The organism is Bacillus sp. RC252 (genome assembly GCF_044909215.1).
GTDB classification, from domain to species: Bacteria; Bacillota; Bacilli; order Bacillales; family Bacillaceae_G; genus Bacillus_A; species Bacillus_A mycoides.
On sequence record NZ_JBIYDV010000002.1, the window covers coordinates 57,672 to 115,342 of the forward strand.

Annotated in this window: 61 protein-coding genes, 2 pseudogenes, 1 riboswitch and 2 other annotated features (2 of these 66 cut by a window edge); of the genes and pseudogenes, 18 read left to right on the top strand and 45 right to left on the bottom strand. The window is 33.2% G+C overall.

Annotated features, from left to right (window positions below; translation table 11 throughout):
- Nucleotides 1–668 carry the 5' portion of an aspartate-semialdehyde dehydrogenase gene (locus tag ABH960_RS03280; protein WP_404442738.1) on the bottom strand. The gene continues 376 nt to the left of window position 1, outside the view, so only the first 668 of its 1,044 coding nucleotides appear in the window; it begins with the start codon at nt 666–668; its stop codon lies beyond the left edge, outside the window.
- Between the two features lie 129 nt (nt 669–797).
- Here ABH960_RS03280 and ABH960_RS03285 point away from each other — a divergent pair, with 129 nt between their 5' ends.
- Nucleotides 798–1,670 carry a LysR family transcriptional regulator gene (locus ABH960_RS03285; protein ID WP_002127351.1) on the top strand — a complete coding sequence of 291 codons (873 nt, stop codon included), beginning with the start codon at nt 798–800 and terminating at the stop codon, nt 1,668–1,670.
- Nucleotides 1,671–1,775: 105 nt separating this feature from the next.
- Here ABH960_RS03285 and ABH960_RS03290 read toward each other — a convergent pair whose 3' ends face one another.
- From ABH960_RS03290 to ABH960_RS03300, 3 genes are all read right to left on the bottom strand, one after another.
- Nucleotides 1,776–2,381: a PRK06770 family protein gene (locus tag ABH960_RS03290; RefSeq protein WP_002127350.1), complete on the bottom strand. Its 606-nt coding sequence runs from the start codon at nt 2,379–2,381 to the stop codon at nt 1,776–1,778.
- Between the two features lie 256 nt (nt 2,382–2,637).
- On the bottom strand, nt 2,638–3,297 hold the full coding sequence (locus ABH960_RS03295) for a nucleoside/nucleotide kinase family protein (protein WP_404442743.1): 660 nt from the start codon (nt 3,295–3,297) through the stop codon (nt 2,638–2,640).
- Nucleotides 3,297–4,193 (bottom strand): CPBP family intramembrane glutamic endopeptidase, encoded by an 897-nt coding sequence (locus ABH960_RS03300; protein WP_404442746.1) that lies wholly within the window; start codon nt 4,191–4,193, stop codon nt 3,297–3,299. The genes ABH960_RS03295 and ABH960_RS03300 overlap by 1 nt, the downstream gene beginning before the upstream one ends.
- 383 nt (nt 4,194–4,576) lie before the next feature.
- On the opposite strand from ABH960_RS03300, the gene cspD reads away from it, so the two are divergent.
- Together cspD and ABH960_RS03310 are read left to right on the top strand one after the other, a co-directional pair.
- On the top strand, nt 4,577–4,780 hold the full coding sequence (cspD, locus tag ABH960_RS03305) for a cold-shock protein CspD (protein ID WP_002012849.1): 204 nt from the start codon (nt 4,577–4,579) through the stop codon (nt 4,778–4,780).
- Between the two features lie 86 nt (nt 4,781–4,866).
- On the top strand, nt 4,867–5,052 hold the full coding sequence (locus ABH960_RS03310) for a cold-shock protein (RefSeq protein ID WP_000286202.1): 186 nt from the start codon (nt 4,867–4,869) through the stop codon (nt 5,050–5,052).
- A gap of 43 nt (nt 5,053–5,095) precedes the next feature.
- On the opposite strand, the gene ABH960_RS03315 is transcribed toward ABH960_RS03310, so the two are convergent.
- Nucleotides 5,096–5,647 carry a GNAT family N-acetyltransferase gene (locus ABH960_RS03315; protein WP_002031946.1) on the bottom strand — a complete coding sequence of 184 codons (552 nt, stop codon included), beginning with the start codon at nt 5,645–5,647 and terminating at the stop codon, nt 5,096–5,098.
- Nucleotides 5,648–5,877: 230 nt separating this feature from the next.
- Between ABH960_RS03315 and ABH960_RS03320 the strand changes: the two genes are divergently transcribed.
- Nucleotides 5,878–6,426, top strand: a complete 549-nt coding sequence (locus ABH960_RS03320; RefSeq protein WP_404443319.1) for a hypothetical protein — start codon at nt 5,878–5,880, stop codon at nt 6,424–6,426.
- Between the two features lie 65 nt (nt 6,427–6,491).
- Here the strand turns inward: ABH960_RS03320 and ABH960_RS03325 are convergent, their stop codons facing one another.
- From ABH960_RS03325 to ABH960_RS03340, 4 genes are all read right to left on the bottom strand, one after another.
- Nucleotides 6,492–7,892, bottom strand: coding sequence for a protoporphyrinogen oxidase (locus ABH960_RS03325; RefSeq protein ID WP_404442751.1), 1,401 nt, complete (start codon nt 7,890–7,892; stop codon nt 6,492–6,494).
- A gap of 158 nt (nt 7,893–8,050) precedes the next feature.
- Nucleotides 8,051–8,200, bottom strand: coding sequence for an aspartyl-phosphate phosphatase Spo0E family protein (locus ABH960_RS03330; protein WP_002012842.1), 150 nt, complete (start codon nt 8,198–8,200; stop codon nt 8,051–8,053).
- 241 nt (nt 8,201–8,441) lie between these two features.
- Entirely contained in the window at nt 8,442–9,392 is a 951-nt protein-coding gene (locus ABH960_RS03335) for a hypothetical protein (protein WP_404442754.1), read from the bottom strand.
- Between the two features lie 486 nt (nt 9,393–9,878).
- Nucleotides 9,879–10,496, bottom strand: coding sequence for a helix-turn-helix domain-containing protein (locus ABH960_RS03340; protein ID WP_002031957.1), 618 nt, complete (start codon nt 10,494–10,496; stop codon nt 9,879–9,881).
- Between the two features lie 114 nt (nt 10,497–10,610).
- Here ABH960_RS03340 and ABH960_RS03345 point away from each other — a divergent pair, with 114 nt between their 5' ends.
- Nucleotides 10,611–11,501, top strand: a complete 891-nt coding sequence (locus ABH960_RS03345; RefSeq protein WP_404442757.1) for a DMT family transporter — start codon at nt 10,611–10,613, stop codon at nt 11,499–11,501.
- Between the two features lie 97 nt (nt 11,502–11,598).
- On the opposite strand, the pseudogene ABH960_RS03350 reads toward ABH960_RS03345, so the two are convergent.
- The 5 genes and pseudogenes from ABH960_RS03350 to catA all read right to left on the bottom strand — a co-directional run bounded on the left by ABH960_RS03350 (nt 11,599) and on the right by catA (nt 15,968).
- Nucleotides 11,599–12,503: pseudogene (locus tag ABH960_RS03350) on the bottom strand (DUF2935 domain-containing protein).
- Nucleotides 12,504–12,892: 389 nt separating this feature from the next.
- Nucleotides 12,893–13,405 carry a GNAT family N-acetyltransferase gene (locus ABH960_RS03355; RefSeq protein ID WP_404442760.1) on the bottom strand — a complete coding sequence of 171 codons (513 nt, stop codon included), beginning with the start codon at nt 13,403–13,405 and terminating at the stop codon, nt 12,893–12,895.
- A 187-nt stretch (nt 13,406–13,592) separates the two neighbouring features.
- A complete protein-coding gene (locus tag ABH960_RS03360; protein WP_193339765.1) occupies nt 13,593–14,537 on the bottom strand; it encodes a GNAT family N-acetyltransferase in 945 nt (314 codons plus the stop codon).
- A 37-nt stretch (nt 14,538–14,574) separates the two neighbouring features.
- Entirely contained in the window at nt 14,575–15,099 is a 525-nt protein-coding gene (locus ABH960_RS03365) for a GNAT family N-acetyltransferase (RefSeq protein ID WP_404442764.1), read from the bottom strand.
- Between the two features lie 224 nt (nt 15,100–15,323).
- Nucleotides 15,324–15,968 (bottom strand): type A chloramphenicol O-acetyltransferase, encoded by a 645-nt coding sequence (catA, locus tag ABH960_RS03370; RefSeq protein ID WP_012260922.1) that lies wholly within the window; start codon nt 15,966–15,968, stop codon nt 15,324–15,326.
- A 303-nt stretch (nt 15,969–16,271) separates the two neighbouring features.
- Here catA and ABH960_RS03375 point away from each other — a divergent pair, with 303 nt between their 5' ends.
- On the top strand, nt 16,272–16,454 hold the full coding sequence (locus ABH960_RS03375) for a DUF4021 domain-containing protein (RefSeq protein WP_404442767.1): 183 nt from the start codon (nt 16,272–16,274) through the stop codon (nt 16,452–16,454).
- A 48-nt stretch (nt 16,455–16,502) separates the two neighbouring features.
- On the opposite strand, the gene ABH960_RS03380 is transcribed toward ABH960_RS03375, so the two are convergent.
- Nucleotides 16,503–18,734 carry an MMPL family transporter gene (locus tag ABH960_RS03380; protein WP_404442770.1) on the bottom strand — a complete coding sequence of 744 codons (2,232 nt, stop codon included), beginning with the start codon at nt 18,732–18,734 and terminating at the stop codon, nt 16,503–16,505.
- Between the two features lie 122 nt (nt 18,735–18,856).
- Here ABH960_RS03380 and ABH960_RS03385 point away from each other — a divergent pair, with 122 nt between their 5' ends.
- Nucleotides 18,857–19,480, top strand: coding sequence for a TetR/AcrR family transcriptional regulator (locus ABH960_RS03385; protein WP_002085667.1), 624 nt, complete (start codon nt 18,857–18,859; stop codon nt 19,478–19,480).
- A gap of 126 nt (nt 19,481–19,606) precedes the next feature.
- Here the strand turns inward: ABH960_RS03385 and ABH960_RS03390 are convergent, their stop codons facing one another.
- Together ABH960_RS03390 and ABH960_RS03395 are read right to left on the bottom strand one after the other, a co-directional pair.
- Nucleotides 19,607–20,260 carry an MBL fold metallo-hydrolase gene (locus tag ABH960_RS03390; protein WP_404442774.1) on the bottom strand — a complete coding sequence of 218 codons (654 nt, stop codon included), beginning with the start codon at nt 20,258–20,260 and terminating at the stop codon, nt 19,607–19,609.
- Between the two features lie 66 nt (nt 20,261–20,326).
- Nucleotides 20,327–20,734: a GNAT family N-acetyltransferase gene (locus ABH960_RS03395; RefSeq protein WP_199661262.1), complete on the bottom strand. Its 408-nt coding sequence runs from the start codon at nt 20,732–20,734 to the stop codon at nt 20,327–20,329.
- A gap of 532 nt (nt 20,735–21,266) precedes the next feature.
- Here ABH960_RS03395 and ABH960_RS03400 point away from each other — a divergent pair.
- Nucleotides 21,267–21,707, top strand: a complete 441-nt coding sequence (locus ABH960_RS03400; protein ID WP_404442778.1) for a MarR family winged helix-turn-helix transcriptional regulator — start codon at nt 21,267–21,269, stop codon at nt 21,705–21,707.
- A 42-nt stretch (nt 21,708–21,749) separates the two neighbouring features.
- Nucleotides 21,750–22,571 carry a class I SAM-dependent methyltransferase gene (locus tag ABH960_RS03405; RefSeq protein WP_404442781.1) on the top strand — a complete coding sequence of 274 codons (822 nt, stop codon included), beginning with the start codon at nt 21,750–21,752 and terminating at the stop codon, nt 22,569–22,571.
- A gap of 372 nt (nt 22,572–22,943) precedes the next feature.
- Here ABH960_RS03405 and ABH960_RS03410 read toward each other — a convergent pair whose 3' ends face one another.
- From ABH960_RS03410 to ABH960_RS03425, 4 genes are all read right to left on the bottom strand, one after another.
- Nucleotides 22,944–23,447: a GNAT family N-acetyltransferase gene (locus tag ABH960_RS03410; RefSeq protein WP_404442784.1), complete on the bottom strand. Its 504-nt coding sequence runs from the start codon at nt 23,445–23,447 to the stop codon at nt 22,944–22,946.
- Between the two features lie 304 nt (nt 23,448–23,751).
- The gene (locus tag ABH960_RS03415; protein WP_404442787.1) at nt 23,752–24,285 is read right to left on the bottom strand and encodes a GNAT family N-acetyltransferase; all 534 of its coding nucleotides are present in this window, start codon (nt 24,283–24,285) and stop codon (nt 23,752–23,754) included.
- 84 nt (nt 24,286–24,369) lie between these two features.
- Nucleotides 24,370–24,510: a hypothetical protein gene (locus ABH960_RS03420; RefSeq protein WP_002085673.1), complete on the bottom strand. Its 141-nt coding sequence runs from the start codon at nt 24,508–24,510 to the stop codon at nt 24,370–24,372.
- A gap of 398 nt (nt 24,511–24,908) precedes the next feature.
- Nucleotides 24,909–25,394, bottom strand: coding sequence for a DUF2798 domain-containing protein (locus ABH960_RS03425; RefSeq protein ID WP_404442790.1), 486 nt, complete (start codon nt 25,392–25,394; stop codon nt 24,909–24,911).
- Between the two features lie 226 nt (nt 25,395–25,620).
- Here ABH960_RS03425 and ABH960_RS03430 point away from each other — a divergent pair, with 226 nt between their 5' ends.
- Together ABH960_RS03430 and ABH960_RS03435 are read left to right on the top strand one after the other, a co-directional pair.
- The gene (locus tag ABH960_RS03430) at nt 25,621–26,223 is read left to right on the top strand and encodes a DUF2441 domain-containing protein (RefSeq protein ID WP_340952259.1); all 603 of its coding nucleotides are present in this window, start codon (nt 25,621–25,623) and stop codon (nt 26,221–26,223) included.
- A gap of 33 nt (nt 26,224–26,256) precedes the next feature.
- Nucleotides 26,257–27,198: a nucleoside hydrolase gene (locus ABH960_RS03435; RefSeq protein ID WP_404442793.1), complete on the top strand. Its 942-nt coding sequence runs from the start codon at nt 26,257–26,259 to the stop codon at nt 27,196–27,198.
- Between the two features lie 188 nt (nt 27,199–27,386).
- Here the strand turns inward: ABH960_RS03435 and ABH960_RS03440 are convergent, their stop codons facing one another.
- From ABH960_RS03440 to ABH960_RS03455, 4 genes are all read right to left on the bottom strand, one after another.
- Nucleotides 27,387–28,253 (bottom strand): MBL fold metallo-hydrolase, encoded by an 867-nt coding sequence (locus ABH960_RS03440; protein WP_404442796.1) that lies wholly within the window; start codon nt 28,251–28,253, stop codon nt 27,387–27,389.
- A 390-nt stretch (nt 28,254–28,643) separates the two neighbouring features.
- The gene (locus tag ABH960_RS03445) at nt 28,644–29,957 is read right to left on the bottom strand and encodes a hemolysin family protein (RefSeq protein ID WP_002085679.1); all 1,314 of its coding nucleotides are present in this window, start codon (nt 29,955–29,957) and stop codon (nt 28,644–28,646) included.
- A 679-nt stretch (nt 29,958–30,636) separates the two neighbouring features.
- The gene (locus tag ABH960_RS03450; protein WP_404443322.1) at nt 30,637–32,073 is read right to left on the bottom strand and encodes a YcdB/YcdC domain-containing protein; all 1,437 of its coding nucleotides are present in this window, start codon (nt 32,071–32,073) and stop codon (nt 30,637–30,639) included.
- Nucleotides 32,074–32,315: 242 nt separating this feature from the next.
- A complete protein-coding gene (locus tag ABH960_RS03455; protein WP_404442799.1) occupies nt 32,316–32,522 on the bottom strand; it encodes a tyrosine-type recombinase/integrase in 207 nt (68 codons plus the stop codon).
- Nucleotides 32,523–32,730: 208 nt separating this feature from the next.
- Here ABH960_RS03455 and ABH960_RS03460 point away from each other — a divergent pair, with 208 nt between their 5' ends.
- Nucleotides 32,731–33,054, top strand: a complete 324-nt coding sequence (locus ABH960_RS03460) for a hypothetical protein (RefSeq protein WP_002116589.1) — start codon at nt 32,731–32,733, stop codon at nt 33,052–33,054.
- 119 nt (nt 33,055–33,173) lie between these two features.
- Here the strand turns inward: ABH960_RS03460 and ABH960_RS03465 are convergent, their stop codons facing one another.
- Together ABH960_RS03465 and merR are read right to left on the bottom strand one after the other, a co-directional pair.
- Nucleotides 33,174–33,620 (bottom strand): putative iron-sulfur cluster-binding metallochaperone, encoded by a 447-nt coding sequence (locus ABH960_RS03465; protein ID WP_404442802.1) that lies wholly within the window; start codon nt 33,618–33,620, stop codon nt 33,174–33,176.
- 29 nt (nt 33,621–33,649) lie between these two features.
- Nucleotides 33,650–34,054, bottom strand: a pseudogene (gene merR, locus ABH960_RS03470) (Hg(II)-responsive transcriptional regulator).
- Nucleotides 34,055–34,276: 222 nt separating this feature from the next.
- On the opposite strand from merR, the gene ABH960_RS03475 reads away from it, so the two are divergent.
- Both ABH960_RS03475 and ABH960_RS03480 read left to right on the top strand, forming a co-directional pair.
- Nucleotides 34,277–35,014: a ZIP family metal transporter gene (locus ABH960_RS03475; RefSeq protein ID WP_219302231.1), complete on the top strand. Its 738-nt coding sequence runs from the start codon at nt 34,277–34,279 to the stop codon at nt 35,012–35,014.
- A gap of 82 nt (nt 35,015–35,096) precedes the next feature.
- Nucleotides 35,097–36,797, top strand: coding sequence for a pyruvate oxidase (locus ABH960_RS03480; RefSeq protein WP_404442806.1), 1,701 nt, complete (start codon nt 35,097–35,099; stop codon nt 36,795–36,797).
- A gap of 45 nt (nt 36,798–36,842) precedes the next feature.
- On the opposite strand, the gene ABH960_RS03485 is transcribed toward ABH960_RS03480, so the two are convergent.
- The 5 genes from ABH960_RS03485 to ABH960_RS03505 all read right to left on the bottom strand — a co-directional run bounded on the left by ABH960_RS03485 (nt 36,843) and on the right by ABH960_RS03505 (nt 42,867).
- A complete protein-coding gene (locus ABH960_RS03485; protein ID WP_016092643.1) occupies nt 36,843–37,847 on the bottom strand; it encodes an ABC transporter permease subunit in 1,005 nt (334 codons plus the stop codon).
- Nucleotide 37,848: 1 nt separating this feature from the next.
- Nucleotides 37,849–38,715, bottom strand: a complete 867-nt coding sequence (locus tag ABH960_RS03490) for an ABC transporter permease subunit (protein WP_002141702.1) — start codon at nt 38,713–38,715, stop codon at nt 37,849–37,851.
- Nucleotides 38,716–38,939: 224 nt separating this feature from the next.
- Entirely contained in the window at nt 38,940–39,971 is a 1,032-nt protein-coding gene (locus tag ABH960_RS03495; RefSeq protein WP_404442811.1) for an alpha/beta fold hydrolase, read from the bottom strand.
- 232 nt (nt 39,972–40,203) lie between these two features.
- Complete coding sequence (locus ABH960_RS03500; RefSeq protein ID WP_404442814.1) at nt 40,204–42,087, bottom strand: ABC transporter permease; 1,884 nt, start codon at nt 42,085–42,087, stop codon at nt 40,204–40,206.
- A 12-nt stretch (nt 42,088–42,099) separates the two neighbouring features.
- Nucleotides 42,100–42,867, bottom strand: a complete 768-nt coding sequence (locus tag ABH960_RS03505) for an ABC transporter ATP-binding protein (RefSeq protein WP_404442817.1) — start codon at nt 42,865–42,867, stop codon at nt 42,100–42,102.
- A 389-nt stretch (nt 42,868–43,256) separates the two neighbouring features.
- Here ABH960_RS03505 and ABH960_RS03510 point away from each other — a divergent pair, with 389 nt between their 5' ends.
- A complete protein-coding gene (locus ABH960_RS03510; RefSeq protein ID WP_002127302.1) occupies nt 43,257–43,739 on the top strand; it encodes a DUF2975 domain-containing protein in 483 nt (160 codons plus the stop codon).
- 10 nt (nt 43,740–43,749) lie between these two features.
- Nucleotides 43,750–43,968 carry a helix-turn-helix domain-containing protein gene (locus ABH960_RS03515; RefSeq protein ID WP_002127301.1) on the top strand — a complete coding sequence of 73 codons (219 nt, stop codon included), beginning with the start codon at nt 43,750–43,752 and terminating at the stop codon, nt 43,966–43,968.
- A 165-nt stretch (nt 43,969–44,133) separates the two neighbouring features.
- Here ABH960_RS03515 and thrS read toward each other — a convergent pair whose 3' ends face one another.
- The 6 genes from thrS to ABH960_RS03550 form a co-directional block, all read right to left on the bottom strand.
- On the bottom strand, nt 44,134–46,053 hold the full coding sequence (gene thrS, locus ABH960_RS03520; protein WP_404442821.1) for a threonine--tRNA ligase: 1,920 nt from the start codon (nt 46,051–46,053) through the stop codon (nt 44,134–44,136).
- A 44-nt stretch (nt 46,054–46,097) separates the two neighbouring features.
- Nucleotides 46,098–46,320 (bottom strand) — a binding site (T-box leader).
- Between the two features lie 37 nt (nt 46,321–46,357).
- Nucleotides 46,358–46,581, bottom strand: a binding site (T-box leader).
- A 121-nt stretch (nt 46,582–46,702) separates the two neighbouring features.
- On the bottom strand, nt 46,703–47,410 hold the full coding sequence (locus ABH960_RS03525; RefSeq protein WP_002085707.1) for a pseudouridine synthase: 708 nt from the start codon (nt 47,408–47,410) through the stop codon (nt 46,703–46,705).
- 444 nt (nt 47,411–47,854) lie between these two features.
- Nucleotides 47,855–48,220, bottom strand: a complete 366-nt coding sequence (locus ABH960_RS03535; protein WP_404442825.1) for a VOC family protein — start codon at nt 48,218–48,220, stop codon at nt 47,855–47,857.
- A 99-nt stretch (nt 48,221–48,319) separates the two neighbouring features.
- Nucleotides 48,320–48,949, bottom strand: coding sequence for a YdbC family protein (locus ABH960_RS03540; protein WP_002085712.1), 630 nt, complete (start codon nt 48,947–48,949; stop codon nt 48,320–48,322).
- A 24-nt stretch (nt 48,950–48,973) separates the two neighbouring features.
- On the bottom strand, nt 48,974–49,231 hold the full coding sequence (locus ABH960_RS03545; protein ID WP_078178853.1) for a PhzF family phenazine biosynthesis protein: 258 nt from the start codon (nt 49,229–49,231) through the stop codon (nt 48,974–48,976).
- Nucleotides 49,232–49,392: 161 nt separating this feature from the next.
- On the bottom strand, nt 49,393–50,211 hold the full coding sequence (locus ABH960_RS03550) for a nucleotidyltransferase (RefSeq protein ID WP_404442829.1): 819 nt from the start codon (nt 50,209–50,211) through the stop codon (nt 49,393–49,395).
- 435 nt (nt 50,212–50,646) lie between these two features.
- A riboswitch (glycine riboswitch) is annotated at nt 50,647–50,766 on the top strand.
- Nucleotides 50,767–50,873: 107 nt separating this feature from the next.
- Between ABH960_RS03550 and ABH960_RS03555 the strand changes: the two genes are divergently transcribed.
- Nucleotides 50,874–52,241 (top strand): alanine/glycine:cation symporter family protein, encoded by a 1,368-nt coding sequence (locus tag ABH960_RS03555; protein ID WP_002065299.1) that lies wholly within the window; start codon nt 50,874–50,876, stop codon nt 52,239–52,241.
- Between the two features lie 48 nt (nt 52,242–52,289).
- Here the strand turns inward: ABH960_RS03555 and ABH960_RS03560 are convergent, their stop codons facing one another.
- Together ABH960_RS03560 and ABH960_RS03565 are read right to left on the bottom strand one after the other, a co-directional pair.
- A complete protein-coding gene (locus ABH960_RS03560; RefSeq protein ID WP_404442832.1) occupies nt 52,290–52,820 on the bottom strand; it encodes a DinB family protein in 531 nt (176 codons plus the stop codon).
- 14 nt (nt 52,821–52,834) lie between these two features.
- Nucleotides 52,835–53,602: a DUF3891 family protein gene (locus ABH960_RS03565; RefSeq protein WP_404442835.1), complete on the bottom strand. Its 768-nt coding sequence runs from the start codon at nt 53,600–53,602 to the stop codon at nt 52,835–52,837.
- 204 nt (nt 53,603–53,806) lie between these two features.
- Between ABH960_RS03565 and ABH960_RS03570 the strand changes: the two genes are divergently transcribed.
- Entirely contained in the window at nt 53,807–54,079 is a 273-nt protein-coding gene (locus ABH960_RS03570; RefSeq protein WP_002012780.1) for an HU family DNA-binding protein, read from the top strand.
- A gap of 43 nt (nt 54,080–54,122) precedes the next feature.
- Here ABH960_RS03570 and ABH960_RS03575 read toward each other — a convergent pair whose 3' ends face one another.
- The 5 genes from ABH960_RS03575 to ABH960_RS03595 form a co-directional block, all read right to left on the bottom strand.
- The gene (locus ABH960_RS03575) at nt 54,123–54,665 is read right to left on the bottom strand and encodes a hypothetical protein (RefSeq protein WP_002012778.1); all 543 of its coding nucleotides are present in this window, start codon (nt 54,663–54,665) and stop codon (nt 54,123–54,125) included.
- Between the two features lie 36 nt (nt 54,666–54,701).
- Nucleotides 54,702–55,451: a 4'-phosphopantetheinyl transferase Sfp gene (sfp, locus tag ABH960_RS03580; protein ID WP_404442839.1), complete on the bottom strand. Its 750-nt coding sequence runs from the start codon at nt 55,449–55,451 to the stop codon at nt 54,702–54,704.
- 64 nt (nt 55,452–55,515) lie between these two features.
- On the bottom strand, nt 55,516–56,958 hold the full coding sequence (locus tag ABH960_RS03585) for an MDR family MFS transporter (protein WP_404442842.1): 1,443 nt from the start codon (nt 56,956–56,958) through the stop codon (nt 55,516–55,518).
- On the bottom strand, nt 56,958–57,182 hold the full coding sequence (locus tag ABH960_RS03590) for an MbtH family protein (protein ID WP_002136206.1): 225 nt from the start codon (nt 57,180–57,182) through the stop codon (nt 56,958–56,960). The genes ABH960_RS03585 and ABH960_RS03590 overlap by 1 nt, the downstream gene beginning before the upstream one ends.
- A protein-coding gene (locus tag ABH960_RS03595) for an amino acid adenylation domain-containing protein (protein ID WP_404442845.1) crosses the window boundary here: on the bottom strand, nt 57,179–57,671 show its end. Its footprint extends 6,668 nt past the window's final position; only the last 493 of its 7,161 coding nucleotides appear in the window; its start codon lies off the right edge, out of view; its stop codon occupies nt 57,179–57,181. The genes ABH960_RS03590 and ABH960_RS03595 overlap by 4 nt, the downstream gene beginning before the upstream one ends.

The window sequence follows — 57,671 nt, forward strand, 5'->3', positions numbered from 1 at the left end:
TTTACTTCTTCGAATGTGAAATCATTGTCTGTAAATATATCCACTTGCGGCAATACATTAAATGCAATTGGATAATGTTTTTTATCTTTTTTCACTGGTAATATAGTGCTCTTCACTTCTTCACCTGTAAGCATTGACTTAGCTTGTTCTTTTAATTCATGAATCGCATGAATTCCTGAGCCTGATACGGCTTGATACGTTGAAACAATAATTCGTTCTAAACCAAATGATTTTCGAATTGGCTGAAGAGCTGTTACCATCTGTAGTGCTGAGCAATTCGGAATTGCAATGATCCTTTTATGTTCCCTTAAAGTATGTGCATTTACTTCTGGAACGACGAGTGGTACATCGTGTGCCATTCGGTATTCACTTGTGTTGTCAATTACGATTGCACCACTAGAAACTGCATGATTTACATATTGTCTAGAAACTTCTCCCCCAGCGCTAAAAAAGGCAATGTCTACACCTTCAAAACTAGTTGATTTTGCCTCTTGTATTTTAATCTCTCGTCCTTTAAATTGTACTATCTTACCAGCAGATCGTTTTGACGAGAGTAATGTAATTTCTTCTATATTAAATTTCGTTACTCTCTCTAACAATGCAATGATTTTTTGCCCTACTGCGCCTGTAGCTCCAACTACAGCTACATGATAGCTCTTTTCACTCATTTTTTCTCCTCCAATTTCAATTGAATAAATTTCTCCACAACTTAATTTTAAAAGAAATTTAATGATTCGAAAAATTGAAATACATGATATAATCATTCACAAATCATGATAATAAAAGAGGTATCATTTATGGAAATGAGACATGTTAAAACATTTTGTGCCATTGTTAAATATGGTAGCTTTTCTAAAGCTGCTCATGCATTAGGTTATGCGCAATCTACTGTGACAGCCCATATTAAAGCATTAGAGAACGATTTAAACATTCCCCTATTCGATCGATTAGGAAAAAAAATACTTCTTACAAAAGCAGGTCATCAATTTCATCCGTATGCATTAGAATTACTTACTATTTATGATAAAGCGCAAGAAATCCCTCAAAACAGTGACCATTTAGAAGGAACATTGGCTATTACATCTAATGAATCATTGGCAGTGTATCGGTTACCACAATTATTACGTACTTACAAACAGGAAAATCCGAAAGTAAATATCGTACTTGAGACAAATACCAATGAGCAAGCATTGAAAAAATTACATGAAGGAGAAACCGATGTTATCTTCATAATTGGAGAAAGTATAGAGCATAATGATTTTATTACGTGCAATTTATGTAATGAAACATTTGGATGGATTTTCCCTGCTCATTTCCCTTCAAACACTGATCCACTCCTTTTATTACAAGATACTCAATTTATATTTACTGAACAAAGCTGTGGCTATAGACCAATGGTAGATCGTTTTTTACGTCAAAGCGGAAGAAATCCTAATAAAACATTTGAGACTTCCAATGTTGAAGTCATTAAACAATCCGTTATGTGTGAGTTAGGAATTTCTATTCTCCCTTACATCGTTGTACAAGAAAGTAATCAAAAAGAACAACTCTGTTTTCAGCCCATCGAAACTCCAGCCGTCATTCAAAGCCACGTAATCTATCATAAATCTAGATGGATATCCCCAGTTTTGCAATCGTTTCTTACATTATTAGAGAGAATAGAAAAGTAAGCGAGTAATTACAAAAATGAGTAACTGCTCTAAAAAGCAATTACTCATTTTTGTTAAAACATTTGTGTTCATAACAATACAGGTGTTTCAAAATCAATATGTATATTATTTATTAGCTTGTACCTCACCTGCAATTAATTTACTACCTGAATATGTACCTTTTTGTATAAAAACTTGATTAATTAATTCTTTTTGCTCCTTTTCTGACATTACTCCTTTCCCTTCTCCTAAATTCCCACTTTGTAATTTCCAAATCTTGTTGTGGTCCACATCAACCTTTTCATATTTTCCTTGTTTCCATCGTTCTAAAATATCCACATATGTACTTTTTTGTGCAACATCATTACTATTTATAATTTCAAGTAAACTTTCAATACGTTCTTGTGTAATAAAAATATAGCCCCATTTTTGATCAGCTTTCGCTTTTTGATGTGCCATTTCATGTAATGCTGTCTGTATGTTCTCATCTGTCCATTTGAAGTTTTTATTAAAACCACTATTCGGCAATGAATAATTTCCATTTTCTAATATCTTTGCATCTTCGGCTTTTACATTACTATCAGCTAGCACTTCTACTGCCGGAGCGGCTGGTGATGCCTTTTTCGCAGCTGGTTTACTATTATTCAGATAATACAGCATACCATATGTTACACCTACCCCGATTACCGCCATACCAGCTATAATTCCTATGATTTTAAATAATGTTTTCATCTTGCTTGTTTCCTCCCAAATATCTCTGTTCTTACTACCTCATTATTTCTTATATAAAACAGTTCCTTCATTCAAAATAGTTCATCCCATCCCCTATCATATTATTTATATATATTTCCTTATATTGTATTTCTTTTTTCGTGAAATTGAAAGATTATTCTGTTAAAAAATAAAGATATTCTACAAAATTTTCCTTTATATTTATATGGAAACAAAAAAACAACGAGCGCCTTCTAAAACACTCGTTGTTTTTACTTTATGCACGATTTTCTTTTAACCACTCCGTAATAGCATCTAACCTCGAAACATCAAAACGTCTTTCTTCACATACTTTTAAGCTGTTTAAACTTTTCACAATTTCTAATTCATTCGACTTTATACTTTTTGCTTCAATCAATTTACAGTACCCGTCTGTGACGTTATTTAAATTTTCATAATAACGCTGAAATGCTTTAGATATATGTAAATGTTTTTCAAATTTTCTTCTTTTTTTCGTCCCATCAGACTCTTTCCGTTTTCTAAGCTCTTCATCACTTGTATATAAATAAAAATATTGATCTGGAAAACCAATTTCTCTATTTATCATCTTTTCTTTATAAAAGTTTTCTATTAAAGATAACGGCTGATTAAATATATCAAAACGAAAACACCAATTATAACTAAGTGGCTGATATATATCCCCATCGAGTATTACTAATTCATATTGCTGAGACTTCTGTATTGCTATTTTCCAGCGCTCTACTTGTTTTTCAAAATACCATGTTCTATGTTCATTTTTGGGTCTTTCAAATAATAGATTAACTTCAGGTATAATAAATGCACCGTAATTTTTTTCTAACTCACGACACGTACTGCTCTTACCAACAGCACTTGCTCCCTCAAATGCTATAATCCCCATAGTTTCTCCCACTTTCATTAACTTAAATCTCTTTGCTTCGCATTTTTCCCCCATAACTGTCTCCATAAAACAATTGAAGCGATAGAAAGCATTATTGTTGTAATGATACTACCTTCAATACCAAATGAGCCTCCATAAAGCACTTCTGACCCATTTGTTACAGGTTTAAATAGTGGCGTTGAATATATCGTCATGCCACTAACTGCAAAACCATAGACGTTATATTGCGCCCAATTCCAAATGGAATGCCACGCGCATATCCCCCAAAGACTACTGTCTTTTAAAACGTAAAATGCTGCAAATACACCAACTAATATTATATTCGATATTGAAAGAATTGTAATACCTGGATTAAGTAAATGAAGAAAACCAAATAAAAAGGACGTCACTATAATCCCAACCCATATACGACTTCTAGCAGAAATAACTGGAAACAACCAGCCTCGTACAATAATTTCTTCCGTTGCACCTTGTATTAAAAAAGCAATTAAAGATCCTACAATACCAAATATGGCGGTTGCCGTAATTTGTTGCATTTGTAGTTTTACAATTCCTGTTAATACAAGTACAATTACTGGTATTGAAATGAAGACAAATCCTATTAACGCACCTCTCAAATACTTTCTCATCCATTGCACTTTCCAAAAACCAATGGATGAAAATGACCTTTTCTCTACAAACCTAATCCATAAAAAAATAAAAAATATAGCCCCACCAAACGTTAATATCATCTCAATATTATTATAAATTGCCTTTGCAAATGATGTATCCGCTTTCGGTAAAAACAGCATAAATAACATAAAAAATTCACCTAAAGTTAAAAATACAATAGCTAGTATTACAGCTAAAATAGGATGAACTTTTCTTCTTCCTTCTTTCGCAGCTTCGATTATTTTAAATTGAGTATTTCGCAATATTCTCTCCTCCTAAACAAATAAATCACAACTGTACTTAAATATATATATCCTTTCCCTTATACATACTTATTAATTAAAATGTTCTCAGTTTAGCATAAATCCAAATTAGGCATAATATATAAATAAAAGAGATGTCTTTGTGCCTTTTGCTATAAAACCCCCTATTTTTTCTTGATTTTCCCAACACTTGCTATTTCCCACCATTTGTTGTAAGATAGTAATTAAGGTCAATTTAGCACTATATTTTCTTTGCATATTATCAAGTATCAATCAGGAATGTTTTGTACTCCTTATGGATTTTTGATAATATGTGAACTTTTATTTCCAATCGAATAAGGCCGATCATATTGTAATCTTTTTAAATTTTAGGAGGCATTACCATGACATTAACAGGTAAAGTAAAATGGTTTAACAGCGAAAAAGGTTTCGGTTTCATCGAAGTTGCAGACGGTAGCGACGTATTCGTTCACTTCTCAGCTATCACTGGCGACGGCTTCAAATCTCTTGACGAAGGTCAAGAAGTTAGCTTCGAAGTTGAAGACGGTAACCGTGGACCTCAAGCTAAAAACGTTGTAAAGCTATAATTCAATCAATAAAAAGGTTGTTACCAGCTCGGTTAACAACCTTTTTAATATATAACTAAAAATTTTTACATAAAAGGAGTGGTTACATGTATCGCAATCGAAAGAACGATGTAGCAGAAGTACCACCAGAACAAACCCCTGTTTGGGAATGTGAATCAGAGGATTGTTTAGGATGGATGAGAAAGAACTTTTCATTTGAAGAAGAGCCTAAATGCCCTTTATGTAAAAGTAGTATGAAAAGCGGAGAACGTTTATTACCTAAAATAGGTTGATTTTTACAAGCCCCTCTTATTTTAAATAAGAGGGGCTTTTTTATTAATAATGAATATCCTCTACATCTGTTCGTACAATAGAATACATTAATGCATCGTGTTGTTTATTTCCTTGATGAATGTATCCACGTAACAGCCCTTCTTGTTGAAAACCTAATTTAGATAACATATTACACGAAGTTATATTTTCAGGATATGTAATAGCTCCAATTCTAAATAAGCCTAAATCTCGAAATCCATAAGTAATAATTTCTCGAGCAGCTTCAGAAGCATAACCATTCCCCCAATAACGAGGATGCAAATCATATCCAATTTCTGAGCGTTTACTCCAAAGTTGTAAATTATTTAATCCAATTGTTCCTACTAAATTATTTGTGTCTTTTAATACAATCCCCCAACGCATTGCCTTTTTCTCAAAGTAATTTTTTGAAAAAGATTCAATCATACGTGAAGCTTGTCCAAACTCAGTAAAAGAATTCATACCGTAATAACACGTTACCTCATCTAATGAGAATATTTCATATATTTTTTGACAATAAGATTGTTCTATTTCAACTAAGCGCAAGCGTTCTGTTTCTAACATAGGAAATACCATAGGATCACTCCTTTCTCTCTACTCATTTATTATAGCAGAAAAAGTATTTATAATTAGGAAAGTCCTTAATGTCCCACAAATCAAATATTTCTAGCGATGTTTATCCTATTAATAATATATAACTTCGTTGTATTTATTAATTCCCCTCTAAAAACCAACCCTAATTTATACCTTCTCATGTTAAAATATAGAAAAACAGTAAATATTTCTTACGGAGGTGCTTAAACTTTATATATATTTTCATTGGCTTATCCCTCTTGCTCATTTTACTCATTTTTTTATTCGCAAAAAAATTCACACCAAACTCATTTATGATGACAAGTTTTAAAGGAAATAGCTTTAAGACATTTTCAGTTGGTATATTAATCGCTGCCACACTCTCTCTTTCATACGGAATGTATCACGCAGCAACATATCAACCTAGATATTTAGATATTAAATTGCAAAATCAAAATTTCACTGTTTTTGGTAATGTTGGTGAGTTTGGTTATTTCTCAGAAGAATTACTAAAAAAAAATGCAGAAGTTGAACTGTATTTTGTCTCTTGGGAAACAATACAATTAAATAATCCAGAAATAATAGTAGACTACCCTTCAGGCAAACAGGAAACATGGAAGCCTAATATAACATTAATTCCTACAAATAAATTAAAAGAAAAACATAGTATTAAAGAACTTTATCGGCTCTCACCGTATTCCTTTGAAGAATCTGGAAAAATAACATTAACTATTAAAGAGAATAAAGCCAATCATAAAAAGATTGTAATTAATGCTAAATAATTACAAATGAAATGTCCCTCCATTATGTTGGAGGGACATTTCATTTACATATGTATTCAATATTATTATTTTGACTGTTCATTCAATGTCGTAATTATTTCATTGGCAGTATTCTTTCCGTTTCCAATACAAGCACCAATTCCTACACCGTAATATGAAGCACCAGCTAAGTATACATTAGGATAAAGCACGGCCAATTTTTCCTGTAATGATTGAACAGCTTGATTATGTTCTAAATGATATTTCGGCATTAAATCTTTCCAATTTGTAACTTCAATTACTTCCGGTTCACCTTTAATTCCGAGGCTCTTTTCAATATCATATAAAGCAACTCGTACTAATTCTTCTTCACTATAACTTTTGATCGTTTCATATACTGGATTAGTGCTCTTATAAAACATTCTTACTAATAGCTTGTGTTTACCAGATGTATGTTTCCACTTCCTGCTTGTCCATGTGCAAGCATCACAATGTAAATCACTGTTTTCCGTTACGATAAAACCTGTGCCGTCAGCCGGTAGTTGTTCATCTAGTATGTCAAAACCTAAGTAAATACTTATAAGCGATGAATTTTTAAATTTATTAAAATGCTCATTTAACTCATTAGACTGTAATAACGTTTGTGCGATATCATGTGGAGCTGCTAAAACGACATAATCAGCTTGTATTGTCTCATGATTTGCAAAAGAAACCTCATACCGATCCCCTTTTTTACTTATCACTGTTGTTACAGCACCTTTATTAATGACAGTCTCCGTCAGCACTTCTTCTAAGCGATTAATAATCGTAGATAGTCCACTTTTAAATGATACAAACTTTTTATTTCCTGCTGACTGAAATTGTTTTTTATTCTCTTCAAAACCTTTAATAATACTTCCATATTTATTTTTATACTCAAGTAAATATGGTAACGTAGATGCCATTGTAAGCTCATTCAATTTACCAGAATATATACCTGAAAGCACAGGTGCAATTTGTCTTTCCACTAACTCTTTCCCTAAAAAGCTTTCTAAAAATAGAGCAAGTGATGTATCCTTTGTAAACTCCTTATTTTTCGTAATAAAATCTTTTAAAGCAACGATTTTCCCTTTTTTTGAGACTAGCGTACTGCTAAATAATGATTCAACACTCATAGGAATCCCAAATATAGTGTCAGCAGGAATTGGATGTAATATGTTATCAGAGTATATGTAAGAAATACCTGTTTCGTTATATACCATTTCATTTTCTAAATTTAAATCTTTTACAAGCGGCAAAACATGTTCATTACGAGCTACAATAGAATCTGCTCCAGATTCCATAATAAAATCATTTTCTTCCACACTGTGGATTTTACCACCTAAATACTCTTCTTTCTCAATAAGGATTAAATTTAAATCTATATTATAATCCTTCTTTAATTTTTCTAAATAAAACATAGTAGAAAGTCCAGTAATACCTCCACCGATGACAACGACTGTTTTCATATTTGCTGCGCCCCTAACCGATACAATTAATAATTCCTTTATTATTATAACCAAAAATTATCATAGTCGACTAGCAGCTTGCGCATTCTGTAAGAAATTAGACAATATATATGAATAAAAAAGAACTATAACATATTCAACTCACGTCATAGTTCTTTCTATTTTAAAAACATAAACCAGTTTATTAATTTGTCAATTTCTTGGCTGAGTGCTATTACTTTTTCATGTTGAAGTCCATAATTTGAGACTAGATTCAATAATTCTTCTTTTTTCAATTCAATTATTTTTTCTAACTTCACTAATTCCATGTCGTCTTTATTCGCTCCAATTTCAAAATATATGTATTTTAGTATAGCCTACTTACATAATAAGTAAAAGTCTCATGCTAATGTAAAATCTTACATATTTGAAAAAACAATATACTACTAACAAAAAAAGAGACTTAAACTAAGCCTATTATTACAGGTCATTATAATTTTCTACCATTTTTTATAAATATATTAGTTTATGAATGTGTACCATTTACTATTAATTTAAAGTTAGACACTTTTACTCATTAATAATACAACAGAATTTTTCAAATGTTTTATCTTTATATTCTGGAACCCTTGTTAAGTGATCAAAATAACTATATGAAAATTTAAATATGTGTCCAAAATCCCAATTAAATTCGCTGTAGTCTTTAAGCCAGAATGCATTATCTAGCGGAAGTGTATCAACTTGTTTTGCTTTTGTAAGAGGTAAACGATCTACAGAAGAATTCAATATTATTTGGGCATTCGGCATTAAATTGCGACTTTTTCTAAGTACATAAACTAGCTTTAATAGCGGTTTTATTCCTCGTTGAAATAATTCTATATGCCCTAAGTCATATAATATATTAATCGCATGTGAGAAGGTAAGCATATGACCAATTAAATCGTGATGTGATTCTGCCTTATATATAACATTAAATTCAGATAATTCATTTAAAATAAATTCAGATAATTGCTTCGGGTTTTTAATTTCGCTTTGAATCTCCTCATTATTTATAATTAGTTGCTTTACTTCTTTAGTTGTAAAACCAATCCAAGATCTACCGGGAATTGTTCTTTGAAACGATAATATAAGGTTTGCTATATTATTAATATCTTGCTCACTCCCCCAATGACTTAACTCCTTAATGGCTAGTAAACTTAAAGAAGCGTAAATTACATTATGACCAACCCAATGGAGTTCATCAATCGTTTGTTCCAAAGATTTAATTATCGTTTCTTCAGCACTTTGATAATCGACACCTTGTTTATTATCAATTGTTTCGCCTAACCTTTGCTTATGGAGCATCATTTTCGTTTGAGAATAAATGTTACAGACAGTTTTTTCATCAATGTTATTGTTTTTCGTAAAAAAATAACTAGCAATGGCAGCTGCTCCGAAATGTGCATGCCAAATATCATTTGTTTCTTTTTTACATTGAGATATAATTGAAAGCCCATCTTTTAATACACTTATATTTTCCATCTCTCTTATCCCCTCTAAACCCCAATAAAAATGGTTTTTTGGCATCTACAAAGTCGGCAAAAAGCCAGGTGAAAACTCTTGAAAAGTTTCCTCCTTTATAGTTATAAATTAAAATTTCCCCTGTCGCTCAACAAGAATTAAATTTGCTTCTAATAATATTTTGAGATGATACTTATTCATCCCTAATGCAGTCTCAATCTTCCACAATTGTGTTTGTTTTGATTATGAAATAAATAACGAACAATTTCTCGTTTTACTCCTGCCAAAGCCTTAAAAATTTCCACTCTTTGTTTATCTGAATTATTTGGTTTGATAGTCATGGAACTATCTTAATTTTTTGTCAAGTCTCTCATCTTCTTAAACATACAAAGTGAAAATCAAATGTGTATGTATTTATAGATAGTTGTTTTATTATACACACGAATCTTTATGTAATTGATACTTTCTATTATGTTACCACTTAGTATGTATCGTTAAGCTACTTCCTTAGCTTAACGAAGGTGTTAATACAAATAAGATGTGATTCATTTCATCACTCTTATTCAAAAATCTATGTTTCACGTTCGGTGGAATACGCACAACATCTCCTTCTTCTAAAAAATATTCATTCCCTTCCAATTCCACATACACTTCCCCTTTCATTACAACTGCAATTTCTTCCTTATCTTCGTGGGAATAGTGACTTTCTGTTGTATTTGCATATCCGTTTAAATCCATCATTAACATTTCAATGCGAGCTTTCATAAAATCTGGTGTTAACACATCATAAACAATATGATCATTATTTTCTCGATATACTTTTTTCCGATCTTTCTTCTTAGAAATAAGTGAGTCTGTATCAATATCATTAATAAAAAGAGTAAACAGCGGTACATTTAATGCTTTCGCTATTAATTCCAATACATTTAAAGAAGGATTGGCATGTCCTCTTTCAATTTGACTAATAAGTGAAGTACTGATTCCTGCATAATCAGCAAATTCACGAATTGTCATATTATTTTTCTTACGATAACTTAAAACAGTTTGACCTAGCCGATAATGAATCATTGTTACAACTTCCTTTCGTCCATCATAATACATCTTTTGTCCCTTTTGTGCTGACATACTAAACAGTGGCAATTAATCCTTCCTTATTTCAGCTTAGGCTTATATACTAACTTTTGTACATTATATTATATACAGTTCATTATAATAAACAACCAATCGGAGGGACAAACTTTGAAATCACCTATTCTTTCATATTTCATCTTATTTTTTGGCGTGTTCGCCTTATCTACTTCAGCTATCTTCGTAAAAATAGCCGATGCCCCTGCAGCAATCACTGCTTTTTATCGATTATTGTTTGCTACGGTAATTCTTTTACCGTTTCTAATATTTAATACAAACAATCGAAGCGAACTTTGCTCATTATCAAAAAAACAATGGGGATTTGGACTCTTATCTGGATTATTTCTAGCAGCTCATTATGTACTATGGTTTGAATCATTACAGTATACTTCTGTAGCAAGTTCTACAGTTATCGTAACGTTGCAACCTTTATTTTCAATGGTCGGTGGTTATTTTTTATTTAAGGAACGGTTTACGAAAGGTGCAATTATAGGCTGCCTTATTGCAATTTCAGGAAGTATCGTGATTGGGTGGCAAGATTTTCAAATTAGTGGTGAGGCTTTATACGGCGATATTTTAGCTTTTATTGCTGCTGGCGTCATAACAGCTTACTTTTTCATTAGTCAACATGTTCGTAAAGACCTATCCCTAATACCGTACTCGGTAATTAGTTATGGCAGTAGTTCACTCTTTCTCGGTATATTTGCTTACACACAGCAGTCATCTTTCTTCAATTACACTGCACAAACATGGTGGTCCTTTATAGGTCTTGCATTCATTGCAACGATTTTAGGACAAACAATTTTTAATTGGTTATTAAAATGGATGAGCGCTACTGTTATCTCGATGAGTATTTTAGGAGAGACAATTGGAACATGTATTTTAGCCTATTTCATTTTAGATGAAACAATTTCTTTACAGCAAGGACTAGGAATTCTACTTATTTTCATTGGATTAGCAATATTTTTATTACAACCGAAACAACCAAATCACAATTTATAAAGTGAAACTTTAATCAGTGGGAGTTTTACTGCCCACAAATAGCGGGATAAACAAGAAAAGCATGACATTAGTTTGCCATGCTTTTCTTGTTTATTTATTATTGCGGAGATTGTTCCACTTGCTTTTGCTTTAGCCTTTGCTCCAATACATGAATCATAAAGAGGAAATGCTCTGCCTCTCTTGTAACATGATCAGCAAGCAATGGATTTATGACATTTCGAATTTGGCATGTTTGAATTAACTCTAATCCTGCTTTTTTGAAATTCCTTAACTCAACAGTAGCATTTTCACTATCTTTATTCATTTTTCCTATAATCGGATATGTCGGTTCTTTTTGATATAACATCGATTCAACATCTCTAGCTTGATTAAGAAGAATTTCAAAATCATCTCCAAATTTCAACGCTGTATGAACAAGATTTCTCTCCGATTGATCCAGTAATGAAGCAATAAAACGTGAGTGTTCCATCATAATTCGTAACCAGAAAACATTCTCGCTAATAATCGCATCTTAAATAGGATCCATCTTGCCTTCATTAAACTTTTGAAGTGTCCGCATAAAATATTCCGCTTCTCGTGCAACATGATCCACTAAAAGTGGAAAATTAAACCCTTTCACTTTACAATTGATGATTAAAATTAGTAAGTTTCTTTTATAATTACGAAAAGCATACACTAACTGAATGCTCTCTTCATTTAATTGCCTTCCGCTTGAACAGTTTGAGGAATAGTAAATGCTTTTTGCAGCTGCCTATCAAACTGATTATAAAACTGTTCTACTTGCTGAATTAAGTTTTTATCGTTACGATTAAACCCCTCACCAAGAAACAAAGCATGCTCTTTCATAATACGTAACCAAAATCTATTTTCAGTTATAGATCGTTCAATAAATAATTGTTCTGTTAATGATTCAGATGGAGCTGCTTTCAATTCCGGTGGCAACAGCATAGCTCGCTGTGGGTCCATAATAAAATGTCCAGGAATAGGTTGGTCTGTCGACATTACAATCACTCTTTGTTCCTTGAATGCTCAATTATACTATGTATGAAAATAAATAAAATTTAAATATACTTATACAATCTTTTTTTCAAGGTTTTTGAAATTTTCACATATGCATTTCCCTATCTCATACTTTTCATTTGTTGCCTGGCGCTGATCAATCTACACCTTTAATACGATGTTTATGTCCATTTTGTTCATTCCCCTGGCACATAGAAATAGATTCTATTAAGTCATATGCTTTCCGGATCAAGATGATTCTTAATGCTCCACCCGTTAAAACATCCTTTAAATAAAAATTGCTCTTTATTTTTAATAAACTAAAAAAAGCATGGCATCCTTTTGCCATACTTTTTTCAAAACAAATCGATATTTCTGTTCAATTTACACCTCTATTTATTATGTACAATCAAACCATTTGGTCTAAAACGACTCATCATGATTTCGTTAACAAATTTCCCATGAGCCTTCAAATTCCCAACCTTTACACCCTCTTCGATAAATCCAAATTTTTCATATAATACTTTGGCTCTAGGATTCGTTTCTAATACACCAAGCTCCACTCTCTCTAACATTAACCAATTATCAGCTAAATCAAGCATTTTTGTAAGAAGTGCTTTGCCAATACCTTTATTATGATATTCACTGTCTACCCCAATAAATAAATCGCCTGAATGAGATCTTCGTCCCGGACTTTGTGTTAAGCCAATAAAACCTACTACTTCCCCGTCATACTCTGCAACAAATTCAAATTGATTTGGTGCTAAGTTTCGAATTCTATTCTCCATTGCATCTACACGCATACTAGGTAGGAAAACCATATATGGTAAAACCTCATCCTGTATACATATACGATGAATTGCTCTAGCATCTTGTGTTTCTACTGCTCTAACGTTAATCTCCATCTTTTTCCCCTCCATTCAAATATTAATATTCTAATATCCCATATTAGATTCCTGCCAACCCTTATTTCTTTGTGTTATTTTTATATAATTATTTCGATATAATATTCACTTTTTGAACATCATCTCTTATATTCCCCTCTCGTTCAAAATGAAAAAATCACTTAGAATATGCTAAGTGATTTTTTATTTAATTTTTCACCCGATTATACAACTTAAGCAGTTCTTCTACTGAAATACCATTTATTTTCATACCAGTAATATCACAATTTTCTATTTCAATATTTTTCAGATTACTACTACGTATTGTAGTACTTTCCAAATCACATCTATCAAATGAAATAGGGTCTTTATCCTCTCCAAGGCTTGTATGTCTAAATTGAACTCCACCTAAAGTCACAAAATTAAATTTACTGCCAGAAATATTTAAATCTGCATATGAGGACCTTCTAAAATTTATATTTCTAAACTTTGATTGACTTACATTACAATTACTCATATTCATATGCATTATATTACTACCAACAAATGCACTATTTTTTAAATTTACTTGATAATATTCTGTATTAACCAAATTACAGTTTTCGTATTGACCATTTTTCATATCTTTATTTTTAATTAGGTTCTCTCCAACTGCATCTACATTTTTTCTTTTTACATAGCAATACTCATCTTCCGATTTAAAAATTATTTCATAGCCCATTTTTTTATAAAAATGATGATTATTAATTTGTCTACTAGATGTTTCAAGATCCCAAATCCTTATGTTCGGAAATTTTTCTTCTATTAACTTAATAACCCGCGATCCAATTCCTTTTCCTTGAAGAAAAGGCTCTACAAAAATACGATCGATTCTTCCGTACGATTTACCAGAGATCGTAACTATAATTCCCCCGATTACTTTTTCATCCATTATCACTTTGTAAGTATCCAATTCTTCAATTAAATATTTCATCATTTCAACTGAAGAATATCCTGGCGGTTGTATGTTATAATCAATTACATCACCTTGGCCGTATAACCATCGCTTTGCTTCTTCATCAAATGTTCTTTTCATTATTTCTGTTAACTTTTCAGCATCTAAAATTGTAGCTTTTTCTATAGATATTATTGTCATTTTTGTTTTCCCCTTCATTGTTATAAACCGATAACTTTTGTGAACGATATAGTTATTAATTTACTTTTGTCTTTAATATTTTTCCCATTATTACATATGGGGCATCACTTTTACTTGGGTGAAATGGCTCTAATACATCCACCCAATCCAATCTTTTATATAAAGAACGCGCTTTTTCATTGTTTATTTGTGTTGTTAAAATACTCGTTCTATTTGAAATCCCTTCTAATAATTCATTATGTAATTTCATTCCAAGGCCTTCATTTCGATATTGTGGGTGAACTGCTAACTCTACAAATTCAAAACAATCTTGTAACCATTCGTCTGCTTGTTCTAGATTTAACGCTTCTCTCATTAATTGATTATAGTACTGCCCTTCTAATGAGCGATAACCATAAGTAAAACCAACTACCTCATCTTCATCATTTATTGCTACTATATCTTTAAAATCTGCATATTCTATATGTCTTTTCATTCTCTCAATCATTTCAGTAAAATTTGTTTTCTCAAATGCTTTACAATACAATTTTGCCATATTATTAATTAGGATTTCATCTTTTTCAATACGTATGAATTTCACTTTACCTTCCCCCTATTAAAACATTTGAACCCTTAAATAATTATAAAATAAAGAAATTTAAAACTAATCACTCTCTTTACTATTAAACTACAAATCAACCCATATTTTCCACTGTTACTTAGTATGAATGAATAAAAAGAAGAGAACATGTAATATACATATGTTCTCTTCTTTTTATTTTAACGCTTATTCATTTTCAATTTTATATAATTAATACTTAGATATTACTTAAGGTTACAAGTATTAGCTAGCTCCTGTAAATCTTCTATAAATCGACTCGCATGATATCCATCACAAACCGCATGATGTACTTGCAATGAAACAGGTAGCATAACCCTGCTTCCATCATTGAAATATTTCCCACAAGTAATAATTGGTAATAAAGAATCACCATCATTATTAATATTTAAATTAAATCCTGTAAAACTAGTCCAAGGTATACCAGAAATCGGAAAAATATTTGGCGGAATATTTTCTTTCGTGAAGAAACCATGAACATTAGCATAACATCTCATATCCTCTTCATAGTTTTTATAGAAAATGTGGAAATCGCTAGAATAATCCGTCCATATACTTGAAAAAGATTTATTATCTTTATGAAAGATTGTATAACTAGGTATCATTTCCTCCCAATACCCTAAAACTCCTTCATCATTAAAACATGTTCGAAATTCTGTATGTTTATTTATCACTCTAGAAATTACATAAATAAAAGTCGGATAAAATTTAATTTCCTTTTGATGTATTTCCTCTAGCATCATCGTAATATCAACATTCGCTGTCATACTAAACGAACACTTTAATTTTAAATAATGTTCAAAATACTGCTCTCTATTCCAATTTTCTCTGTCAATTACATGAAACTTCATTTTAATAGCCTCCTAAAATTTTATTTTTATTTTAGAAGGCTAACTTTCTTGTTTTCACCACACTTGTTCACTCCTTACAGTTTAAATTTAATACTAAGCTTTTTATTTAACTATATAACATCTGCAGAAATTTGTTCACATATTTCTGGAAATCCATCCACATACTATTAATAAAGTGAAACTTTAATCAGTGGGGGGCAGTTGGTCCCCCACCTAACTTCTTTGTTTTCGCCGAATTTTGAGGTGGAGGTCTTACTGCCCGTTAATGCGGGATAAATCAAATGACGTTTGGAGGATTCAAACATGAATGACAAAAATATAAATAAAAAAGAAAATGTTATCGAAAACACTACATCTATTCAAAATAATAATACTGCAAATCTTAATATCGAAGAACAAGCAATGAACGGCTTATATGGAATGCCCGAAACAACCATTGAAGATGCTGATCACGTTGTAACTGATGATTTGACTTCAAAAAATTAATGAACTACATAGAAAAGAGCCAAGGAAAATATCCTTGGCTCTTCTCTATTATATATCCAATTTTTTTACTTCCTCTCTCTTTTTAGAAAGTTTCCCTGGCCAAAAAGCAAAGCGTCCTAAAACGACTGTAATCGCAGGTACAAGCAGTGGTCTTACAATAAATGTATCTAGCAATACACCGATTGCTGTCACAATACCGAATTGAACTAAAACTTGAATTGGCAATGTACCTAACACTGCAAAAGTTCCTGCTAAAATTAAACCAGCTGATGTAATTACACTTCCTGTTTGTATAACACCATTTTTTACTGCATCTACATGATTTTGTTTCTTTCTATTTTTCCATATTTCTGAAACCATGAAGATATTATAATCTTCCCCTAAGGCAACTAAAAATACGAATGCATATAACGGTATCGCACCTTGTATCGCGGGAGCTCCCATACCGAAATGCAGTAAAATCCAGCCTGCTCCTAATGCAGAGAAGAAAGATAAAACGACAGTTACAATTAAGTAAATCATCGCAACGATTGAACGTAAATACACGAGTAAAAGTAAAGCGATGATACTAATCATAACCGGAATAATAACCGCTTCATCCCGTTCAGTAATTTGCTTTGTATCATATAAGGAAGTTGTTTCTCCGCCAATCCATAAATGATTCTCAGCTTTACTAATTCCTTCAGCTTTTAATACCTTTTCTACACTATTTTTCAATTTAGGGATTTGATCTAACGCTTCAATTGAGTAAGGATTTTCTGCTAAAGAAACTTCATACATTTGCAATTGATTATTTTCTTTTCCCTTCATTGGCTCTTTCACTTTATTAACAAAAGATAATTTCTCTATTTCTTGTTTAATAGGTAAATCTTTTCCCTTTGAATCAACTACAATCTTTACTGGTGCTAATTCTCCTGCTGAAAAATGATCCGTAATTAATGTAAATCCTTCGCGTGATGGCATATCTTTCGGGAATGATTCTAATAAGTCGTACGTGTATTGAATACGCGGTACAAATGAAGCCAAGCCTCCTAATAAAAATACGGTTAGCATAATAATTGTCCACGGTTTACGTACAACAATATCCCCAAGTTTTTTACTAAAGAACCCTTTAGTATTTTTTACTTTTACTACTTTCTTTTTCTTTCTTGCAAACTCTTCATTCATTTCAGCTGTTCTCGGTATGAACGGGAAAAATGCAACTCTACCGAAAATTAATAATAATGCTGGAAGAATCGTTAAAGCAGCGATTCCCATAATGAAAACAGCCATACTAAATGGAACTGCGAATCGATGAAATGCTCCATAATGAGCAAGTAATAACGTTCCTAACCCTAGTACTACAGTAAGTGCACTCATTATAATTGCTCCACCTGATGCTTTTATCGCAAGTTGCAATGCTTTATACTTACTTTCTTCTTCTAGCAAGTACTCTTTATATCTTGAAATAAGAAATAAACAATAGTCCGTTCCTGCTCCAAACAGTAAGACAGTCATAATCGAGATAGCCTGTGCATCTACTTTAATCCATCCATTGTCTGCTAAAAAGCCCAGTGTCGGACTGATAATTCCGTATGCAAAACCAACAACGAGTAAAGGTAAAATTGCTAAAATTGGTGAACGGTACAGTAAAATTAATAAAACCAATACTAGTAGTACAGTAGCAACTAATAATTTCACATCAGCTTGACTAAATAAACTTACCGCATCCGTTTGAATACCTACAGGTCCAGATAATCGAACATGTAAACCAGAGTCGGTAATTTTTTGTTTGAACGGATCTTCATCCACTTTACTATTCACTATTTTTCGTAACTCTTCTAAATTACCTTTTAATATATCCGTTCCAGCAGATTTATTAAAAAATATTGGTGTGACAAATGATGTACCATCTTTTGATGCACTTTTTGATAATACTTGCTCTGGAATTGTATCAAATGGTGGTAACAATGATTGTTCTTTTAAAGGGTCCGTTTTTAACTCTTTATAAACGTCCTGTATTAATTTGTAGTCTTTTGACTCTAATCCACCATCCCGATGCCATACAACTAACAACGGGTTTCCTGCATTATTAGGAAATTCTTTTTTCATAAGTGCTTCAGCTTGCTGTGACATAGCTGCTTCAGGTAAATTTTTCGGATTCGGTTCTTTCGTACTGTTTACTTGTGGTAACGTAAATGAAAGTACTAATGTAATAAGAATCCATACCGATAAAGTTATCCATTGCGTATTCTTCCCTGCTACAAGCCCCCCTAACATATGTAACGGGTGCTTTTTCATAAAACCCCACCTTCCTTTTTTCCTCCAATATTAATTATATATACTGGTCGGTTAATTAATCAAGAATGATTAATTAATTATGTTATAATTATCTCAATAATAAATGTCAGGAGCGAATGTATTTGGATCAAAAACAACGTCCTCTTGGAAGGCCTCGTCAAAATAAAAATACAAAATCTACAAAAGAAATCATTTTAGAAGTTGCAACTAGGTTATTTCTCACTCAAAATTATCAAGTTGTTTCAATGGATGAGGTCGCGAAAGAATGTGGAGTTACAAAAGCAACTGTCTACTATTACTATTCAACAAAAGCTGATCTATTTACCGCTACTATGATTCAAATGATGGTACGAATAAGAGAAAATATGGATCAAATACTCTCTACGAATAAAACCTTGGAAGAAAGATTATTGAACTTTGCTACAGTATACTTACACGCAACGATGGATATTGATATGAATAATTTTATGAAAGATGCAAAACTTTCTTTATCTGAAGAGCAATTAAAGGAATTAAAAAATGCCGAGGATAACATGTATGAAGTGTTGGAAAAAGCGCTAGATAACGCAATTCTCCTTGGAGAAATTCCTAAAGGAAATCCTAAATTTGCTGCCCATGCTTTCGTCGCTTTATTATCAATCGGGAATTTTAAAGATGAGAATCACAACCCTACTCTTGCAAATATAGATGAATTAGCAAAAGAAATCGTTTCGTTTTATTGGAATGGATTAAGTCATCAAAATTAAATTGATTATATTTAATAAAGAGCACATTTGAAATTCCTTCAAACATGCTCTTTATTAATTTAAGGGTTTTATTTATATACTAGCAATTAAATTATACTTTAGCACCGATTAACAAAAAATTCTTATCTATAGCTCTTGAATTTGTGCATTTATATTCCCCTTACTTAATCCACCATGGTAACAAACTACATAATCAATTTCTAGATTTAAATACTTCTTCAAAGAATTTTGCGCTTCTTTTATATCCAAAGTAGTTGGGGCATGAATTCCCCCTAAAATTCCGTTTACGCTATACATTGAATCCCCAGCGATAAGAGTTTTACTTTGTCTCAAATATAAACTAATATGACCAGGAGTGTGCCCTGGGGTATGAATAATAAGAATACCACCGCAATATGGAAGTTCTTGGCCGTCAACCAAAGTATCATCCACTTTTCCTTTTGGTGGATTCTCTACATTTCCATCTTTCAATAAAGGTAAATCCCCTTCAATATATGGCTTATCTAGCTCGTGAGCATAGACTTTTATATTACTTCCACAGTTTTGTAATAGTTCAGGAAGACTACCTATATGATCTATATCTTGATGCGTCAAAATCACGGCTTTTAGTTTATCAAACGATACTCCAACCTTACCCATTTCTACTCGTATATCTTCAATTTTTCCAGGAAATCCAGTATCTATTAAAACTGCCATTTCATCATCCCATAAAAGAATTGGGTGAATAATATACTCTTGAAATTCAAGATGTAACATCTCTACCCCTTTAGCAATCTTCATAACTTTATGCTCCTTTATGATAAAGTTTGAACATATGTACAAGTACACCGAAAATATAAAGCCACGCTATCTTATAATATGTTTTTTCATCCCAATTGAGAATGCCTCAAACCCAATAGATTCATAGTAAGATTGCAAATTTTCTACACACATAAGTTGTGGAATAACCTTATTGTGTTCACAATGCTGTATTAATCGTTTCACTATTTCTTTCCCAATGCCACTAGACTGATACTTTGGCAATACACCTACTCCACAAATAATGCCTGTTATTACTCCATCTGATATAACACGCCCCATCCCTACTAACTTCTTATCATCAAAAACATAAATTACATGCCAACTTTGTTTACACATTTGTTCCAATTCATTAACCGTTAATTTAAGAGAATTCCATCCTAAAGATTCATATAAGGCTAATAATCCATTGAAATCCGTTGGATGTTCAATTGTGTAATTTATACTATTATTCATGTGAATACTCCTTACTCTCTCGTTTGTTTGTATTTCATAAAATTACCGTTAATATGAAATTAACTTAAACAAACTTCAATAAGAAAAATATAATTCCTTCTCAACATAAAATAAAAAGAAGTTAACCTCACCTAAGTTAACTTCTTTTATATAAATCTATCATTATATTATCAACCAAAAATCATACAGCTACAGACGATAAGAACAAACAAAACTAATAAACTATTTGAGAAATAACCCATAGAATACTACCCCTTTATTTAATTATGTTAAAGATTTTACCATAAAATTATTTATAGCATAATAACTGAAAAAGACATTACATGCATTAGTTATATGTATTTAGTAATATTTTATTTTCTATCATATTCTCCTACCCCAAAAACACCTCTTATACTCTTCTACTTCTGTTTGTATAGTTCCAAAAATAATAACATAGTAAATATTTGTTTACTATAATCAATTAAACGATTTGATTAATCATTAAAATAGTAATAAAATAATTACTAAATACATAAAGGAAGCGAAAACAATGCCCCAAAACGAATTATTAAACGAATACATGAATTTATTATTAAATATGTCAGGTACTTTTAAATTATTATCAGAGAAATCCACTGAATTTACACATTTAGAGCAACACATAGTTGAGTATATTGCCCAGCAAAAAGTCGCTGTAAATTTAAAAATGATTGCTAGTTATTTAAACATACCTAAACAACAATTAAGTGTAACCGTTCGTAATTTAGAGCAAAACGGATACATTGTAAAAAAACAAGATACAGTAGATAAACGAGCTGTTTTAATTTCCTTAACAGATAAAGCTGAAAAAGTACATTATGAAAGATGGAAACAAATTTATAATAATTTCACTAGTAATATTGAAAAACTCAGTGAAGAAGATCAACGTGATTTAACTTACGGACTGTATAAAACAAATAAAATGCTATCAAAAATGCTAAATAACGACTAATCATATATATAATATTTTTTATTATTAAACGGGGGACGTTTCATGGTTAAAGAAATAGATTTACAATCAGTTCAAGGTACTATGCTTATTCCACTATGGGGACGAGCATATGGTAGTGAGAAAAACAAGGATATTTTAGATGATACGGAAGCTATTCGGATTATTAAAGAATGCGACTTTGATTTCTCTAAAATAGCAGATACATTTGGCGAATACGGATGTATCACTTACATTACCCGTGCACGAAAAATTGATGATACTATAAAACAATTTATTACAAAGAATCCGAATGCTACTATAGTAAATATCGGTTCTGGTCTAGACACTACTTTTTCAAGAGTTGATAACGGTACAATACAGTGGTATAACCTTGATTTGCCTGATGCAATCGCTTTCCGCAAAACATTAATTGAAGATACACCACGAAATATAAGCATTGCCAAATCATTCTTTGACACTTCTTGGTTCAACGATATAAACTATGATCCGACGGACGGGATTCTTTTTATATCAGCAGGTGTGTTTTATTACTTTAAAGAAGAGGAACTGAAGGAGATAATTGTCGCTATGGCAAAACGTTTTCCTGGAGGAGAGTTATATTTTGATGCTGAATCAAAGTTCGCACTGACGCTTTCGAATACTACTGTAAAAAAATCTGGTAATAACGGTGCTATGATGTATTTTTATGTAAACAATCCAAAATCAATAGAAAGATGGTCTTCTAACATAAAAATATTAAGCTGTTCCCCTTTCTTTAAACATATACCTACAAATAAAGATTGGGATGGAAGTACACGAATCATGATGCGGATTGTAAATTTAATAAAGATGTTGAAGTTCGTTCATATACGGTTTAAAAAATGATTAATCTATAGCTTATATATTATATCGTATACAAAAAAGACCTCGATTTTATTAAATTCATATAATAATAGGATAGTTAGTCCATTATGAGGGCTAATTATCCTTTTTTATTTACATAATGAATGAAATAAGTAAACAATAAATATTTAGTTTAATCAGTATAATAAAGATATATAACTTGAAACGTTCGATTGTTTTTGGGAGGAGGACAAAGCCTCGGTGCGAAGGCAGCACTCCGCTTTCGAGGACATGCTTCAGTTATAGTTTGTCACTATTTGGATTATAAATCAGTTCTTTTATCTTTATCTGGATTCTCGCCCAAACTAATGACCTCTTCTCCTTTTCAATAGTTTCGAGTTAGGTCCGGGATTTCTAAAGGTCGCGTACGTTCCAAACAATCTCACCGCGCTCGTCCCACGTACTGTGATGCCTCTCAAATCCTATCTTTTCTAACACCCGGAAGGACGCAACATTCCAAGCGCCTACAGTCGACCAAAGTCTGTGGCGCCCGGTAGCAATCGCAGCGTCCAGCACAACAGATGCTGCCTCAGTCGCATAGCCTTTGCCATGAGCACTGCGGAACAACTCGTATGCGATCTCCGGCTCTTCCAGTGTGGAACGACCGATAATCAAGCCACAGTATCCGATGAAATCACCTTCGTCTCGTCGGCGGATAGTGAGAAGGGAAATACCATTTTCGACTGCCCTCTTACGCATCTCGATAAGCTTGCTACGAACGGCGTCAAGGGGTGGCATATCCACACCACGTTCGCCAATTAATTTTCTCATCCAGACTGAATCGGATTCCTCCCACATACTCAGATCAAGTCGTTCAGTTTTCAGCTGGAACTCCATAGCTTTAAATAAAGCTGTCATAGTGGAAACCTCCTAGTTATATCACTGCACTCATAATAGCTTCGCACCTCATCACCACATCAGGTTGGAAACCCGGCTATTTTCCAACTCTCACGAGAATTTATAGCAACAGTGTACAAAAAATTATTGTTATTTTATGCATAAGTACTTACCCTACCAAATAGACCTTTTGTCAAACTTTTTTCAAAACTAACTATAATATAAAGGCAAAAACATATTGTACATATCAAATAGGTCCTTGCCTTTACTTTTATTGACTTCAACAACTATAACCTAAATATAATTCGGACGAGGTCTTTTTTACTTATCTTTCAACTAAGCTAATTGCTAACTCACGTTTGTATCGAATAGAGGTGAAACCTTCGCTTACAGGTAGCCCATAAGCTGGTCTTTCATCTTGGTATTTAAATCCAACTGCTTCATAAAATGGAATTCCCATAGCATTATCTTTTGCAACTGAAACCCATTGTTCTTTTGCACCACGTTCAATTTGATCATTTGTAATTATAGAAAGTAATTCTGTACCGATTCCTTCTCTTTTTCTATTTGGATTTAAATATATTACAAATAACTCTGCTGTCTCTTTGCCAGTGAAACCACCTCCACCTCCACCAGCACCGAGTATTTCTCCATTATCACTTGCAACAAACCAACCATTCCACTCTTGGCTAATATTTAATATTTCACTTCTCACTCTTTCTTCATTGTAAAACTCCTCGATCGTACTTTCTATGTATTGCTGGGGCAACAAACCTGGATATGTATTTCTATAACCATCTGAACACACTTTAATAATCCCTTGTATATCTTCTACTCTTGCTTTTCTGTATTCAATCATATTGCTTCCTCCCGTTCTTAAATAAACAATTCACACCTTATATAATTCAATATTCAAACAATTAATCCTATCCGTGTTTTTATACTATATTTCTAAAAAACCTATAATCGTTTCACATACATTATCTGTTTCTTCGATATCTGGAAAATGTGCACTATTTTCAAATATAACAAGATCAGATATATCTAAATATCGTTCACCATCTTTTAACATATAATTAATCACTTTGCGTCTCTCCCTTATGTATAATGCCCTTACTATTAGACTTTCATTTTTAACTAACTACTAAATGTATTTTATCCCACCACAAATCGAGATCACATTCACTTATATTTTTTCTTTACATACTTAACTCTCTCCTTTAAATTGATATTAATTTTTTTACAGGTGAATAATCGCTACATTTCCCCATATAAATTCCAAACAAATATTACAACAAAAGCTGTACCCTTATACAAAAAAGGTACAGCCTTTTAACAACATACACTAAGAGGTTTATTATCCTAACTAAATCACTTTCACATGATTTCAATAATACATTTGTTAACATGCATTTCAAATTCTTTCGATACATTGAATTCATATTATTGTTTAATTTTTATAATCAAATAAAACATTTTTAACTACGCTACATTAACAGCTTTATTCTTCAAAACAAACTTTCCAAATAAGAAACGTACAAGAGGTCCCATTATTATTAATTGAAGTGGGTACGCCATAATAAAATTTTTAATAAAGACCGAGAAATAAATTGAAATGAATGAGTCACCATGTAACCCATTATGTAAATACATCATAGCCATTCCGTAAAATGACATAAAGAATACCATTCCGATTACCATTGTTGTTGCCATCGCAATAATCATGTTTACTTTTTTTGATTTATCAAATGGTAATGCAAATACAATCTTTTTCGCACACGGTCCAACGATACATATTTCAATTAATAGCGCAATAATAAATCCAATTATTAGTTCTAATGCGATCTCCTTAATATGAATTGGCCCTCCTGTTCCATTCATTAGTAAATTGTAAAACGTCATAACTATAACCATCCCGAGGCACATCATCATACCAAATTGGAGGTTTTCCTTTCTTGTTGTTGGCAATTTCTATCATCCTTTCTGTTTAAGTCTTTGTCATTATATCGATATTGGAAACCCCTTCGTAAGTGAACATTTTGTGAACTTTTTTTAACGTTTTCATATACCTATGCTACTTTTCACTCACCCCCTTGCTTTATAACTTTCTATTTGTAGAGGTTTTATATATTTAAATGTTGAATTACTAAATTTAACATTTAAATACTTGATAATTACTACTAGGAGGATAACCATGAATAAAGCGGAACTTTACGCATACCACATCGTTACAAGGAAAAAAATGAATATTGGACAAATCATTCATTTCGATAAAAATCAAACTAATACCCTCTATCACTTCTTTTTTGAAAGAGAACAATTAAATTCTAACGGTGAAGATGGCATAAAAATTTTAAACAATCATTATAAAAGTGACGGATTACATATAAATAATGAAAGTGCGAAAGTAGTTATAAATTATATAGATCAAACAATTAGAGCGGTTAGAGAAACGATTGTAGAAATGGTTAGACTGCAAGAATTTCCTGAATATCCCTCAAGGTTGTCTTGCTTATATGCTTCCAAAAGCTATGAGGATGCTTTGAAATGGAAAGCGCTATTTGATTCTTATAATCGAGAAGTTTTGCAGATTGTTAAACTACGAGTAATCGGAAGTTCTTTTGAAGCTGATGGAAACCTTTTGCCGAAAGAAGATGGTATTCCTTTCTCTCAAAAAATTGAACAGGCTAGAGAGTATTGGAAAGGAAATGTTAGAAATGAACTTCCTGAGTTACTGATTAATGGGAGAATTGAAGTGGTAGAAATTATTGATGATTTTTCATCAATTAAAATTTAATTCCTGGTTAAATATTAAAGAATGGAGATTAAAATGATGAAAAAAGTGTACTTCAATCATGATGGTGGTGTAGATGATTTAATATCACTATTTTTACTACTCCAGATGGAAAATGTAGAACTTACAGGTGTTTCAGTTATCCCTGCAGATTGTTATTTAGAACCAGCAATGTCTGCCAGTCGTAAAATTATAGATCGCTTCGGCAAAAATAATATTGAGGTAGCAGCGTCCAACTCTCGTGGAAAAAATCCATTTCCAAAAGATTGGCGGATGCATGCATTTTATGTAGATGCTTTACCCATTTTAAATGAGTCTGGGAAAGTTGTTACACCTGCATCAAAAAAACCTGCACACCATCATATAATAGAGACTCTTCTACAAACTGATGGAAAAACAACTTTATTATTTATAGGGCCCCTAACTGACCTTGCTCGTGCACTATATGAATCTCCAATAATCGAAGATAAAATTGAACGTCTCGTTTGGATGGGCGGTACATTTCGTACTGCAGGCAATGTACATGAGCCAGAACATGACGGAACAGCCGAGTGGAATTCATTTTGGGATCCCGAAGCAGTAGCTCGTGTTTGGAATGCTAATATAATCATTGATTTAGTAACTCTAGAAAGTACAAACCAGGTTCCGCTAACTATAGACATACGTGAACAGTGGGCAAAAGAGCGTAAGTATATTGGTGTTGATTTCCTTGGTCAATGTTATGCGATGGTCCCCCCTCTCGTTCACTTTTCAACTAACTCTACCTACTATTTGTGGGATGTATTAACTGCTGCGTTTGTTGGGAAAGCTGATCTTGCAAAAACAAAAACGATTACTAATATCGTTCATACATACGGACCCAGCCAAGGGCGTACAGTGGAAACTGATGATGGGCGACCTGTAAATGTCGTTTATGATGTAAAACGTGATGTATTTTTCAACTATATAACTGAATTAGCAAAGAAAGCTTCTACTTGAAATTCTATCTATACGAAAAATAAATAAAGTCGTATAACTTCAGATGATGAGCCTGCAAAAAAAATTCAAATTGGTTGCGACTTAATATTTACTTATTAAAAAGAGTATTGAATTAACTTTCAATACTCTTTTTGTGCAATTATATTATATTTGATCAAAATAAGCGTTAATTTGATTAGAGTTGTATTTTACAGATTATTCATTTCATAACCATTTACAAAAAACGTTATTGTTTCTAATTCATCTTCATTTAATTCTCTATCTATGTCTCGTTTATACGATGCCTTTATATTCGCTTCATCGCCTTTATGAGTTTCCGTATAAGTTCCTACTGTTTTTAGCAAATGAATTTCTTGTAAAAACTCATCCCGATTTATAGCTGTCCCATGGGAAAAAATATATGTCTCAGCATCAAATGCCTCTAACTCTTCTACTAATTTAAACGTTCGTTTCGTCGTATAGTTCCACTTAGAAGAAAAAATATTTGCATAAATACAATCTCCTAAAAACAATATCTTTTCTTCTTTAATATAAATGACAACAGAGTCATGTGAATGGTCTCCGCCCACATGCTTTAACACACATGTCACATCACCAAGGTCTAATTCAAGTTGCTTCTGAAAGGTTAAGGTCGGCGGAATAATTTGAATATTTCTTGGTTGTTCACTGAACTCTTCTTTTATACAGTCCGCACAAAATTCAATTTCTGTGCCTTCTTTTACTCGTGTGTCCAACGCGTCATCTGTCCATTTATAAGAAACTAGTTTCTGCATCTCTCTTTTCGTTTCAGAATGCGCAATAGATAATGCACCTTGTAGTACAGGTAATCCAAAAATATGATCCCAGTGCCAATGCGTTAATGCTACAAAATCAGGATTTGAGATATTTTGCTCTTTTAGCATTTCTAAAAACAATTGTGCATGTGCTTCTGAATTACCTGCATCTATCATCAAAGTCTTTTCTTTTCCAACTACCATTCCTAAGATAGGTCTATCGGTCTCGGAAACAGGTGTCATATACCAAAATGAGTTTCCTATTTTTTTAATTTGCTGCATAACTATTGCCTCCATTTTATGAATGTGTAACAATTTCCAGCCGAGAAAATTCTTTATTTTGTATTTTGATTACTAATAAATAACAATGTCAGAAATAAAATCCTTCTACATTTTTTATTATCTAGTGAAATACAAATACTAATGTTGACAAAGGAATCCTTTCTCAACATTTGTTATTTTTAATCTATTTTACGCTACGAATTTACATTTAAATTATATTACAATTTGTATAAATGAGATACATTTTACAATATCGAAGGAGTGTTGAACCATGAATGCAAAGGAAACAATCCTGCCCTATTTCGGTAATGTGTTAACAGGTAAAGAGTTGATCAATCAATGAATTTAATGAGGAGGGCTACCATGTTATCAGCTGAATAAAAGCAGCAACTATACAGTTGCTGCTTCCAACATTTCTTTTTGTATTTCAACACGTTTGATTTGGTGAGGGTCTTTAGAAAGAATTTTAAATACATATCCTTCGCTATTTACTGTTTGCCCTTCTTGGATATCATAATTCTGCATCAGAATCCAACCACCAATCGTGTCAACATCACTATCATTCATATGTAATCCTAGTAAATCATTTAATTCGCTAATTAATACTTTACCTTCTACGACAACATGACCTTCATTCATTTGCTGGATGGGCGGACGCTCATCTTCATCATATTCATCACGGATTTCTCCTACAATCTCTTCCAGAATATCCTCAATGGTTACAATACCAGCCGTACCGCCGTATTCATCATATAAGACAGCCAACGGAATACGTTTCTTTTGCATTTGTAGTAAAAGATTATGTATTGGTATGGTCTCAATTACTTCAATTACTGGACGCGTATACGATTGAATAGAATTGAATTCTTTTGTTTCCTTATTCATATAACGAATAAAGAAGTCTTTCACATTCACCATGCCAATGATTTCATCTTTATCTTCCCCAAATACTGGGTAACGTGTATACTTTTCATCACGGATTATTTTCATATGGTCTGCTAAAGAATTATCTACATGTAGCCCTATAATTTCTGTACGGGGGACCATGATTTCTTTCGCAATACGATTATCAAATTCAAAAATATTATTTACATATTTGTATTCAGCTTGATTAATTTCTCCACGTTCATAACTTTCAGAAAGAATCAATCGTAATTCTTCTTCTGTATGTGCTACATCATGCTCTGATGCAGGCTTTAAGCCGAACATTCCTGTTATCATCCTTGCAGAGCCATTTAACAAGCGAATAAACGGATACATGATTTTGTAGAACCAGATAAGCGGAGCCGAAAGTAATAAAGTAACCTTCTCAGCCTTTTGAATCGCGAATGTTTTTGGTGCTAATTCACCAACTACAACATGTAAGTACGTCATAATAGTAAAAGCAATTCCTAAAGATAATACACCTGCAATGGAAGGATTGATGTTCCACTTATCAAATAAAGGATGTAAAAGTCTCTCAATCGTTGGTTCACCTAGTGCCCCGAGTCCCATTGCTGTAACTGTAATCCCTAATTGACAAGCTGACAAATACTCATCCAAGTTTGATGTCACTTTCTTCGCTGCCAGCGCACCCTTCTTTCCTTCTAATACAAATTGATCAATCTTTGATCCTCTTACTTTTACAATAGCAAACTCAATTGCTACGAAAAATGCAGTACATGCGATTAAAACCACTACCATGATTAAATTAAATATGTCCAACTAATTCCCTTAGCTTCCTTGAAACTAAAGGATTCACCTCCTGATATATTTTCTCTTTCCAGACCTACTTCATACACATTGACATGAGATTGTATAAAATCTACATTCTCAAAATGATGAGGGGTACTCTGAGAAAATCGAGGTCATTTAGCCACCTATCCGAGTCAACATCTGAGTCCAATACATTTCCACCGCCTTGATTAAATTATCTATATGTTAGCATGAGAAATAAATCCCAGTCAACGTTAACATTTGAAATACCCTGAAAATTAAACAAAGAACTTCTCTCCCCTGTTTCCTAAGATTTCTTAATGCTTGTACCAAACACTATAACATCCTCTTCGCTTCCACTAACTATAAGACCCTTTAGGCTTTTGCCTAACCGCCATTTATCTCCCCCTACTCATTGGTCCATTTCCTACCCATCCCTTGGGGTCGGAGCTGTTCAAGATTGATCAAAATGGATTCAACTTTTGCGATTAATTATTTAGCTTTTATAAAAAAAGTTTGATCATTTTCTGTCTGTATTGTTCAACAATCGCGCCCTTTAATGGAATAACTATCTTAAAATCACTTAATCCTTAATTAACTATAGATTTAGTTGAATAAGAAAAAATAGTTGTAGTTTGGTTAGTTAATTTTGTCCCTTTGAACCTGTGCAATTTGACGTCATCACATGTTATTTATCTATATTGGAAATAACTGCTCCAGTCATGGCATCAATGTACTGGATGGAGGTCCTGGAATGACGATCACACGCTCGATAAACAAGGATATAGGATTCTGTTTCACTATCATAATTTTTTTTCCAAGCTAATTCAAAGTCCAAATGATTGATAAATATTTCACCTGCTTCTTTTTTTGAAATAACCGGTTCAACAGGGATTTGGCTCAATTGTTCCATATCAAAACGCGGTCCACTATAATGATCAACCTGCCCTGTTTGACGATTAACAACAACCATAACTAATTCAAGTTGAATTGGTATACCATGGCCGTTATGCATATGGAATGTAAATGATTCTTTCATTGAAGAATCATCCTCTTCTTCCTCGTTTTCTCCAGCAATCAGTTGTAAATACCGATAATAATCTGGAACAATCATTTGTAAAAACGCAATGGCTTTTTGATAACATGCCTCACGACTAAGTCTAAGATCACCACTTCGTTCATTAAACCACATAAAGCCTCTGATTTTACCAGTTTTCTTTGAAATGAAGGCTTTAACTGTATCTTCTGACTGTCTTTTGAAAAAGCCATTTATAGATAAATCCGCTTCCTTCATCTCCCAGTCTCGATTACGCCACACTATGCCCGTTTCTTCTCCCATATCTACTTCACGAATGACTTCCATCCTCTCGGTAATACCAATGATATCTTCAATAGATAAATCTTTTCGTACGGTCGTACTCGAAGGAGGAGTAAGCAAGACATATGTTTGCGGAGCGTCTTCGTCATGTATAATCGTTAACGTTGGTTTCAAAACGTCAGCTTTATATTTCATAAAAAATTGCTCAGGTTCGTACACAAGACGGAGTCCATCTACTGCTACATCATGAGTAGCAGTAGACAACTTTGCAATTGTCAGTTGAAAATTAAGTCTATTTTGTACGTGTTCAACCAGTTTTTCTTTTGAAATCAACATTTTTGGAATAACAAGAATCCTTTTTACACCTTTATATGTAAAGTTAACAATATTCCCCGCGAGGTCTATATCAATATAACAACCAGCATGTTCTAATGGTAAGTCCATAACGATTTGTTCATAGTAAAAACGGTCTGCACAAGTAATTTTTTTTGTTTTATAGTATGTTAAATCTTTTAATGCTTCAGGATAATTGCTAAGTAAGAATTGTTCGGCACATTCTCTTTTTCCCTCTATATTTAAAGGAATCACATCTGAATTTTTATCGTTATTATCAATTGTTAAACCAATCAAATTACCAGATAAATCTAGATTAACAGTAATACCCTCATCTTGTTCTTCGTTTGTCCATGAAAAAATAGCCTCGCCTTCTCCATTCTCTCGCTCAACATACTCCTCTATGAGAGGTTGAAAATGACTAGGAATTTGGACCATCGATATTGCACGTTTCTTTAATTCTTCTCTTAGCAAGCAAGCCACCTCTGTATTTTTGATATTTCTTTCTCTTTCTCAACTATTTTAATTTTACATTACTTAAAAGAATTGATATATTTTCTTGCATTTTCCTGCTCCTTTGAATAACGTCAGTATAATAACTACTTCGAAACTTTTTCAAGAAATTCCTGCATATTCCATTAAGTGGCCCAATTCAAAAAGATACGTCTTTATATATGCACGCCTCGATTTTGATTAAAGATTAATTTCAGTAGCTTTCAAAAATATTCACTATAAAAATCGTGTCTCAGCTTTCCGCTCAGCTGAGCATATATTCTCGTGGTTTCACTCTTCTCATGACCAAGTAAGCTTTGTATTACTTCAAGTGGCGCACCGTTGTTAATCATATGTGTAGCATAGCTGTGACGTAATTGATGAGGATGAATACTCTTTTTAATCCCGGCACGGCACGATTCGATATACATTTGAATTGTTTCGTTCCAATCGACTGCAAAATGAACGAATACGTTTCTCCCTGTCTCACCAGATTTCTTGGATTTAAAGCCATTTTCCCTTTTAGGGTGATATAGTCCTTAAGATCTTGTTAAACCTGTGCAATTACGGTTGGAATTTCATTCTGTTTGACACATATCCCCAGGCTCTCTGGACACGATAAAAGATGAGGTGACTGACATGAAGGATAAAATATTAGAATTAGTACCAGGATCGGTAAAAAAATTACTCCAGAAAAAAGTTAAAGATGGAAACCGATGCCTCATTGATTTGGTTGTGGATGATGCAACTGCTTATGGATTTGAACCGGAGCAAGTAGTCCCCTGTATCATGGCGGGTTATTATGTTTATGAATCCACCACCTATCCCAGTGAAATGGAGGAAGAATGGAAGCTGAACTTGGTTTTTCATGCGGCCAATCGCTCGGCAATGAAGCTTCTGTCTTATGGGAAGTATAAAGCGAAACAATCTGAAAGTGGATGGATGAGATATACAAATCCATAAGGTTTACTTAACATACACTAACTAGCTTGGTGAGCATGGAGCACCGTCACATACCCATCAACTTAAGATTTTGAAATACCCCCAAATATTTTGGTAAAAAAAAACAACATTTAGGTTCCTTATGACATTGTTGTAACATTGCCTAAACAACAACTACCTTGTGGATTGTTTACTTCACAACCACATCGGTTTTCTCTTATGTTTTCGCGAATATGCTCTACTGGATTAGGAGTAATTCCATTTTCCACATATTGTTTAATTTTTTCTTTTGTCCAATCAAAACAATAACAAATTGGTGTAGTTGCTGAGTCATCTTTTTGATGTACAACTACCTTTATGGCAGATACAAAGTATTTTTTATTATTCGTATCAAAATAGACTACATCACAATCTTCGTTTGAACAAAAATAGTGATTTTCTTTAACATTTAATGTTTCTAATGCAGATGGTTTAAGCAATGATTTTAATGTAATCAACTTTACATTCTTAGCTTTATTTTTACATGATGGACAATGACCATTATTTTCAATTTTTATTCCTTTAAGGTTACTACAACAATCTTCCATTATTCTTCCACCTTTACAATTTATTATTTTTATAAATATTCTTCTGCTTTCTTTTCTGAATCCATTAAAGTTTCGATAATAGGACATTCGTAAATATCTTTGCTTTCGGACATCTTTCCTTAAGGTCTATCAACAGTTGTTTAATTTTTTTAAGGTCTTGAATTTTACGTTGGATGTCCTCTAATTTAAGAACAGTGAAATCATATATGTCACCGCACTTTGCTTCATTGCGATCGACACCCCCCTAGCAATTTGTCAATTTCATTTAAGGTAAACCCCAATTCCTGCGTCCGTTTTATGAAATTCAAACGATCGACCATTTGTAGGGAATACATTCGGTATCCTTTTTCGGTACGATTAGGCTCTGGAATTAAGCCTAATCGTTCATAGTATCGAATGATCTCCTTGTTAAAGCGACATCTGTTTCGTTGTATCTGAAATGATCGATTATATGTATAAAATAGAAACAGTTGTTAACTATGCTCTAATTTACTACTTCTTCGTAATACTATCTTTTATTACATCCATTTAAATTCAATATATAAATTATAACGAGTTGATAGATTTTTCTCTATAATCAAACACAATTATTTGGACTAATCTTCCTCCCCCATTAGTAAGCTGAAAACACGGGGATAGAATTGGAGTGTGATGATATGGAACGTTTATGGATTCCTATAATCGTTACGTTTTTTTCGTTCGGTGGATTACTATTAGGAGGTGCTGTTGGAGTAGCAACACGCCAACTAATTGAAGAAAAGATGCATCGCTTATACGCATTATGTGGTGGGATTTTGCTTGGGCTTTTATCACTTGAAATTATTCCTGAAACATTTTCAAGCTATGAAATAATTGGGCCTATGCTCGGTATAGCTATCGGTATTTTAGTTATGAGCTTATTAGATAACTATTGTCATCATCCGATTATACATAAGAAAGATCAACAAGCATGGCAAACCTTCCTTTTTCTTTCTTTCGCTATATTCATTCATAATATGCCGAGTGGATTTGCGTTAGGAACAGCGTTTATAAATCATAATGACTCTGCCATTCCTTTCTTACTTGCGATTGTCATTCACCATATTCCAGAAGGGTTAGCTTTAATTATTCCATTTCTTTTTACAAAACATAAATACATTTCATTTTTATTAACAACTTTATTACTTTCTCTCATCCTAGGGACCGGTACTGTTTTTGGCATTATGATGGACGGGAAAGCTCTCCATTTACAAGGACTTATTATGGGAAGCGCAATTGGTTCTCTTGGCTATGTCACAATTCACGAAATGCTTTGGAAAGCAAAAAAACAGCTACCTTTCCTTCCGTTTCTATCGTGGTCTATTAGTGGATTTTTACTAATAATAGCCTTCACTCTTTTCACTGGACATCATTAAAACAAATAAGTTATATCATTTGTATATTTTCCCTTTTTCTCCAAAACATAATAGTATCTACCTATTATAAGGAGGAACGATTATGTTTGGAAAAACAGCCGGTGAAGCATTAGTGGATCTTTTAATTGACTGGGGTGTAGAACACATATATGGTATGCCTGGAGATTCCATTAATTCTATTATTGAAGCTTTAAGAAAAAAACAAGATAAAATTAAATTTATTCAAGTTCGCCATGAAGAAGCTGGTGCGTTAGCAGCGGCAGCCTATGCGAAATTAACAGGAAAACTTGGTGTTTGTATGGCTATTGCAGGACCTGGAGCTATTCATTTATTAAATGGTTTATATGATGCGAAACTTGATCAAGCTCCCGTATTAGCAATTTCAGGACAAGTCGAAAGTGATTTACTCGGAACGGATTTTTTCCAAGAAGTAAACTTAGAAAGAATGTTTGATGATGTCGCGGTTTATAACCAACGAATAATGTCAGCTGAACAGTTACCTACTGTAGTTAATCAAGCGATTCGAATGGCATATACAAAAAAAGGTGTCTCTGTTCTTACAATTCCAGATGATGTTCCAAAATTTGAAGTGAAAAATGGTGCGCGCATTACAAACTCTTCCTTTACATTACCAGAAATATTTCCGCAAGAAGAAGATTTAGCTGTAGCGAAACTCGCACTTAATGAAGCGAAAAAACCTGTTATTTTAGCCGGAAAAGGAGCTAAACATGCGAGAGATTCTTTACTTGCATTTGCAGAACATATCGGTGCTCCAATCGTACTTACATTACCAGCTAAAGGGATTGTTCCTGATGAACACCCTCTTTGTATCGGTGGATTAGGATTAATCGGGACGAAACCTTCTTATGAAGCAATGAAACATGCAGATACTTTAATTATGGTTGGTACTTCTTATCCGTTCACTGGTTTCTTGCCCGAAAAAGCAAAAACACTTCATATTGATACAGACCCTGCACAAATCGGGAAACGTTATACGACAGATATCGGCTTAGCTGGTGATGCTGATAAAACATTAAAATGGTTAATTGAAAATGTAGAAAAACACGAGGATCATTCCTTCTTAGAGCATCATCAAGAAATGATGAAAAAGTGGGAAGAAAAATTACACACTCAAGAAGAAGATTCTTCTACTCCAATTAAACCACAACGAGTTATGCATGCACTGCAGAAAGTAGCAGAAGATGACGCAATTCTTTCAGTCGATGTCGGAAATGTAACAGTATGGACTGCAAGGCACTTCCGTATGACAAACCAGAAATTTATCATTTCTAGTTGGCTTGCAACACTTGGCTGCGGTTTACCTGGTGCACTTGCTGGACAAATTGCTTTCCCGGATAAACAAGTGTTTGCAGTTTGTGGTGACGGCGGATTTGGAATGACAATGAATGATTTCGTAACAGCTGTTAAATATAAACTATCAATCGTTGTCATTGTATTAAACAATAATAAAATTGCTATGATTAAATTCGAACAAGAAGTTATGGGGAATATTGAATTTGGTACAGACTTAACGAATCCTGATTTCGCAAAATACGCAGAGGCGTGCGGTGGTATTGGATACCGTGTAGAACATTTAGATGACTTACTTCCTGCCTTTGAAAATGCGGTAAAACAAAGTAAACCATGCATTATTGATGTAGTTGTAGATGTAAATGAAGCACCAATGCCAGCAAAAATCACATTTGGTCAAGCAGCTGGTTATACGAAACATATGATAAAAGAATTATTTGAAGAAGGTAAGATTGATTTACCACCACTTTAAACAAAAAAAGATAGCTGAAAACAATTTGTCTTCAGCTATCTTTCTTTATTTTTGTACCTCTTTATAGAAAGAAAAATCATTCATAGTAGGTTGTACTTGCTTCTCTACTTTCACTTCTTTATCCTTCCTCTTCGGCATTCTTACATTTCCTAGTTTAATCGCATCTTGCATACTATTACTAATAAGATTTCCTGACAAAATTGTCATACTATAAAAAGCAATCGGAATAAGTACAATCCATGTATGAGTAGTTAAGTGACGGAAGTTTTGACCAATTAGGCCAGTCCATTCCTTTGTTACACTATCTGCATCTATAGCGCCAAAAATTATTGTTCCGCCAAAAAATAATTCCAACAAACCAAGATGCAAGAGGAGTAATAAAGTACTTACAAATTGCTGGGCTACTAATAAAAGAAATGATGGTAACATATGCGGCCATACATGGCGTTTCAACCTCTGCCACTTACTTCCGCCGAGCACAGTGGCCGCCAACATAAATTCTTCTTTCTTAATACGCTTGACTTCTTGCGCTACATACAACATAACTGTCGGTACTGCAAGACATGCAAGAACTATAATTTGAAACGCAACTCGCAAATGAAACGGAGCAGCTGCCTCTCCACTGTCGAACATTAAAACTCCCCTTAATATAAAATAGGAAATCATAACCATTGGTACAATGCTGAATGGGTCAAAAAAGGACGAAATAATTGGAAAAGAACGCCGACTATACATACCGAGAAGTAAGCCTATGCCCCCTCCAATAATTACTCGTAAAATCGCTATAATTAAACTCGCACCAACCGTCCATTTCGCTCCCTCTATTATTAGTTGAAAAAGATCGCGGCCTTTCGCATCACTTCCGAACCAAAATTTACTCGATGGTGAAAACGGAGCAACCTCTAATTCTCCTTTTGCGTTATACATCATCGTTAGTTCACGAATATTCCCATCGAAAAACAACGTATTCCCAATACTAACAATCATAAGGACACTTAAAAAGGTTACACCAAACCAAAACCTTACATCTTTTTTAACAACTTGCCACATATTACGCACGCTCCTTTATAACATTTTGCAAAAGCGTATGTAATAAACGAAACAAGATAAAAATCGGTACATATAATATAATTAAACTTACTGTGAAAATTTCTATGTTCGAATGTTCTTTTACAAATACAAACATTCCATATGTGTTAAAAATCCATTCAATAATATATAAATTGGATAGCATAAATAAAATATTTGTTTTCGCATAATAAACTGTCGTCAATAAAACATTTCTTGAAATATGATGTGTCAAAATATGCCGTAAGCTTAACCCTTTACTCTTGGCAAACATACTATAATCTTTCTCTAATTCTTCTCTGAACCTTAATAACAAAAGTTTAATAAACAATAACGTTGTTGGTATTGTAAGACATATAATCGGTAACAAACGTACTCTTTCTTCCCCTAATCCAGCCAGTTTGATTGGCATAAACCCTGTTTTTTGAAAAATAATTACGACAAGAAGTTGCGATAATAAAATAAGTAAAATATCTGGTATGCTCTCAAGGGTAAGAAAAATCCCATTCCATATTCTTTGTTTCATATGAGTTCGCTGCAGTACAAAAACAACAAGTACATACGCTATACATAAAGAAAGTAAAAATGCTGAAAGAAATACTATCATCGTTTCAATATAATGGATCCAAATTTGCGGAAATAATTTTCTCGGCGCTTGAAAACCATATGTAATTTCAGTTGGGTGAAGTACTTTCTCACCAACATATATAATTGCATTCCAAAAACCGATTAAATCAATTTGTAATCCCTTAAATAACCGAGGGAGCGCACCTAGACAGATTATACATAAGATTGCAGCAAATAATTGTAAACAAGTAACCCCACACCACTTACCAATTCGAATGAACATAACTATTACCCCTTCTATTTAAATGAATATTCAGAAACTAAAACTATATATAGTACCTATATCTTTTAATAAAATAACTCCTCTCTCGACAAAACATATCGATTCTCGTCATTTCTCTGAAGTTGTATTATATCTTTCGACTATTATCCAACATTTTCCTTCTTGATCGATTATATACTATAAAAAAGCACTTATTTTTAAAATAAGTGCTTTTTTATTTAATTTCATTTTACGAATGTATCACACAACCACTCATAAAACTTTTCCTTCTCTTCAAATTGAGGGTAATGTGCTGAGTTTTCAAAAGCTATAAATTCTTTTTGATTCTCTTCAATCCTATCAAAATACTGTTTAGCTGCATGAAATGAAGTATTATAGTCATATTTACCCATAAGAAAATAAAGCGGTAACTTCAGTTTAGTTACTTTAGTAGGTAATGGATTCTTTAAGTCTTTTTCTAATAAGACAGTTTGAGAGTGTGATAATCCAACGTTATAACGAATTACATCTAACAAGTTATATTCATTACTGAATAACATCCCCATGTTATCACCATCTGGATTTTCAATGAGTCTTGATGTTCCACCATATTTCGCAACATAATTTCGCGGGGTATATGTATCACCATTTTTAATTTTTTCAGTTAACCCTTTTAAATGTGAAACCTCATCCGCATTCCCAGCATTTTGTGCCTGTTCAATAACGTAGTTTAAACTATCCATCTCACTTTCTACTGTATCGCTCATCTGTCCAATGCCAATATATGCTTCATATTTTTCAGGAGCTTTGTTGGCAGCCTGTATTCCAATATATGTACCATAAGAATGGCCTATTAAAATTACTTTTTCTTTGCCTAGACGTTTTGAAACGTAATCCGTCATAGCTAATAAATCCTCCACGAGTAGATCTGATGAAAGGTTAGAATAGTCTTCAAAGAAATGATACGATTTTCCACTTGCTCTTTGATCGTAATTGACAACCGTGAATTTCTCTTCCAATAAGTCTTCGTATTTTTGAGCATATGGTATTTCCGAAGAACCTGGTCCACCATGTACAAAGATAATAACTGGATTACTCTTATCTTTGCCGCGTATCATAATTTCATGACCAGTTCCATTTATCTCTACTTGTTCTAATGTACTTATACTGTTCTTTCCCTTTATTTGTGAGGTCCATGTAGGAAATACCAACGCTATGATTAGTAATAGTATAGTAATGACTCCGATAAGTTTTATTAATTTTTTTATCTTCCTCATACAACGTTTCCTTTCCTTTAAATTTATAAAAATATCAATTCCATCTAAATTTGTTTGTACATTATTAGTCTCCCATACACTTCTTAACTTTCCACTACATAAACCCTTAACATTTCCTTAATTTTCTATATATTCATTACAGAAAGACTTGAAAACATCTCGCATACACGTATTTATGTATCACAAACACAGAAAAAGCCCTTGTTTTCATAACAAGGACTCAATTGTTTTCCTATTTCGCTATCTTTTCTTTCGGCATTACCATACCTTTATAAAGTTGGACAGTAATCCAATAATAAATGAAATAAATTACTATGAAGATTCCTATTGGCATCCACACTTTTACAAATGGGTCAACTAATATGAAGCTGAATAAGTTAAGCCCTACTAACACGTGGGAAATTCCAATAATTGCTGGGAAGATAAATAAATATGAGATTTCTTTATATATACTTTTTGTTAACATACTACGTCTCACACCGATTTTCCGTAACATTTCATAACGGCGTACATCACGAGAAGCTCCTGTTAATATTTTGAACATAAGAGAACTCGCCATCATTGCTAAAAACGCAATTCCAAGGAAAAATCCCATAAACATTGTTCCGCTCATGAAACTGTTCATAAATTGATAAATTGTCATTTTCGTAAATAAGTCTACTTTTGTACCTGTTGTTTTTTCAATTTGTTCTTTTTGCCTCTTATCAATTTCTGTCAATAACGGTTTATATTTTTTCATATCATCTACTTTTGCTAATGTTACAGTATGTTCTGTTCCTTGAATTCCTTTGTAATGCTCTTCATCTGCAATTCTTACCGGTTTTCCGTTAAACTGATTATGTGTAATTTGTATCTCTCTTACAACCGCATCTTCCCAATCTTTTGGCATACGAGGAAGCTTATTCGCTACTTCAGGAGCTTCCAAAGCAGAATAGACAGGTTCAGTTAAAGGTGCAGCCACACGTTTACGAGCAGGTTCTTTTAAAGTCTTTGTATCAAAATGATCTGAAATAAGTGGTGGTTTTTCAGTTAAGTCGTTACGTAAATAATAAACCGCTTCTCCATCTACTTTATACTTATACTTGCTTTCTTCAACAATTTCCATTTCTTTTAATGCCGCTTTATCTTGTTCATTTGGATCATGAATTACGACATCATATACACGTGAGAAGTCTGTCATAATGCCCACATTCTTTTGAAACGCCATACCTGCTGTCATTGCACCTGCACCTAATGCAATTAACATCGCTACAGTGCCTAGTACTCTCGATAAACTAGTTACTCGAAAACGTAACTGTGCATAAGTAAAACTATTTAATCCCGTTTCATTTCGTTTTTTATTTCCCTTAATTTTCATTACAAAAAGTGGGAGCAACGAGCTAAAAATGAAATACGTTCCTACTGTCGTAACAATTGTCGCTATTATAAATCCTAGTTCAGCAAACATTTTTATATTCACCATAAAATAATATCCTGTACTTACTAGCAATACACCTAGTACTGTCATAATAACAGTGCGAATCTTACTTTTCTTCACCTCATCTTGCGTTTCATCTTCACGTATTAACTCTAATTCTGTTTTACGTAATAATCGGAAACTATTCATTAAACCAGTAATGAAAAATAATATTAAGAAGAAAATAGATGTAACTAATATAGCTGGTGTGTACACAGATGCGTAATTACCTTTTGCTGAAATTTCCATTCCATTCATTAAAAAATTTCCTGCTACACTAGCAAGTACTATTCCTACTAAAATACCGATAATAATACTGACAATACCCATACCAAAAGTCTCAATAAATAATAATTGCGCTACTTTTTTCTTTTTAGCTCCAAGCATCATGTACATACCGAGTTCTTTTCTTCTTAATGTAAGTAAAAAAGAATTGGCATATATGATGTAAAAAACTGTAATGAAAGAAAGCAATATTGCACCAACCCAGAAGACGAGCCTAATACTACTAATGAGACTATTATCTTTTGTAAATTCACTATTCATCGCCATCGTTTGGAACATGTAAAAAATACTAATACTAATGACTAGACCAATAAGTAACACCATATAATCCTTTAACATTTTTTTCATACTATGACGTGATAATTTGAATAACATAGTCTCGCCTCCTTACTTCGACTCAGTTGCTGAGCCCATTTGGGCAAGCACACCTAAAATATCTTGATAGAAATTTTCTCGTGTTCCTTGACGATTTAACTCTTTATAAAGTAGACCATCTTGAATAAATAGAATACGCTCACAATAACTCGCACTAAATGCATCGTGTGTAACCATTAAAATACTGACATTGTGATTTTCATGTAAATCTTGCATCGCTTCTAATAAACTTTTTGCATTTTTACTATCAAGTGCTCCTGTCGGTTCATCTGCTAATACGATTGCCGGATTATGTACTAAAGCTCGTGCTGCCGCTGTTCTTTGCTTTTGTCCACCAGAAACAGCAGTCGGATATTTTGTTAAAATTTCAGTAATCCCTAATTTCGTCGCAACCCCATTTACTTTTCCAGTAATCTCACTTGACGGTACGCCTTGCAGGGAAAGTGGTAAAGCGATATTTTCATAAATTGATAAATTTTCTAGTAGATTAAAGTCTTGAAAAATAAATCCTAGTTTTTGAGAACGAAAATCTGATAATGCATTCCCCTTCATAGAAGTAATATTTGTGCCAGCTATTGTTACACTACCACCTGTCGCTTGATCAAGTGTACTAATCACATTTAATAATGTCGTTTTACCAGATCCAGAAGGACCCATAATCCCTACAAACTCTCCTTCTTTAATACTTAATGAAACACCCCTTAATGCTTTTGACTGATTCTCATTTCTTTTCCCATACGTTTTTTCTACACTTTCTACAGTAACTACATTTGTTGACATCTCTTTCACTCCATCCCTTTTGTATAGTATAAATTTCCCATATATTTCTTATATTTTTCTCATAAAAATTCTTAAGAATTTTTAAATTTTCCAAATGCAGATTGAGATACATAAGAAATACAAACGATTTCTCTGCTTAATATTCTCACTTTTCTAAAATCCTTTCATTCGATTTCCCTTACATTTACCTTACATTTTTGTAAGGTTAAAAAAAACAAACCACTTCATAAGAGCATTTCTTTGGAATGAGAAATGCTTTTTATTGTTATCAAAATTTAAAAGATATTTCAATAAAAATAATAACACAATAAAAAACAATGAATTTTTATTGTAAAACGATAAATCGCATGATAAAATCATGTTGTTATTACATAAGTGAGGTGCTTTTTATGAAACAAGTTACGACACTCTTTTTAAAGCTAGCTATTATTTTTATAGGATTCCCAGTTCTTGCATTGTGCATATTTTTGGTGCCTAAGATTGGGAATTTCGCTGGAGAATTGTATCCAGATATTGCTTATATGAAATCTCTCGTTTTAATCGATATGTACGCGGCAGCGATACCTTTTTACTTTGCTCTGTATCAAGCTTTTAAACTTTTAAGCTATATTGATAAGAACCAAGCGTTCTCGGAATTATCGGTAAAGGCTTTAAAGAATATAAAATACTGTGCCATCACGATCAGTACCTTGTACTTGCTAGGTATGCCACTCTACTATCTCATGGCGAAAAAAATTGATCCTCCAAGTTTCATACCAATCGGATTGACCATCATTTTCGCCTCTATGGTGATTGCCGTTTTTGCTGCTGTTCTCCAAAGGCTTTTACAAGAAGCTATTAATATAAAATCAGAAAATGATTTAACAGTCTGAGGTGGAGAATATGACAATTATTATTAATATTGATGTGATGTTAGCAAAACGAAAAATGAGCGTAACGGAGCTTTCGGAGAGGGTTGGGATTACGATGGCGAATCTTTCCATTCTGAAAAATGGGAAAGCAAAAGCGGTTCGTTTTTCAACATTGGAAGCGATATGTAAGACTTTAGATTGTCAACCAGGTGATATTTTGGAGTACAAAAGCGACGAATACACTCAATAAAAACAAATAACAACTTTCTTCAACCAATGGGATTAGATTGTGAAATTAAGATGAAGGGATAGCAATTAAGCTATCCCTTCTCTGCGTTTATTATTGTTATTTAATATATCTTTAATTACTTTAACTTCAGTATTACATATTAATGGTGTGTTTTATTATCAATCTCTATTTCCTATTTTTAATTTCCTCTTTCATACTTTCCACAAACGCATCTAGTTCAACAACTTCTGACTTCTCTTCACCATATTTCCGTACATTTACAGCTTCGCTTTCCATTTCCTTATCCCCAATAACAAGAACATACGGAACTTTTTGCATTTGCGCTTCTCTAATTTTATATCCTAACTTTTCATCTCGTATATCTCGTTCGACACGAATTCCGGCTTGTGCTAATTTATCTGCAATCCTATTTACATATTGTTCATGCACTGCATTTGAAACTGGAATTACTTTCACTTGAACTGGTGCCACCCATGCTGGGAACGCGCCTCCAAAGTGCTCAATTAATATTGCTAAAAAACGGTCTAAAGATCCTAAAACTGCTCGGTGAATGACAACTGGTCTTCTTTTTTCATTATTTTCATCTATATAATTTAAATCAAATTTTTCTGGCATTTGGAAATCAAGTTGGACTGTTCCGCACTGATGACTTCTATTTAAAGCATCTTTAATATGGAAATCAATTTTCGGACCGTAGAATGCACCGTCACCTTCATTTAATCTATATTTATAATTTAATGACTGTAATACATTTTCTAATGCCAATTCTGCTTGCTGCCATAATTTATCATCACCCATTGAATCTTCTGGACGAGTAGAAAGCTCTACTTCATACTCGAAACCAAAAGTTTTATACACATAGTCAATTTGCGCCAACACTGATTTGATTTCATCTTCAATTTGTTCTGGTGTTACAAATAAATGAGCATCATCTTGGCAGAAAGTACGAACTCTTAATAATCCGTTTAAAGCGCCACTAAATTCATGTCGATGCACTTGACCGAACTCACACATACGAATCGGTAATTCACGATAAGAATGTAATTTATTTTTAAACATAAGCATATGGCCTGGGCAATTCATCGGTTTTAACGCAAAACTTTTATGATCTACTTCTGAGAAATACATATTGTCTTTGTAATGTCCCCAGTGTCCTGACTTCTCCCATAATTCTTGATTCATCATAAATGGAGTACGCACTTCTTGATAATTGTACTCATTTTGAATTTCTCTTAAAAATGCTTCTAATTCATTGCGAATAATCTGTCCTTTTGGCAAGTAAAAAGGCATTCCCGGAGCCTCTTCCGAAAACATAAACAATTCAAGTTCACTACCTAATTTCCGATGATTTCTCTTTGCGGCCTCCTCAACAAAATGTAAATACTCTTCTAATTTTTGTTGAGAAGAGAAAGCAACACCATATATACGCTGAAGCACTTGATTGTTACTATCACCTCGCCAATATGCACCAGAAACATGAGTTAATTGAAATGCTTTCAAATAACCAGTAGATGGCAAATGTGGTCCTCTACATAAATCTACAAATTCACCTTGTTTATACAGTGTTACACTTTCTCCATTAGGAATTGCTTCTAAAAGCTCTAATTTCAAACTATCATTCATTTCTTGAAACAATTCTTTTGCTTCTTCTCGAGAAACCTCAACTCGCTCTATCTTTACATTTTCATTTATAATATTTTTCATTTCTTTTTCTATTTTCGGTAAATCTTCTACGTTTACACTACTTGGAAGATCCATGTCATAATAAAATCCATTTTCAATGACTGGCCCTACACCAAGGTTTACATCACCATAAATTCTTTTTACAGCTTGCGCTAATATATGTGCCGCAGAGTGTCTTGCAATTTTTACCCCTTCATCTGAATCCATAGTAATGATTTCAACTTTCGCACTTTCTTCAATGTTTCGTCGTAAATCAAAAGACTGATCATTAACTTTTCCTGCGACTGCTTTCTTTTTCAAGCTACTACTAATTGCCCCAGCAATTTCTTCTAAAGTAATGCCTTTCACAAATTCTTTAACGCTACCATCTGGAAATTTAATTTCGATCATCTGTTCTTTCATTTTTCATCTCTCCATTTCATAATAAAAAGCACACTCATCCCTAAAATAGGGACGAGTGTGCTTTTACCCGTGGTTCCACCCAGATTCCCATCGCAAATATACAATGGCTTCTTTTACGGTAACGTCGTTTACACGGCACTAGATACTTGATTTCCCCAGCGCAGCTCTAAGGTGGTAAGTTATTTTACTGCGTTAGGAAGTTCTCAGCTTTTCTTCCTTCTCTGTATAACCGTTTAAAATAACTCGTGTCCTTTTCTTCGCTTATTATGAAATAAAATATAAAAAAGCATATTCATCCCTAGTAAATAGGGACGAATATGCTTATATTCGTGGTTCCACCCAGATTCCCATCACAAAAAACATAATGGCTTCTTTTGCGATAACGTCGCTTACACGGCACTAGATACTTGATTTCCCCAGTGCAGCTCTAAGGTGGTAAGTTATTTTACTGCGTTAGGAAGTTCTCAGCTTTCCTTCCTTCTCTGTATAACCGTTTAAAATAACTCGTGTCCTTTTCTTTGCTTTTGTAACAAATACATTTATTGTTATTTAATATATCCTATTCATTTTATTTTTACAAGTGTTAAAAATATATCTTTTATTCAAAAAAAAGAAACCAAAAACATTTTTTGGTCTCCCCTTCTCTTTTTTACCAATCTTGTGGTTCGTAATTTAAGTCTGAAAATAGGCGTTTTTTCTCTTTTTTCGATAAATCTCTCCACTGTCCGACTGGTAAATTATTCAACTCAATATTCATAATTCTCGTACGTTTTAACGTGTATACTTGATAACCCAAAGCTTCACACATACGGCGAATTTGACGATTTAGCCCCTGTGTTAAAATAATTTGGAACTCATATTTTGATAACTGTGTTACTTCACAAGGAAGTGTTTTTGTATCTAAAATTTTAACACCTGCTGCCATTTTCTCTAAAAACTCCGGTGTAATCGGCTTATCTACTGAAACGATATATTCTTTCTCATGTTTGTTTTCAGCACGTAAAATCTCATTAACGATATCGCCATCATTCGTTAACAAAATTAAACCATCTGAGTCTTTATCGAGACGTCCGATGTGATTAATTCGTAAAGGATGATTCACTAAATCGATAATATTACCTTTTACGGCTTTTTCACTTGTACATGTAATACCTACTGGTTTATTTAAAGCGATATACACATGGTCTCGAGCAATACGAAGTTGCTCTCCATTTACTCGTACGTCATCACCTGGATTTACTTGGTCACCAATTTTTGCAACCTTACCGTTAATAATTACTTTTCTCTCGTTAATTAACTTATCTGCTCCACGTCGAGACGCTTTTCCAGCTTCACTAATAAATTTATTGATACGCAAGTTAGGCACATCCTTTTCATAAAAAATTTCAAGCTCACACTGCTTCTACCGTACAATACAAAAGGGTAAGCATCCTATTATAACTTAAATATATTAACATGAAAGGGTATATGACGTCTTCACTTAATTACATGTTTACACGAAAATAATTGGTCCTCTTTTCCTTTTTACCTCAAACTGTTTAGCAGTCAATAGATTAACCCTTGAATATAACATCATTTATTTACTTTTTTCATAGATAATATACCGATATAAGTTTGATTAATCATGCCTAAATAACTCACAATATGTGAAAAATAAAAAAGAACCCTTTTGAAAATAATCAAAATGGATCCTTCTTCAACTAAACGAATACTAGTTTTTATACAAAAGTGTTCAATAATTATAATCTTTGATAGAAAACATCGTTCAACAAACAAAATAATCTCGAACTCCCCTAATTTTTTACGCTTCACTATTTTCTTCACATACTCCAAAAAGAAGCCCTTGATTATCTATACAATAAGCAAAGTAACCCATATTAGGAATAGCAGTTTTAGGTACAACTACTTGTCCACCATTTTCAATAACTTTATTTATGTACTCATCAACTGAAGGTACTTCAATCGAATTAGTTGTCCTAGTAGCACCATCAGGTGATTTCATTAATCCACCATCGATACCAGGTCTATCACTCTCATCTGTAATTATGAACCAATAGTCATGTGGCCCAGGCATTTTTTCAAACTTCCATCCAAAACTATTTGTATAAAATTGAATAGCTTCTTCAGGGTTTGGGACTTGCAATTCAAATCTTAAAACTCTACTCATTTAAATATCTCCCCTCTTATTCTTGTACAAAGTAATTGTACAAGAACTAATGTTCTGTATCGAATTTTTCGAAACTAGCTACTTTAATAAGTTCTAACTTTATTTAGAAGCGGCAACAGACCATTCTTCCTCCCGAATAACTCTCTTCCCATTTATATTTTCAACATACTCATTTACATTTGCTAACTGATATAACTCTGGGAAAATTTCTTTCATATAGAGTTCATGTGCTATTTCATCTTGCCAATACGTTAATACTATGTAACGATTTTCAGTCTTTAAAGACTTCCCAACAACTCCACCTAACATTCCTTTTGCATTTTCCATTCCTTTATTCCAAATTGTTTCTTGCGTATGTAAAAAATACTTTTCTTTTCCTTCTTTCACATCGCAAATTGCAACTCTTACAAATGATCCTTGTGCAGTTACGTCTTTCAAAGGAGTTTCTGTTATATCATACAACGTTTGAAACATTTCAATATTACAGGAAATATATGTGCCTTCTTGATTACTATTTAAAAAAATTGTATCATGAGCATCATTCATGAATGATTGATATGCATTTCTATCTTCCCATAAAGTATATACACACGCTTCCCCTTCATTCCACCCACCAAATTGTCCATAGAATCCGTCTAAATACTGTAAATCACGCCATTTTTCTTGCGCATCAGAAAACAATTCCCTTTTCTCTTCTTCCACCTTGCAAAATATTGTTTTTAATAGCATTTCTAATTCCCCTTATGATACGGTTCATTTCCCACTTGCAATACTTTCTATTTTTCCACCAACGCAAACATTAATTTTACTCTCAATCACCTCTGCTTCTATATGTATTAGAGAATGGCGATTTATCTCATCCCCTTGTCCAACATGCATATTTATCTTTTTCGTTCCAAGATAACGATATTTTATAAGATACGCCGCTAAACATCCATTTGAGCTTCCTGTTGCCACATCCTCTGTGATTCCATAATAATCTGCAAAATCACGGACATTAAGATCATTGATTTCCCAACTAGAAAATCCCTAATTTTCCATAAATAACGCAAGTTGATTACCTGAATACTTGCCTTGCGAGAATACATCCACAATGTAAAAATCCCAATATCTCTCCTCTCCTCTCTTCTATTCTTCAACACAATCTGTTTACATAATGAAATTATAGTTTATTAAATTTTTATATTTTTCAAAGAATCCTCTGCTTTTTCTATCAACCAATCACCAAACGTATCTAAAAATGATAAGATTTCTTCTATATCTTTTATCGGTTCAATTACATATTGTAGTGCTTTCCTCATATTTTTTTCTTGTTCGGGAAAATGCTTACTAAATAACTCATATGCTGGATATAAGTCCCTGGAATACAGCCCTTCTCTATCAATTGTTAATGCTAGACCTGCCCTGACTACAATCTTCATGATCCAACGACAACAATCCTCTATATCATCCACGTCCTTATTATGAATTAACTCTTCGTGTGTTTGTTCAATTTGTTTCCGCAAATGAATGAGATGTTCATACGCTATCTCCTGACTTACTTTATATTTAGGTAAATATAATTTTACGTCTTCACCTAATATACATACACTATGTGTCTGAATCATAAATCCTATAAAAGAAAAATCCTCTGAGTTTATTACTTCTTTTTCACTATAAAAACTTAACTCCACTCCTGATATACAATTAAACTGCTGTGTAATTTGGACTTCTAGCTCCTTTCTCCAGCTTAAGTCAATTACTTGAGGATTCTTTCGAACTAATATAATCATATCTACATCTGCAACCCCTTCTATCCCAATCCCTCTTGGAATAGAACCCCTTATATAAACACTGTGCAAATCATCCCGCAAAAATTGACAACAAGTATCCTTTATTTCTTTTATTACCTCCAAAAACACAGGCTGAATTTTATTAAAATGTGCATCGTTTATAATAAATCCTTCATCATCCACAGGACAAAAACGCCCTATTTTTTTTATTCTTGGCAATTTATCAACTCATTTCCCTATAAAATATTGGTTTATTCCACACATACAACAATTATAATTCAAATAATTCAGAATTGAAAATTTGAAAGTAAGACATAAATAATCCTACATTGTTACGTCCTATCTCTTTTATCACCATTCATTTTTCGAATATATAATAAGTAATCTCTCCTGAGATCATAAAATAGAAGATAAATTAGGAATACCAAAAAAATAAGTTTATTTACTATTTCAAAATAAAAAATGATTGCATTTCACTAATTGTATATCTATAATGTTTTTATTGATTCTATACAGAATCAATGCGTTTAAGTTTTTAATTTTATAATTCGGATGAACCATTCAGGAGAAGGTCTATTGATCTACCGACGGGGCAAAAAGTTGCTGAACCAACTTTGAAACTCTCAGGTCTTGTTTACAAGTAGAACTGCATGGGGACGAATCTCTGGAGAGACTCCCTCTCGCTTAATATAGCGCGGAGGAAAACGAGCACCGAAGGAGCAAATCCGCTAATCTAGCGGATAATCTCTCAGGTAAAAGGACAGAGACAAGCGAAAGAAAATGCCGATTTGTATCGGTTTATTTTTCTATCCCTTGTTTCTCCAGAGACCATTTCATTTCCTTGAAGTGGTTTTTATTTTTTCTAAAAAAGGAGAATACAGATGGAGACAGTAAGTAAAGTATTAGAACAAATTAATCAGTATGTGTGGGGGTTACCAACTTTGTTGCTACTTGTTGGAACTGGTATCATTCTCACAGTGCGCTTAAAAGGTTTACAATTTAGTAAACTAATATACGCTCACAAACTAGCTTTTAAAAAATCAGAGGATACATCATCTTCTGGAGATATTAGTCACTTCCAAGCACTGATGACAGCTATGGCTGCAACGATTGGTATGGGAAATATAGCAGGTGTCGCAACTGCTGTGACAATCGGTGGACCCGGCGCAATCTTTTGGATGTGGATTACTGCTTTATTTGGAATGGCAACAAAGTATGCCGAAGCAATCCTTGCGGTGAAATACCGTGTTAGTAATGAAAATGGTGAATACTCCGGTGGACCAATGTATTATTTAGAACGTGGTTTAGGGAAAAAATGGCTGGCTGTTTTATTCGCTATATTCGGCACAGCTGCTTCTTTCGGTATCGGTAATATGGTTCAATCTAATTCAGTTGCAGAGGCAATGCGAATCAATTTTTCTTTCCCTCCTGCATTAACTGGTATACTCATGTCATTCTTAATCGCTATCGTTATTTTGGGCGGTGTAAAAAAGATTGGTAGAGTTACTGGATATATCGTTCCTATTAAAGCATTCTTTTATATAATCGCTGGCCTTATTATTATTTTCTATCACTTTGATCAAATTCCAGAAGCATTTTCACTTATTTTTTCTGGTGCATTTCAAGGTACTGCAGCTGCTGGTGGTTTTATCGGAGCAACAGTTGCATCTGCAATTCAAATAGGAATGGCACGTGGTGTATTTGCTAACGAGGCTGGTTTAGGAAGTGCTCCTATTGCTGCGGCTGCTGCCAAAACAGATTCACCTGCAAAACAAGCTTTAGTTTCTATGACTGGTACTTTTCTAGATACATTTATTGTATGTACAATTACGGGGCTAGTATTAATTACTACAGGCGCATGGAAATCAGGTAAAACTGGTGTTGAAGCTACAACATTAGCATTCCAATCCGTATTCGGTACTGCTGGTAGTATGATTCTCGGTATCGCCATTATATTATTCGCCTACTCTACTATTTTAGGTTGGTCGTATTACGGAGAGAAGTGTGTAGCTTATTTATTCGGACAAGGTGCTGTACGATATTATAAAGCAATCTTTATCGTTATGATTGCAATAGGTGCTAATTTAAAGCTAGGTGTCGTATGGACATTTGCCGATATTGCAAATGGACTTATGGCGATTCCAAACTTAATTGGTCTAATCGGATTAAGTGGTATTGTTGTCGCTGAAACGAATCGCTTTTTACAAGCAGAGAAATTGAAAGAAAGCAATAAAAAACAGGCAAGTTAATCACTAAAAAAGGAATGGCTCATTTATAATAAGCCATTCCTTTTTTCTCTATTTCAATTCCTTTCCCTCCTGAACCATATGTAAATAAAGTACAAAATCCATCATTGTAGATGAATAACCAAGTTGACGGATCATTGCTGTTATATTCCCTCTATGATATGTACCATGATTTACGACGTGTTGCACTAACTCTAAAATGGAAGTGTCTAATGCACCTGCATATGGGTTCTCAATAACAAATACAGTATTTACGTCTTGTATTGTACTTAAAAATTCTTTATATTGATTTACCATGTTTTCAAACATTTTTTCTAATTCATGTAACGATTTAGTTTCGATTTGTTTTCGTAATTTTTCTCGGTCTTGTATTACTTCACTCATACTTTTACCATGCAATATGTGTAACCACACTTGATCTGTAATATAAATATGTGCAAAAGTATCCTTAATTGATGGGAATACACTCTGTATCTGTTCATTAAAAATTGTCTCATAGTTTGGTAACTCTTTTAGTCGGTTGAATAATCGTGTATTAGCCCAAGCATGGTAATCAAACTGTTTTAACATGTAATCTTTCAATCTAAATCGCCTCCTTATTGTATGAAACGAATGTTTTGCTTCTTCATTTCCGATTCTCTATCAGCTTTTACAATCCCTTTTTCTTTAACTTCATGTTTATTTATAGTTTTATATTTTACATACGTATGAAATTCCGTTTTAAATGGAAACGATGTTATTTGAATTGTTTCTTCATCCACCCATTCAGCTTGAATAGGCTTCTCCCCCTTACTATTAAACATTTCTGTTCCTTCAAAACCCTCTTTAAATAAATTAATTTCATCTTTCTTTTTTACACCAGGTTTATTCATACATACATATAAAGAAAGTTCATCACAAAACTTTAATAATCTATAATGTTTATCAAACATCGCATATTGTTCTTTTGTTAACGTTTTCAAAATTCTTTTTTGTCGTTCCAATTCATGTTTATAAAAAGACATCATCTCTTCATCTTCCTCATTTAATGAAAATGATAAAAAGTGCTTACTACAAAGTAGCGCCCCGTATGGATTTGACTCTTCAATTGCATTCAAACCAATCGTATAAAAAACAAAGCGTAATGAACTTGGACAATCCATAAATGTATATGGAATATTTTTAGCATCATTCAAAATTGGTACTTTATCAAGCTCTATCCATCCTCTATCATGCTCATATATAGCATCAATTGTCTCTTTTAAGTATATTTTATCTTCAAAAAAATCTTCTATTATATGTCTTGCAATTTCACCAGCTAAAAAACCATGATCATGTTGACGAATTAATATACTTTCTTTTTCATTCTTTTCACGAAAAATCATCCGTATATTCCCCCTCATCCTCATATTACAGCTTGTTGTATGCATCAATTCTTAATTAATCCCTAATTATTAGCAGGGATTCAGTTTCTTTCAACGAAATTAACATAAATATACAGCATTCTTTCTAATCACAAAGTTAGCTTTATCTTTACTAACCATTATACTAAAACATTCATTCTAAAAAATTTTTTATGAGGTGAAAACATGAACAAAACAGAATTAGTTAAAAATGTAGCACAATCAGCTGATATTTCTCAAAAGGATGCTTCTGCAGCTGTACAATCCGTATTTGACACAATTGCTAATGCATTACAATCTGGCGATAAAGTGCAACTAATCGGCTTTGGAACTTTTGAAGTGCGTGAAAGATCTGCTCGTACAGGGCGTAACCCGCAAACTGGAGAAGAAATTCAGATTGCTGCTGGTAAAGTTCCAGCATTTAAAGCAGGAAAAGAATTAAAAGAAGCTGTTAAATAAACAAGAAACCAGCCATTTTATAGGCTGGTTTCTTGTTTATTGTTTATTTAAGCAGTTCCTTTATATTCTCTGCATGATACACTTCACAAATATAAAATACACATTTGCAGTTACTTACAATTTGATATTTTCTAGTTGGATAAACATTCGCCGCAACAGAACATCCATCAAACAATTCGATAATATTTCCAGATGGCTGATATCCTTCATATAATACGTTTCTTCTTACTTCCATCTTTTCTATAAGGTTTTCAACAGGAATATTTCCACTCTCTAATTCACTCTTTATTGTATCCGGTAAAAACGAAGTGTCTGCAAAAATTAGATTTTCAGATAACACCTTACCTTTATAACTAACATTGGATACGCGGTAAAGAAATGTTCCGTTTTTATCAAAGAAATTCTTTGCTTCTTTCGGAATGTATTGTCTATCGAGCGCTTCCTGTTCAAGTACATCAAACTGAACTGTATCTTTTACAAGTTTTTCTAAAGCTAGAATAGATGACGTATTTCTAGAAAACAACATATCTTTAATTGCCTGTACATTATAAGTTAATTCAGTTTTTCTATTTTCCGCTACTAACATGAGGAACACCTCTTCTATAAGAAATTTTATTAAAAATTAACGATGATTTAATAGCAATCCCGCGTCTAACTGCGTAATTTCAGTTACTTCTTTACTAAATATTGCAATGGAAGCCATATAATCTAAACTAGGTCTTACATCTTCCATCATTGTATTTTCTGCTAACTCTTGTCTATCTTTAAAAACCAACAATTTTGGAGGGTCATTTGGAGCTGATACTGTAATTTCTACTGGTGGGATCAATAGTCCTTCACCTGTCGCTTTCAGCACTGCTTCTTTTCGAGTCCAATATGTTAAAAATCCTTCTAGTCGCTGCTCATCAGGTAACTTCATAACTTGTGCTATTTCAATGTCTGTTAATACGCCCTCCGCCATTTTCATAACATCTACATTTGGATTCATTTGCTCAACATCAACACCCACAGGTCCAGATTTAGTAAATGCAACAACAACCCACTCACCGGAATGTGAGACTGATATTTGCGGCATCCCTTCTGGTAACTGTGGTCTGCCATGTTGTAATTTACATACTGGGCACATTCGATCAATTGGCACTTGAACTGGCGACATAGAAAGTACCTTTCCAAGTACTAATCTACTAATTACACAACCTATTATAAAACGCGCACGGTCTGCCGAATGATGATATGAATTTGCTTTCTCTCGCTCTACATCATTTAGTAAATTGTAATGCCATGATTGTAAATCTGAAATTCTTGCCCACCATATTTGACAACTATTCTCATTAAGGGTTGGTACAGAATCTACAACTTTACTCTCTATCATGTAAACTCTCTCCTTTTAAATGCCAATATTACTTTATTTCAAAAGAGTATTAGCATGCTGCAACTCATTCATTTACAACTTCTTTCTCTTTTTGTAATACAGATAACGGCTTTTTATTCTTCTTTGACATTACCTCTTTATCAGAAATACGTAAAGAAAATAGTAATGCTATGAGTAAAAATATTGCTGATCCAATTAATGCTGCTTGATATGGTAAAAAATCTGACTGTGCATTATTCTGTACGTTATTACTTCCAAAACCAGATAGTATACTAGCTAAAACAGCAACTCCTATTGCAGATCCTAATCGGTTTTGCACATTGAATATAGTAGTTGCTCTCCCCATAGAAGGTGGTGCAATATTGTTAAAAGCAGAAAATTGAACCGCACCGACAGATTGACCTAAGAAAATACCAATGCCAAACAATAGTGCCCGAATTTGCCATGGATTCGTATCATGATTTACAAAACTTAATAAAATAAAGATAACCGCCGTACTTACTAATCCAATAGAGATTACCTTTCGAGCTCCTAATTTCCTATATGACCATGGTACAATCTGCGAAGAAATCATTAATCCAATCGCCTCTGGGAATGTAGTAAGACCCGATTCCAGCGCGGAAACTCCTATTACATTTTGATACATAAGCGGAAAAATAAATAACATTCCTAGTAAACCAGCTGATGAAAACAACGAAATAAGACTCATTTTTCTAAAGACCGGTTCTTTTAATAAGTGTAAATCTAACATCGGTTGCTTTACTTTAAGTTCTACAATAATAAACAATGTAAGTAATACAATCCCAGCTATCCCAATACTAATTATTTCTGGAGAAACCCAACCTTTTGACGGGCCTTGACTGAGTGCATAGATGAGCATCGCAAAACCTGGTGCTGAAAGAACAAAACCGAGAGAATCAAAACGACCAGCCGATTTTTCAATATGCTCTGCTAAAAATAGAAGTCCAAATAGCAACGCAATGATACCAAACGGCAGATTAATATAAAATGCCCAGCGCCAGGACATTTGATCTACAAAGAAACCACCAATAATTGGTCCGATCGCTGGTGCTACAGCAATTGGAAGTACAATAAATCGAGAAATTTTTGGTCTTTCCTCTGGTGAAAATGTTCGGAATAACATCGCCATCCCGACTGGTGTTAAAAGTCCGCCACCAGCACCTTGAATGATACGAAAAATGTTTAATGAAGTAATATCATTAGCAATTCCACATAGTGCAGATGCAATTGTAAAAACGAAAAGGGCAGTTAAAAATACTTTTTTCGTACCAAAGCGATCTCCTAACCAACCAGAAATCGGAAGGAAAATAGCTAAGCTAACTAAATACCCAACATTTACAGTCCCCATTGCAGATGGGGGCACTTGCAGTTCTTTGCTTATCGTTTGCAGTGCTACATTCACAATCGTTGCATCCATCGCAGCCATAAACATCGCTGTTATATAAACGATGCTTACAACTACTTTTGGATTTATTTTTACTTTCATTATTGTTTTCCTACTAATATTTTTTCGCTAATTTGATTTTTTTTCGGCTCTAAATCATTCCAGTTAACTTCAACGTAGTCTAAGCAAACTTGTCTGCTAGCTTCTTCATGTACGACATTCCATCCAATTGGTACATCGAGAAAGGCAGGCCAGAGAGAATACTGGCCCTCCTCATTCATTAATACTTTATATGTGTAATTATCATTTTCAAATGGATTCGTCATACTTTACTTACCCCTTTCTTATTCTGCAAATATTTCGCTAGCACTTGTCCAATTTCTGTAAGTGGACCTGGCTGACATAAATCTTTATGTCTACAATCAATATCATGCTGCACGATTTCCCCGTCTAAATAATTTAGCCACGTATTTGGAGAAATAGGGTCAAACCAGTCTGGTATAACAGTAGATCTAAAGAATAAAATATCCCCGTTATAAACTTTTGGCACGTATTTCCCTAACAACCCTACTGAATTCACATATGTCTCTTTCAAGTTTAAAATAGTCTCTTCCTCAAGACTTGCTAATGCACTTCCATCTTTGCGAAGTATTGCAACCGCACTTTCCATAGTAAGTGGTTTACCATCCATGTTATCTGGATCATATCCACCTAAAGCAAGTAATGCGATTAACGCTTCTTCTTCAGTAGGTGCTTCCGTATTCGGTAAGAAGTGACCAGGATACGAATCCAGCATAACGAGTAATTCTACTTCT

Excerpts from the sequence above, each read along its gene's own strand:
- ABH960_RS03380 (WP_404442770.1), bottom strand. The coding sequence starts at position 18,734 with ATGAAAAAGCACCCGTTACATATGTTAGGGGGGCTTGTAGCAGGGAAG.
- ABH960_RS03535 (WP_404442825.1), bottom strand. The coding sequence starts at position 48,220 with ATGAGTAGAGTTTTAAGATTTGAATTGCAAGTCCCAAACCCTGAAGAA.
- ABH960_RS03455 (WP_404442799.1), bottom strand. The coding sequence starts at position 32,522 with ATGTATATCGAATCGTGCCGTGCCGGGATTAAAAAGAGTATTCATCCT.
- ABH960_RS03515 (WP_002127301.1), top strand. The coding sequence starts at position 43,750 with ATGACAATTATTATTAATATTGATGTGATGTTAGCAAAACGAAAAATG.
- ABH960_RS03310 (WP_000286202.1), top strand. The coding sequence starts at position 4,867 with ATGTATCGCAATCGAAAGAACGATGTAGCAGAAGTACCACCAGAACAA.
- ABH960_RS03315 (WP_002031946.1), bottom strand. The coding sequence starts at position 5,647 with ATGGTATTTCCTATGTTAGAAACAGAACGCTTGCGCTTAGTTGAAATA.
- ABH960_RS03565 (WP_404442835.1), bottom strand. The coding sequence starts at position 53,602 with ATGATTTTTCGTGAAAAGAATGAAAAAGAAAGTATATTAATTCGTCAA.
- thrS (WP_404442821.1), bottom strand. The coding sequence starts at position 46,053 with ATGAAAGAACAGATGATCGAAATTAAATTTCCAGATGGTAGCGTTAAA.
- ABH960_RS03465 (WP_404442802.1), bottom strand. The coding sequence starts at position 33,620 with ATGGAAGATTGTTGTAGTAACCTTAAAGGAATAAAAATTGAAAATAAT.
- ABH960_RS03590 (WP_002136206.1), bottom strand. The coding sequence starts at position 57,182 with ATGACGAATCCATTTGAAAATGATAATTACACATATAAAGTATTAATG.
- ABH960_RS03480 (WP_404442806.1), top strand. The coding sequence starts at position 35,097 with ATGTTTGGAAAAACAGCCGGTGAAGCATTAGTGGATCTTTTAATTGAC.
- ABH960_RS03290 (WP_002127350.1), bottom strand. The coding sequence starts at position 2,381 with ATGAAAACATTATTTAAAATCATAGGAATTATAGCTGGTATGGCGGTA.
- ABH960_RS03490 (WP_002141702.1), bottom strand. The coding sequence starts at position 38,715 with ATGTTCATTCGAATTGGTAAGTGGTGTGGGGTTACTTGTTTACAATTA.
- ABH960_RS03355 (WP_404442760.1), bottom strand. The coding sequence starts at position 13,405 with ATGGAGATTAACGTTAGAGCAGTAGAAACACAAGATGCTAGAGCAATT.
- ABH960_RS03460 (WP_002116589.1), top strand. The coding sequence starts at position 32,731 with ATGAAGGATAAAATATTAGAATTAGTACCAGGATCGGTAAAAAAATTA.
- ABH960_RS03570 (WP_002012780.1), top strand. The coding sequence starts at position 53,807 with ATGAACAAAACAGAATTAGTTAAAAATGTAGCACAATCAGCTGATATT.
- ABH960_RS03285 (WP_002127351.1), top strand. The coding sequence starts at position 798 with ATGGAAATGAGACATGTTAAAACATTTTGTGCCATTGTTAAATATGGT.
- ABH960_RS03415 (WP_404442787.1), bottom strand. The coding sequence starts at position 24,285 with ATGATTGAATACAGAAAAGCAAGAGTAGAAGATATACAAGGGATTATT.
- ABH960_RS03375 (WP_404442767.1), top strand. The coding sequence starts at position 16,272 with ATGAATGACAAAAATATAAATAAAAAAGAAAATGTTATCGAAAACACT.
- ABH960_RS03435 (WP_404442793.1), top strand. The coding sequence starts at position 26,257 with ATGATGAAAAAAGTGTACTTCAATCATGATGGTGGTGTAGATGATTTA.
- ABH960_RS03585 (WP_404442842.1), bottom strand. The coding sequence starts at position 56,958 with ATGAAAGTAAAAATAAATCCAAAAGTAGTTGTAAGCATCGTTTATATA.
- ABH960_RS03510 (WP_002127302.1), top strand. The coding sequence starts at position 43,257 with ATGAAACAAGTTACGACACTCTTTTTAAAGCTAGCTATTATTTTTATA.
- ABH960_RS03540 (WP_002085712.1), bottom strand. The coding sequence starts at position 48,949 with ATGCTATTAAAAACAATATTTTGCAAGGTGGAAGAAGAGAAAAGGGAA.
- ABH960_RS03430 (WP_340952259.1), top strand. The coding sequence starts at position 25,621 with ATGAATAAAGCGGAACTTTACGCATACCACATCGTTACAAGGAAAAAA.
- ABH960_RS03440 (WP_404442796.1), bottom strand. The coding sequence starts at position 28,253 with ATGCAGCAAATTAAAAAAATAGGAAACTCATTTTGGTATATGACACCT.
- ABH960_RS03400 (WP_404442778.1), top strand. The coding sequence starts at position 21,267 with ATGCCCCAAAACGAATTATTAAACGAATACATGAATTTATTATTAAAT.
- sfp (WP_404442839.1), bottom strand. The coding sequence starts at position 55,451 with ATGATAGAGAGTAAAGTTGTAGATTCTGTACCAACCCTTAATGAGAAT.
- ABH960_RS03475 (WP_219302231.1), top strand. The coding sequence starts at position 34,277 with ATGGAACGTTTATGGATTCCTATAATCGTTACGTTTTTTTCGTTCGGT.
- ABH960_RS03340 (WP_002031957.1), bottom strand. The coding sequence starts at position 10,496 with ATGTCAGCACAAAAGGGACAAAAGATGTATTATGATGGACGAAAGGAA.
- ABH960_RS03405 (WP_404442781.1), top strand. The coding sequence starts at position 21,750 with ATGGTTAAAGAAATAGATTTACAATCAGTTCAAGGTACTATGCTTATT.
- ABH960_RS03410 (WP_404442784.1), bottom strand. The coding sequence starts at position 23,447 with ATGACAGCTTTATTTAAAGCTATGGAGTTCCAGCTGAAAACTGAACGA.
- cspD (WP_002012849.1), top strand. The coding sequence starts at position 4,577 with ATGACATTAACAGGTAAAGTAAAATGGTTTAACAGCGAAAAAGGTTTC.
- ABH960_RS03335 (WP_404442754.1), bottom strand. The coding sequence starts at position 9,392 with ATGGAAAATATAAGTGTATTAAAAGATGGGCTTTCAATTATATCTCAA.
- ABH960_RS03500 (WP_404442814.1), bottom strand. The coding sequence starts at position 42,087 with ATGTTATTCAAATTATCACGTCATAGTATGAAAAAAATGTTAAAGGAT.
- ABH960_RS03390 (WP_404442774.1), bottom strand. The coding sequence starts at position 20,260 with ATGAAGATTGCTAAAGGGGTAGAGATGTTACATCTTGAATTTCAAGAG.
- ABH960_RS03325 (WP_404442751.1), bottom strand. The coding sequence starts at position 7,892 with ATGAAAACAGTCGTTGTCATCGGTGGAGGTATTACTGGACTTTCTACT.
- ABH960_RS03575 (WP_002012778.1), bottom strand. The coding sequence starts at position 54,665 with ATGTTAGTAGCGGAAAATAGAAAAACTGAATTAACTTATAATGTACAG.
- catA (WP_012260922.1), bottom strand. The coding sequence starts at position 15,968 with ATGAAGTTTCATGTAATTGACAGAGAAAATTGGAATAGAGAGCAGTAT.
- ABH960_RS03360 (WP_193339765.1), bottom strand. The coding sequence starts at position 14,537 with ATGAAGGGGAAAACAAAAATGACAATAATATCTATAGAAAAAGCTACA.
- ABH960_RS03295 (WP_404442743.1), bottom strand. The coding sequence starts at position 3,297 with ATGAAAGTGGGAGAAACTATGGGGATTATAGCATTTGAGGGAGCAAGT.
- ABH960_RS03330 (WP_002012842.1), bottom strand. The coding sequence starts at position 8,200 with ATGGAATTAGTGAAGTTAGAAAAAATAATTGAATTGAAAAAAGAAGAA.
- ABH960_RS03495 (WP_404442811.1), bottom strand. The coding sequence starts at position 39,971 with ATGAGGAAGATAAAAAAATTAATAAAACTTATCGGAGTCATTACTATA.
- ABH960_RS03505 (WP_404442817.1), bottom strand. The coding sequence starts at position 42,867 with ATGTCAACAAATGTAGTTACTGTAGAAAGTGTAGAAAAAACGTATGGG.
- ABH960_RS03555 (WP_002065299.1), top strand. The coding sequence starts at position 50,874 with ATGGAGACAGTAAGTAAAGTATTAGAACAAATTAATCAGTATGTGTGG.
- ABH960_RS03395 (WP_199661262.1), bottom strand. The coding sequence starts at position 20,734 with ATGAATAATAGTATAAATTACACAATTGAACATCCAACGGATTTCAAT.
- ABH960_RS03485 (WP_016092643.1), bottom strand. The coding sequence starts at position 37,847 with ATGTGGCAAGTTGTTAAAAAAGATGTAAGGTTTTGGTTTGGTGTAACC.